At 72.0% G+C, this 56,878-nt stretch carries 56 protein-coding genes and 2 pseudogenes (2 of these 58 only partly in view); 26 read left to right on the top strand and 32 right to left on the bottom strand.

Annotation, left to right across the window (positions count from 1 at the left end; all coding sequences use genetic code 11):
• The 9 genes from FIV44_RS21020 to FIV44_RS20980 all read right to left on the bottom strand — a co-directional run.
• Positions 1–347, bottom strand: the 5' portion of a protein-coding gene (locus FIV44_RS21020; RefSeq protein ID WP_141006150.1) for a hypothetical protein. 790 nt of this gene lie to the left of the window's left edge; 347 of the gene's 1,137 nt are visible here — the first part of the coding sequence; the start codon lies at positions 345–347; its stop codon lies off the left edge, out of view.
• Between the two features lie 68 nt (positions 348–415).
• Positions 416–1,243: a glycosyltransferase family 2 protein gene (locus FIV44_RS21015; RefSeq protein WP_246086526.1), complete on the bottom strand. Its 828-nt coding sequence runs from the start codon at positions 1,241–1,243 to the stop codon at positions 416–418.
• The gene (locus tag FIV44_RS21010; RefSeq protein WP_141006148.1) at positions 1,236–2,630 is read right to left on the bottom strand and encodes a tyrosine-protein kinase domain-containing protein; all 1,395 of its coding nucleotides are present in this window, start codon (positions 2,628–2,630) and stop codon (positions 1,236–1,238) included. Before FIV44_RS21010 ends, FIV44_RS21015 begins: the two co-directional genes overlap by 8 nt.
• Before the next feature lie 30 nt (positions 2,631–2,660).
• Entirely contained in the window at positions 2,661–4,412 is a 1,752-nt protein-coding gene (locus FIV44_RS21005; RefSeq protein ID WP_141006147.1) for a DUF4012 domain-containing protein, read from the bottom strand.
• Between the two features lie 112 nt (positions 4,413–4,524).
• Positions 4,525–4,908: a hypothetical protein gene (locus FIV44_RS21000; protein WP_141006146.1), complete on the bottom strand. Its 384-nt coding sequence runs from the start codon at positions 4,906–4,908 to the stop codon at positions 4,525–4,527.
• Positions 4,909–5,033: 125 nt separating this feature from the next.
• A complete protein-coding gene (gene ygfZ / locus FIV44_RS20995; RefSeq protein ID WP_342778840.1) occupies positions 5,034–6,077 on the bottom strand; it encodes a CAF17-like 4Fe-4S cluster assembly/insertion protein YgfZ in 1,044 nt (347 codons plus the stop codon).
• The gene (locus FIV44_RS20990; RefSeq protein WP_141006145.1) at positions 6,074–6,541 is read right to left on the bottom strand and encodes an adenylyltransferase/cytidyltransferase family protein; all 468 of its coding nucleotides are present in this window, start codon (positions 6,539–6,541) and stop codon (positions 6,074–6,076) included. The genes ygfZ and FIV44_RS20990 overlap by 4 nt, the downstream gene beginning before the upstream one ends.
• A complete protein-coding gene (locus FIV44_RS20985; RefSeq protein WP_246086524.1) occupies positions 6,541–6,981 on the bottom strand; it encodes a Fur family transcriptional regulator in 441 nt (146 codons plus the stop codon). The genes FIV44_RS20990 and FIV44_RS20985 overlap by 1 nt, the downstream gene beginning before the upstream one ends.
• Complete coding sequence (locus FIV44_RS20980) at positions 6,974–7,468, bottom strand: heme-binding beta-barrel domain-containing protein (protein ID WP_141006143.1); 495 nt, start codon at positions 7,466–7,468, stop codon at positions 6,974–6,976. The genes FIV44_RS20985 and FIV44_RS20980 overlap by 8 nt, the downstream gene beginning before the upstream one ends.
• Positions 7,469–7,594: 126 nt before the next feature.
• Here FIV44_RS20980 and FIV44_RS20975 point away from each other — a divergent pair, with 126 nt between their 5' ends.
• The 6 genes from FIV44_RS20975 (at position 7,595) to FIV44_RS20950 (ending at position 11,173) form a co-directional block, all read left to right on the top strand.
• A complete protein-coding gene (locus FIV44_RS20975) occupies positions 7,595–7,957 on the top strand; it encodes a DsrE family protein (protein WP_141006142.1) in 363 nt (120 codons plus the stop codon).
• A 12-nt stretch (positions 7,958–7,969) separates the two neighbouring features.
• On the top strand, positions 7,970–8,824 hold the full coding sequence (locus tag FIV44_RS20970) for an SGNH/GDSL hydrolase family protein (RefSeq protein WP_141006141.1): 855 nt from the start codon (positions 7,970–7,972) through the stop codon (positions 8,822–8,824).
• A 9-nt stretch (positions 8,825–8,833) separates the two neighbouring features.
• Positions 8,834–9,262, top strand: a complete 429-nt coding sequence (dtd, locus tag FIV44_RS20965; protein ID WP_141006140.1) for a D-aminoacyl-tRNA deacylase — start codon at positions 8,834–8,836, stop codon at positions 9,260–9,262.
• A 62-nt stretch (positions 9,263–9,324) separates the two neighbouring features.
• A complete protein-coding gene (locus FIV44_RS20960; protein ID WP_219996111.1) occupies positions 9,325–9,609 on the top strand; it encodes an AbrB/MazE/SpoVT family DNA-binding domain-containing protein in 285 nt (94 codons plus the stop codon).
• Positions 9,606–10,010, top strand: coding sequence for a type II toxin-antitoxin system VapC family toxin (locus tag FIV44_RS20955; RefSeq protein WP_141006139.1), 405 nt, complete (start codon positions 9,606–9,608; stop codon positions 10,008–10,010). The genes FIV44_RS20960 and FIV44_RS20955 overlap by 4 nt, the downstream gene beginning before the upstream one ends.
• A gap of 119 nt (positions 10,011–10,129) precedes the next feature.
• Entirely contained in the window at positions 10,130–11,173 is a 1,044-nt protein-coding gene (locus tag FIV44_RS20950; protein WP_141006138.1) for a hypothetical protein, read from the top strand.
• A 28-nt stretch (positions 11,174–11,201) separates the two neighbouring features.
• On the opposite strand, the gene FIV44_RS20945 is transcribed toward FIV44_RS20950, so the two are convergent.
• The 8 genes from FIV44_RS20945 to FIV44_RS20915 form a co-directional block, all read right to left on the bottom strand.
• Positions 11,202–11,648, bottom strand: coding sequence for a DUF4395 domain-containing protein (locus FIV44_RS20945; protein ID WP_141006137.1), 447 nt, complete (start codon positions 11,646–11,648; stop codon positions 11,202–11,204).
• Positions 11,648–12,076, bottom strand: coding sequence for a TlpA family protein disulfide reductase (locus FIV44_RS20940; protein WP_141006136.1), 429 nt, complete (start codon positions 12,074–12,076; stop codon positions 11,648–11,650). The genes FIV44_RS20945 and FIV44_RS20940 overlap by 1 nt, the downstream gene beginning before the upstream one ends.
• 67 nt (positions 12,077–12,143) lie before the next feature.
• A complete protein-coding gene (locus tag FIV44_RS20935) occupies positions 12,144–12,452 on the bottom strand; it encodes a DUF1416 domain-containing protein (RefSeq protein ID WP_141006135.1) in 309 nt (102 codons plus the stop codon).
• A complete protein-coding gene (locus FIV44_RS20930) occupies positions 12,452–13,300 on the bottom strand; it encodes a sulfurtransferase (protein ID WP_141006134.1) in 849 nt (282 codons plus the stop codon). The genes FIV44_RS20935 and FIV44_RS20930 overlap by 1 nt, the downstream gene beginning before the upstream one ends.
• A 144-nt stretch (positions 13,301–13,444) precedes the next feature.
• On the bottom strand, positions 13,445–13,525 hold the full coding sequence (locus FIV44_RS34160) for a putative leader peptide (protein WP_372449664.1): 81 nt from the start codon (positions 13,523–13,525) through the stop codon (positions 13,445–13,447).
• Between the two features lie 136 nt (positions 13,526–13,661).
• Positions 13,662–18,149 (bottom strand): LamG-like jellyroll fold domain-containing protein, encoded by a 4,488-nt coding sequence (locus FIV44_RS20925; RefSeq protein WP_141006133.1) that lies wholly within the window; start codon positions 18,147–18,149, stop codon positions 13,662–13,664.
• Positions 18,150–18,158: 9 nt separating this feature from the next.
• Positions 18,159–18,791, bottom strand: coding sequence for a hypothetical protein (locus tag FIV44_RS20920; RefSeq protein ID WP_141006132.1), 633 nt, complete (start codon positions 18,789–18,791; stop codon positions 18,159–18,161).
• A 140-nt stretch (positions 18,792–18,931) separates the two neighbouring features.
• Positions 18,932–20,770 carry a DUF4012 domain-containing protein gene (locus tag FIV44_RS20915; RefSeq protein WP_141006131.1) on the bottom strand — a complete coding sequence of 613 codons (1,839 nt, stop codon included), beginning with the start codon at positions 20,768–20,770 and terminating at the stop codon, positions 18,932–18,934.
• A 41-nt stretch (positions 20,771–20,811) separates the two neighbouring features.
• On the opposite strand from FIV44_RS20915, the gene FIV44_RS20910 reads away from it, so the two are divergent.
• Positions 20,812–22,311 carry a tyrosine-protein kinase domain-containing protein gene (locus FIV44_RS20910; protein ID WP_281285751.1) on the top strand — a complete coding sequence of 500 codons (1,500 nt, stop codon included), beginning with the start codon at positions 20,812–20,814 and terminating at the stop codon, positions 22,309–22,311.
• Between the two features lie 10 nt (positions 22,312–22,321).
• On the opposite strand, the gene FIV44_RS20905 is transcribed toward FIV44_RS20910, so the two are convergent.
• Together FIV44_RS20905 and FIV44_RS20900 are read right to left on the bottom strand one after the other, a co-directional pair.
• Entirely contained in the window at positions 22,322–23,098 is a 777-nt protein-coding gene (locus FIV44_RS20905) for a class I SAM-dependent methyltransferase (protein ID WP_181410735.1), read from the bottom strand.
• Positions 23,099–23,115: 17 nt separating this feature from the next.
• The gene (locus FIV44_RS20900) at positions 23,116–24,351 is read right to left on the bottom strand and encodes a glycosyltransferase family 61 protein (RefSeq protein ID WP_141006128.1); all 1,236 of its coding nucleotides are present in this window, start codon (positions 24,349–24,351) and stop codon (positions 23,116–23,118) included.
• 353 nt (positions 24,352–24,704) lie between these two features.
• Between FIV44_RS20900 and FIV44_RS20895 the strand changes: the two genes are divergently transcribed.
• Positions 24,705–25,940, top strand: a complete 1,236-nt coding sequence (locus tag FIV44_RS20895) for an IS110 family RNA-guided transposase (protein ID WP_219996110.1) — start codon at positions 24,705–24,707, stop codon at positions 25,938–25,940.
• Positions 25,941–25,951: 11 nt separating this feature from the next.
• Here FIV44_RS20895 and FIV44_RS20890 read toward each other — a convergent pair whose 3' ends face one another.
• A complete protein-coding gene (locus FIV44_RS20890) occupies positions 25,952–26,992 on the bottom strand; it encodes a glycosyltransferase (RefSeq protein WP_141006127.1) in 1,041 nt (346 codons plus the stop codon).
• Positions 26,985–28,001 (bottom strand): glycosyltransferase family 2 protein, encoded by a 1,017-nt coding sequence (locus tag FIV44_RS20885; protein ID WP_141006126.1) that lies wholly within the window; start codon positions 27,999–28,001, stop codon positions 26,985–26,987. Before FIV44_RS20885 ends, FIV44_RS20890 begins: the two co-directional genes overlap by 8 nt.
• Before the next feature lie 99 nt (positions 28,002–28,100).
• On the opposite strand from FIV44_RS20885, the gene FIV44_RS20880 reads away from it, so the two are divergent.
• Positions 28,101–29,171: a class I SAM-dependent methyltransferase gene (locus FIV44_RS20880; protein ID WP_141006125.1), complete on the top strand. Its 1,071-nt coding sequence runs from the start codon at positions 28,101–28,103 to the stop codon at positions 29,169–29,171.
• A gap of 17 nt (positions 29,172–29,188) precedes the next feature.
• Here FIV44_RS20880 and FIV44_RS20875 read toward each other — a convergent pair whose 3' ends face one another.
• Positions 29,189–30,241 (bottom strand): sulfotransferase family protein, encoded by a 1,053-nt coding sequence (locus FIV44_RS20875; RefSeq protein ID WP_141006124.1) that lies wholly within the window; start codon positions 30,239–30,241, stop codon positions 29,189–29,191.
• Between the two features lie 35 nt (positions 30,242–30,276).
• Between FIV44_RS20875 and FIV44_RS20870 the strand changes: the two genes are divergently transcribed.
• The 3 genes from FIV44_RS20870 to FIV44_RS20860 are packed head-to-tail and all read left to right on the top strand — an operon-like array spanning position 30,277 to position 31,978.
• Positions 30,277–30,978: an acyltransferase gene (locus tag FIV44_RS20870; RefSeq protein ID WP_181410734.1), complete on the top strand. Its 702-nt coding sequence runs from the start codon at positions 30,277–30,279 to the stop codon at positions 30,976–30,978.
• Between the two features lie 8 nt (positions 30,979–30,986).
• The gene (locus FIV44_RS20865) at positions 30,987–31,244 is read left to right on the top strand and encodes a phosphopantetheine-binding protein (protein ID WP_141006123.1); all 258 of its coding nucleotides are present in this window, start codon (positions 30,987–30,989) and stop codon (positions 31,242–31,244) included.
• Complete coding sequence (locus FIV44_RS20860) at positions 31,241–31,978, top strand: SDR family NAD(P)-dependent oxidoreductase (protein ID WP_141006122.1); 738 nt, start codon at positions 31,241–31,243, stop codon at positions 31,976–31,978. The genes FIV44_RS20865 and FIV44_RS20860 overlap by 4 nt, the downstream gene beginning before the upstream one ends.
• On the opposite strand, the gene FIV44_RS20855 is transcribed toward FIV44_RS20860, so the two are convergent.
• Positions 31,968–33,242, bottom strand: a complete 1,275-nt coding sequence (locus FIV44_RS20855; protein ID WP_141006121.1) for a hypothetical protein — start codon at positions 33,240–33,242, stop codon at positions 31,968–31,970. The genes FIV44_RS20860 and FIV44_RS20855 overlap by 11 nt on opposite strands.
• Before the next feature lie 120 nt (positions 33,243–33,362).
• On the opposite strand from FIV44_RS20855, the gene FIV44_RS20850 reads away from it, so the two are divergent.
• Positions 33,363–34,727, top strand: a complete 1,365-nt coding sequence (locus FIV44_RS20850) for a class I adenylate-forming enzyme family protein (RefSeq protein ID WP_141006120.1) — start codon at positions 33,363–33,365, stop codon at positions 34,725–34,727.
• 10 nt (positions 34,728–34,737) lie between these two features.
• Here the strand turns inward: FIV44_RS20850 and FIV44_RS20845 are convergent, their stop codons facing one another.
• On the bottom strand, positions 34,738–36,057 hold the full coding sequence (locus FIV44_RS20845; protein WP_141006119.1) for an MATE family efflux transporter: 1,320 nt from the start codon (positions 36,055–36,057) through the stop codon (positions 34,738–34,740).
• Between the two features lie 103 nt (positions 36,058–36,160).
• Between FIV44_RS20845 and FIV44_RS20840 the strand changes: the two genes are divergently transcribed.
• From FIV44_RS20840 to FIV44_RS20825, 4 genes are all read left to right on the top strand, one after another.
• On the top strand, positions 36,161–37,141 hold the full coding sequence (locus FIV44_RS20840) for a hypothetical protein (RefSeq protein ID WP_141006118.1): 981 nt from the start codon (positions 36,161–36,163) through the stop codon (positions 37,139–37,141).
• Positions 37,142–37,528: 387 nt separating this feature from the next.
• Positions 37,529–37,711: a hypothetical protein gene (locus FIV44_RS20835; protein WP_141006117.1), complete on the top strand. Its 183-nt coding sequence runs from the start codon at positions 37,529–37,531 to the stop codon at positions 37,709–37,711.
• Positions 37,696–37,878 carry a hypothetical protein gene (locus FIV44_RS20830; RefSeq protein ID WP_141006116.1) on the top strand — a complete coding sequence of 61 codons (183 nt, stop codon included), beginning with the start codon at positions 37,696–37,698 and terminating at the stop codon, positions 37,876–37,878. Before FIV44_RS20835 ends, FIV44_RS20830 begins: the two co-directional genes overlap by 16 nt.
• A 129-nt stretch (positions 37,879–38,007) precedes the next feature.
• The gene (locus FIV44_RS20825; protein ID WP_141006115.1) at positions 38,008–39,318 is read left to right on the top strand and encodes an HNH endonuclease signature motif containing protein; all 1,311 of its coding nucleotides are present in this window, start codon (positions 38,008–38,010) and stop codon (positions 39,316–39,318) included.
• A gap of 241 nt (positions 39,319–39,559) precedes the next feature.
• Here FIV44_RS20825 and FIV44_RS20820 read toward each other — a convergent pair whose 3' ends face one another.
• Entirely contained in the window at positions 39,560–40,459 is a 900-nt protein-coding gene (locus FIV44_RS20820) for an FkbM family methyltransferase (RefSeq protein ID WP_181410733.1), read from the bottom strand.
• 32 nt (positions 40,460–40,491) lie between these two features.
• Here FIV44_RS20820 and FIV44_RS33660 point away from each other — a divergent pair.
• Positions 40,492–41,310: pseudogene (locus tag FIV44_RS33660) on the top strand (methyltransferase domain-containing protein); the annotation flags it as partial.
• Between the two features lie 278 nt (positions 41,311–41,588).
• Here FIV44_RS33660 and gmd read toward each other — a convergent pair.
• Positions 41,589–42,584: a GDP-mannose 4,6-dehydratase gene (gene gmd, locus FIV44_RS20810; RefSeq protein WP_141006112.1), complete on the bottom strand. Its 996-nt coding sequence runs from the start codon at positions 42,582–42,584 to the stop codon at positions 41,589–41,591.
• A 24-nt stretch (positions 42,585–42,608) separates the two neighbouring features.
• On the opposite strand from gmd, the gene FIV44_RS20805 reads away from it, so the two are divergent.
• Together FIV44_RS20805 and FIV44_RS20800 are read left to right on the top strand one after the other, a co-directional pair.
• The gene (locus FIV44_RS20805; RefSeq protein ID WP_141006111.1) at positions 42,609–43,664 is read left to right on the top strand and encodes a glycosyltransferase; all 1,056 of its coding nucleotides are present in this window, start codon (positions 42,609–42,611) and stop codon (positions 43,662–43,664) included.
• A gap of 70 nt (positions 43,665–43,734) precedes the next feature.
• A complete protein-coding gene (locus tag FIV44_RS20800) occupies positions 43,735–44,625 on the top strand; it encodes a class I SAM-dependent methyltransferase (RefSeq protein ID WP_141006110.1) in 891 nt (296 codons plus the stop codon).
• A 12-nt stretch (positions 44,626–44,637) separates the two neighbouring features.
• Here FIV44_RS20800 and FIV44_RS20795 read toward each other — a convergent pair whose 3' ends face one another.
• On the bottom strand, positions 44,638–45,621 hold the full coding sequence (locus tag FIV44_RS20795; RefSeq protein WP_181410732.1) for a GDP-mannose 4,6-dehydratase: 984 nt from the start codon (positions 45,619–45,621) through the stop codon (positions 44,638–44,640).
• Positions 45,622–45,761: 140 nt separating this feature from the next.
• Here FIV44_RS20795 and FIV44_RS20790 point away from each other — a divergent pair, with 140 nt between their 5' ends.
• The 3 genes from FIV44_RS20790 to FIV44_RS20780 all read left to right on the top strand — a co-directional run bounded on the left by FIV44_RS20790 (position 45,762) and on the right by FIV44_RS20780 (position 48,795).
• Positions 45,762–46,745, top strand: a complete 984-nt coding sequence (locus tag FIV44_RS20790; RefSeq protein ID WP_141006108.1) for an NAD-dependent epimerase/dehydratase family protein — start codon at positions 45,762–45,764, stop codon at positions 46,743–46,745.
• A gap of 16 nt (positions 46,746–46,761) precedes the next feature.
• Positions 46,762–47,997: a glycosyltransferase family 4 protein gene (locus FIV44_RS20785; RefSeq protein WP_141006107.1), complete on the top strand. Its 1,236-nt coding sequence runs from the start codon at positions 46,762–46,764 to the stop codon at positions 47,995–47,997.
• Between the two features lie 90 nt (positions 47,998–48,087).
• Positions 48,088–48,795, top strand: a complete 708-nt coding sequence (locus FIV44_RS20780; protein ID WP_141006106.1) for a sugar transferase — start codon at positions 48,088–48,090, stop codon at positions 48,793–48,795.
• Positions 48,796–48,890: 95 nt separating this feature from the next.
• Here the strand turns inward: FIV44_RS20780 and FIV44_RS20775 are convergent, their stop codons facing one another.
• From FIV44_RS20775 to FIV44_RS20760, 4 genes are all read right to left on the bottom strand, one after another.
• A complete protein-coding gene (locus FIV44_RS20775; RefSeq protein WP_141006105.1) occupies positions 48,891–49,604 on the bottom strand; it encodes a TylF/MycF/NovP-related O-methyltransferase in 714 nt (237 codons plus the stop codon).
• A 38-nt stretch (positions 49,605–49,642) separates the two neighbouring features.
• Positions 49,643–50,392, bottom strand: a complete 750-nt coding sequence (locus tag FIV44_RS20770; protein WP_141006104.1) for an FkbM family methyltransferase — start codon at positions 50,390–50,392, stop codon at positions 49,643–49,645.
• Positions 50,389–51,762 (bottom strand): O-antigen ligase family protein, encoded by a 1,374-nt coding sequence (locus FIV44_RS20765; protein ID WP_141006103.1) that lies wholly within the window; start codon positions 51,760–51,762, stop codon positions 50,389–50,391. The genes FIV44_RS20770 and FIV44_RS20765 overlap by 4 nt, the downstream gene beginning before the upstream one ends.
• Positions 51,763–51,845: 83 nt before the next feature.
• A complete protein-coding gene (locus FIV44_RS20760) occupies positions 51,846–52,121 on the bottom strand; it encodes a MoaD/ThiS family protein (protein ID WP_246086523.1) in 276 nt (91 codons plus the stop codon).
• A gap of 130 nt (positions 52,122–52,251) precedes the next feature.
• Between FIV44_RS20760 and FIV44_RS20755 the strand changes: the two are divergent.
• A pseudogene (locus tag FIV44_RS20755) lies at positions 52,252–52,985 on the top strand (winged helix-turn-helix transcriptional regulator).
• A gap of 13 nt (positions 52,986–52,998) precedes the next feature.
• Here the strand turns inward: FIV44_RS20755 and FIV44_RS20750 are convergent.
• Positions 52,999–54,555 carry an FMN-binding glutamate synthase family protein gene (locus tag FIV44_RS20750; RefSeq protein ID WP_141006101.1) on the bottom strand — a complete coding sequence of 519 codons (1,557 nt, stop codon included), beginning with the start codon at positions 54,553–54,555 and terminating at the stop codon, positions 52,999–53,001.
• Between the two features lie 70 nt (positions 54,556–54,625).
• On the opposite strand from FIV44_RS20750, the gene mshD reads away from it, so the two are divergent.
• Positions 54,626–55,507, top strand: a complete 882-nt coding sequence (gene mshD, locus FIV44_RS20745; protein WP_141006100.1) for a mycothiol synthase — start codon at positions 54,626–54,628, stop codon at positions 55,505–55,507.
• Between the two features lie 11 nt (positions 55,508–55,518).
• On the top strand, positions 55,519–56,878 hold the 5' portion of the coding sequence (locus FIV44_RS30745) for a hypothetical protein (RefSeq protein WP_181410731.1). The gene runs 2,294 nt beyond the window's last position; the window shows 1,360 of its 3,654 coding nt (coding positions 1–1,360); its start codon is at positions 55,519–55,521; its stop codon lies off the right edge, out of view.

Genomic DNA, 56,878 nt, shown 5'->3' with positions numbered 1-56,878 from the left:
AGCAAGGCTAGCACCAAGCCGAGCGACACGAGCGACGCGAGCCACGCAAGTTTCGTCGCCTTGCGTTCCGGCAGAGACCAGAGCACTGGCGTCAACAGCAGAACAAATACGACGCTGAGTTGGTCGATGTTGCCCCTAAGCAGCATCAGCGAGGTTGACCACACCGCAAGGATTACGATCCACGCGGGGACCCACGTCCTGCCTACAAAGAGGGCGAAGATCGCGAGGAGGACGACGGCCGTCCGTACAACCTGTTTGATCGACGAGTCTGGGTCAGTCATCACTGTTTGGATGAGGACCGCATTGATAGCCAGGCCAAACAAGGCTACGCCCGCGGCGACGCTCATCAGCGGGCTCGTCCTGCCCGCATCCTCGCTCGCGCTCTTTCCGGACGCTGCCAGGACGTCACGTTGGCTCATTCGCGATCGACAGCTCGGAGCTGTCTCCCCTTCTTGAAGATCGGCATCAGACAATAAGGGTGTCGCGAATAGAACCGAATGCCCGAGAAGAACTCGAACTTCCAAGCGCTGCGACTGCGACCATTCCTTGTTTCTCGCGCCCACCCATGAATCCACCGGGTCGCGCCATCGACATAGGTAGGAACGCCCTGCTGGAGAGCACGGATCCCGAGGTCGTGGTCCTCGTAGTAGACGAAATATCCGTCGTCCCACCAGCCCAAGTCATCCATGACGTCGCGTCGCACCGCGAGCGCCGCACCCATCGCCCAGACAACTCGTGTGAGTTCGCGACCTGTCGCTGTCCGCGAATATAGATTCGGCGCGGATTCGCGTCCCAGCATGTGGCGCAACTTCCGATGCGGATAAGGCGCGCCACGACCGTTCTCCTGAAGGCTCCCGTCGTGGTTGACCAACTGAGGAGCGATCAGCGCTCGATTCGCCATGGCCAATTCAGTCAACCTGGCAATCCCATCCGGGGTGACTTCCAAGTCGGGATTGCAGAAAATGAGAACCGGTCCGGTATCGAGAGTTCGTGCGACGTTATTTGCATCTGAGAACCCACGGTTATCCGGCCGAGCGAGGACCGTAGCCCCGAGGCGCATCGCTATATCACGCGACGCGTCTTGCGAGGCGTTGTCAATCACGAGCCAGTCCGCCCAAGCAGGGTCGAATCTTGCCCAGTGTCGCTCAAGCACCTCCGCGCTGTTGTGCGTAACCGTTACAAGCGTGGCCCGAGACCGTCCGAGTACATCCGTCTCGACGATTTCTCCTTGGTCTTCAGTCATGCACGCCGCCCGGCAGGTGAATGGCCTTGGCCTGATCGCCAGGCGCGTAGCCGTACCCATATCCGTAGCCGTAGGATTTGCCCTTGGCAGGCACCTTGTTGAGCACAAGGCCCGCGAAGTGAGCGTCAACCTGACCCAGGCGCTCAATGGAGTGGCGCACCTGCTCCTTGGTCACCTTGCCGTGACTCAGTACGACGAGCGCGCCGTCAGACTTCGCGGCCAGCAGCGCAGCATCGGTGACCGGGAGCAGCGGCGGGGCGTCGACGATCACCACGTCGTACTCCTCCCGCACGTAGGCGAGGAAGTCCTCCATCGCGTGCGACTGGATCAGCTCCGCCGGATTGGGCGGGATCGGCCCGGACGCCACGACCGACAGGCGGGAGTCGTTGTGGATCTGGAACACGTCCGGTGCCTTGACCTTGCCGACGAGGACGTTGGTGAGGCCGACGGCCTCGTCCATGCCGAGCCGCTTGGCGGCCATGGGCCGGCGAAGGTCGCCCTCGACGAGGAGGGTGCGGGCGCCGCCCTGGGCGAGGCTGATCGCGAGGTTGACCGCCGTCGACGTCTTGCCTTCGCCGGGGACTGCGGAGGTGACGACGAAGACCTTCTGCTCGCTGTCGACGTCGACGAACTGGAGGTTCGTGCGCAGCACCCGGAACGACTCAGCTCGCGGTGCGTGCGGCGGGATCTGAGTCAGCAGCGGCGTCTTTGTCGCGGCGGCGTCGTACGCGATCGTGCCCAAGGTCGGCGCGTCGGTGATCTCGGCCACGTCGTCGAGCGACTTCACCCGGGTGTCCAGTACTTCGCGCAGAACGGCGAGGCCGAAGCCGAGCATGAGACCGACGACCACGCCGAGGGCAAGGTTGCGCTGGGGCTGGGGCGAGACCGGGTTGTCGGAGTACGACGCGGCGTCGACGATCGTCGCCTTGATCGGGGCGTCGGCCTGGCCGGCGGGCGTCTCCAGCTCGCGGACCAGGTCGGTGAGCTGCTCCGCGTAGGACTGGGCGATCACCTGCGCCTGCTGGGCATCGGGGTCGGTGACCGTGACGTCCAGGTTGACGGTGTCGAGGACCGCCTGCGCCTCGACCTGGTCGGCGAGATCAGCCGGCGTCGTCTTCAGGCCGGTGTCGTCGATGACCCGTTGCGCGAGCTCGCGGCTCGTGATCAAGTCGGCGTACGACTTCACCCGTTGCGCCGAGAACTGGCCGCCCTGGAGCAGTTGGGCGTCATTGGTCTGCGAGGTCGTGACGAACAGGCGAGCCGTCGAGGCGTACTGCGGCGTCTGAACCGCCGTGAAAACACCCGCTGCCGCCGTCACCGCGACGGCGATCACGAGGATCGACAGCCAGCGCCGCCTCAGGACGCGCAGATAGTCACGCAGTTCCACGGTCGGCTCTCATTCCCCGAGTCATCGCAATCATCCCCTCGCACACGCGCTCGCGAGCGTGCGTGTGCTGGCCTTGGCCTCGATCGTCGGCGTGACCGTGACGTCGGTGTCACCGGTCTGGCCGTCGCCGCTCTTCATCTTCCATGCCAGATCGACCTTCTGTCCCGGAATCAGCTGGACGAAGGTCATCGCGACCGGGCGGCCCTCCAGGTCGACCTCGATCACCTGCGACGGCACGCCGTTGAACTCGACGTCGCTGATCTCGCCGCCGGCCGGGGCGAAGATCCGCACCGCCATCAACTGGGTGCCCGGCGCCGATCCGTACTTGCCGCCGCCGGTGATGTACTCCGGCAGCGCCGCGGCCTCGGGTGGCGCGACCGAGGCGATCCGCGCCTTCGCGCTGTAGGTCTGGACCGTACCCCGGCACGAGGTGGCGTTCACGTCGACGTCGTAGCGCAGGTAGTAGGACATCTTCGCGCCGGTCATGTCGTTGAGGGTCACCCCGACCTGCGGCTCGCTCACCGTCGGGTCCGTGACGAACTCGCCGGCGATCGGCGTGCCCGCCAGCTCCTCCCGCACCGCGTCGTCGAACGCGTGCACCAGCACGCGGCGCTCGTCCGTGGCCCGAGCCAACGCCTTCAGCACGCCGGTCGGGTTGCCCAGCCCTGAGGTGAACCGGTCGAAGGTGGCCGCGGCGACGTCGGCGAAGAAGGCGTCCTGCCGTGCCGGGTCCGGCAGCCGCAGGTAGGTGTTGTGCAGCAGCTCGTCGACCGCGTCGTCGCCGGTGATCTCCACCCCGTCGACCGTCACCGGCCCGGTCGCGTCGAGCAGATAGCCGATCGCCACGGCGTCCAGGAACAGCACGCCGTCGACCCGCTGGGTGGGGAACTCCTGCTCCCACCGGGCCCGGAGGAGGTCGGCGGCGCGGGGGACGTCGGGGGTCATCGTCGCGTTGACCGCGTAGGTCCCCAGCACATTGCCGTACAGCTCCTGCTCCGCCGCGCTCAACGACAGCACGGGCTGGGCCGCCTCACCGAGGGTGGCTGCGGCGACATGACCCCGCAGCTCGAGCCGGCCGTCCTCGACATCGACGTACGACACCGCGCCCGCCAGGCCTCCGGTCCCCCGGATCTCGGCGTTGTTCTGGAAGACCAGCAGGTAGTCGCGAGGGCCATCGGCGCCGAGCATCGTCGGCAGGATCCTGGTCGCGACCTCCGCCGAGGCCAACGCGTCCGCCGCCCGGCTCACCTGATCGCGGAAGTCGGTGAACTGCCGGTCCAGACGCCCGACGAATCCCGAGGTGTCGACCTCGGCCAGCTCTTCCTCGGCGGCGGCGAAGGCCCGCCGCGCCTGGGCCACCGGTGCGGCAAGGTCCTCGGCGACGCCGATGTCGAGCGCACCGTCCCTGGGCAGCAGCTCCTCGAAGCGGTCCGAGGCGACGACCAGCGGCTGCACCCCGTCGCGAGCCAGGTCGTCGAGAACCCGGCTGGTCGTCCGGACACCCGCCGCGTCGTCGCCCAGGAACGGCACCCGGCTCAGCACCGACCAGGTCGGGCCCGCCGTACGGTCCGCCGCCGACGCACTGGCCGCACGCAGCGCCGCGAGCTCACGCTCCACAGCAGCCGTGTCTCGCACCTCGACCGCGTCCTGGATGCGCTGCGCGCGATCCACCGCGTCATTCAGGTCGCGGCTGACCTGCCAAGCGGTCCATCCGGCCCACAGGACGAGAACGCCGACGACCGCGCCGCCGATGCAGATCCACAGCCTCCTGGACGTCAGCACCGACGTGTGCCTCCTTGCGCGGCGCATGGAAGAAGGTCCCGGGGCATGCCCACGGGACCCTCTTCGCCGTTGAACGGGTCGACGTGACGACGGTGGGGTCAGCGCCCCCGGATCACTTGACCTTGACCTTGACCTTGAACTTGCCGCTCTGGAAGACGCTGTTGGGCGTGGCGGTGTACGTGACCGTGCACGTCCACTTGCCCTTCTTCTTCAGCTTGCCGGTCTTGGCGAGACCCTTGGCGTTGAGCGGCTTGTTGGCCTTGACCTTGGTCTTGCCGTTCTTGCAGACCACCTTGGCCGTGCCGGTCGGCACCACGTTGCCCGCCGTGGCGAGCGGGATCTTGGCCTTCTTGTTGGGCTTGACCTTGCTCTTCGCGACCGCCGGGGTCACCGGCACCGTGCCCGTGTACGGGTCGGCGTGCGCCAGGGACGTCGTCCCCACCAGACCGAGGGTCACCAGCGCAGCAGCAAGCAGACCGAGAATGAGCTTCTTCATGGGTGTATGCCCCCTCAGACATATCGGGTACCCCGCCCCAGGCCACATCGCCCGAGAGCAGTTGTCTACCACCATGCCACGAGCAGCACCGGTCTACCCAGGGTTCACAACAAATCCGATTACATTTAACCGTGAGAGCCGATCACACCGGCCGGCGGAGGCGGGACCTTCGTCCCGCACCATACTCGTCTGGCGACCTTCTCAACGCTGTGGCCGGAAATGCAGCCCGACCTCGGGGTCGACGACGACCTCCTGGGAGGCCGGGAGCCCGTCGACCACGAGGGGGCGGAGACGTCGGTGTTGCGCTTGAGCAGCGCGAGGGCGATCGGGCCGAGCTCGTGGTGGCGGGCGGAGGAGCCGACGAAGCCGGCGGCGCGACCGCCGCCCTCGGGCAGCACCTCGGTGCCGGGCGCGGGGAGCCGGTTCTCGGAGCCGTCGAGGTGGAGCAGGGTCAGCCGGCGCGGCGGCTTGCCGAGGTTGTGGACCCGGGCGACGGTCTCCTGGCCGCGGTAGCAGCCCTTGTCCATGTGGACCGCGGCCCACGGCTGCCCGCCCGGCTGGTCCCCGGCGAGCCAGCCGACCTCGTTGGGGATGGTCCGCTCGTCGGTGTCGAGGCCGAAGCGGGGCTCGCCGCGCTCGATCCGCAGCGCCTCGAAGGCCCACAGGCCCGCGGCCGGACCCGCCGCCTCGGCGTACGACGCCAGCTGGTCGCGCGGGACCAGGTCGTACTTGCCGGGCCGCCACGCCACGGCCAGGTCCGCGGTCACGTCGGCGATCTCGACGCGCATCATGAACCTCATCCGCTCCAGGAAGTCGATCAGCGCAGCCGCGCGACCCGGCTCGGTGTGGGCGGTGAACGCCTCGCCGTCGTCGACGCCGGTGAACGCGTGCTCGACGTGCCCCTGCGGGGAGAGCACGAGTGCGGAGACCCACTGCCCGGCGGGCATGCCCTCGAAGTACTGGGTGGTCAAGGAGTGCAGCCAGGTGAGGCGGTCCGGTCCGGCGACGCGCAGCACGTCGCGGTGGGAGAGGTCGACGAAGCCCTCGCCGGCCGCGAGGGCCCGCTGCTCGCCGTACAGGCTGCCGTAGTGGGCGGCGACACCGGCGTCGATGCCCTCGCCGGCGACGGCGCCGGGGAGGTCGAGGAGGGGGCTAGCGTAGGTGCTCATGTGAGGTCCCGGTAGTGCTCGAGGAGTCGGGTGAGGGTGCCGAGGGCTGCCTGCATCTCCTCGATGTGCGCCGGGTCGAGCGTGCGGAGCATCTCCTTGATCTCGGTGCTCGACACACCGGAGGTGCGCGGCAGGTACCTCACCTCGCAAACGTCGGAGAGGTCGTCGAACTTCCCGGTCCAGTCGTCGCCCATCACGAAGAGGTCGACGCCGTGCTCCACGATGTCGGAGCGCTTCTGCTCCCACGACTCCTCGGGGACGACCAGGTCGACGCCCTTGATGGCGCCCACGATGGCCGCGCGGTCGTCGTACGACACGACGGAGCGCTTGCCCTTGCCGGCGTTGAACTCGTCGGTCGAGACACCCACCACGAGCCGGTCGCCCAGCCCGGCCAGGCGCTCGATCAGCCGCAGGTGCCCGATGTGGAACAGGTCGAAGGTGCCGTAGGTCAGGACGGTCGTCATCAGCTCTCCTCCTGGCACCGGGCGCAGCGCCCGAAGACGGCGAGGTGGCCGAGGTCCGGGACGAAGCCCCGCTCGGCGAGGACCGCCACGAACGGCGCGGCCTCCTCGGTGTCGACGGAGATCACGTCGCCGCAGCCGCGGCAGACGAGGTGGAAGTGCTCGTGCCCGCGGGTCGAGTGGTACGTCGGGGCGCGGTCGGTGAGGTGCGCATGGCGGACCAGCCCCAGCTCCTCGAGCACCTCGAGGGTGCGGTAGACCGTGGAGGCGTTGATGGTGCTCACCGTCTGCTGGACGTGGGCCAGCACCTCGTCGGGCGTCGCGTGGCCGAGGGCGTCGACGGCGCCGAGGATCAGCTCGCGCTGGGGCGTCAGCCGGTAGCCCTTCTCCCGGAGGGCGGCCCGCCAGTCGTGGTCGTGGCTGTGGTCGTGGTCGTCAGGCACGCTTGAGCCTCGCCCACAGGTGCGGCTGGAGCGGCTGGCCCATGGCCGCCATGTCGAAGGCGTAGAGGAGGTCGCCCTCCACATTGCCGTAGAGGCGCTTCCCGGCGACGTACTCCTTCGCGGTCTCGGTGCGCGCCACGGCGTCGGTGGTCCACTCGAACTTCCCGTTGTCGGCCTCGCCCTCCCAGATCTCGGCGACGCCGAAATTGTGGGTCAGCAGGATCTCGAACCGACCACCGCCGACACCGCGGACGAAGCCGGTCTCGATCGCGCCGTCGCGGATCTTCTCGCCCTGCTCGTCGATCAGCCAGGCGCGGGCCATGTAGTGGAAGAACGGGCGGCCGTCGTGGGTGAAGATCAGCTCCTGGCCGAACTGGAAGGGCTCGATCGTCGGGTAGTCGCCGTGGCCGTTGCCGCGCCAGGTGCCGAGCATCCAGGCGATGGGCCCGCAGTCGGGGTGCAGGTTGTCGGGGAGTTCGAAGGCCACGACCGGACATTCTAGGCCGCGGGGCCCGAAGGGGGCGGCCGGTCACGTGCTCACGCGGAGGAGCGCGGTCGAGCTGGACCGGTGGCGCAAGCGGGAGGAGATCCTGCGGATCGTAGGCTGCGGGTCATGTCGCGCACACTCGTCGTGAAGGTCACCTGCGGAACCGACGAGCCGGAGCGCTGCAACCAGGGCTTCACGGTCGCCGCGGCGGCCGCCGTGTCCGGCGTGCCCGTGTCGCTGTGGCTGACCGGCGAGGCGGCCTGGCTGGCGGTGCCCGGGCGGGCCGCCGAGCTCGAGCTGCCGCTCGCGACGCCGCTCGCCGACCTCCTCGACACGGTCCTGGCCAGCGGCACGGTGACGGTGTGCGCGCAGTGTGCCGCCCGGCGCTCGCTCACGGAGGGCGACCTGCTGGCCGGCGTACGGATCGCGGGGGCGCCGGTGTTCGTCGAGGAGGCGCTGGGCGAGGGCGTCCAGGCGCTCGTGTACTGAGAGGGTTCTCCCATGCGCCGCGCCACCGCCCTGCTCCTGGCCGCCGTGCTGGCGGTCATGCTCAGCGCCTGCAAGACCTCCAGCAGCAAGAGGGAGTACGTCGCCCTCGGCGACTCCTACACCGCCGGCCCGCTGATCGGGCGGGCCGACGGGCGCGACGGCTGCGTGCGCTCGAAGAACAACTACCCCCACCTGCTCGCGAAGAAGGCGGACCTCGACCTCACCGACGTGAGCTGCTCGGCCGCGCCCACCGACGCGGTCGAGGGCGAGCAGACGATCCGGGGGCGCTCGATCCGGCCCCAGATCGAGGCGGTCGACGAGACGACGGACCTGGTCACGATCGGCCTGGGCCTCAACGACCTCGGCCTGTCCGTGCGGGTCTTCATCACCTGCGTGCAGCTGGGGGCGAGCGACCCCGGCGGGGCTCCGTGCACCGAGGCCGACCAGGCCGCTGGGGCCAACGGCATCCAGGCCGCGCTGGACCAGATGCCCGACCGCCTCGGCGGGGTCGTCGACGCCGTCGCCGAGCGGGCGCCCGACGCGGACGTCGTACTGGTCGGCTACCCGACGATCTTCCCCGACGAGGGCACCTGCGCCGACCTCGGCATCGCCGCCGGCGACATCCCGCTGGTCCGCAACGTCGTGGAGAGCATCAACGCCACGGCGGCCGCCGTCGCGGAGCAGCGCGGGGCGACGTACCTCGACACCGCGACGCCGAGCCACGGCCACGACATCTGCGCCGACGACCCGTGGATCGCCGGGATCGCGCCCGCGCAGGGGCGGCGCGGCCTCGCCTGGCACCCGTACGCCGAGGAGCAGGCGATGGTGGCCGACCTGCTCGCCGACGTGGTCGCCGGGCTCGACTGAAGGCCCCTGGTGCGCGCGGTCCTGCAGCGGGTCACCTCGGCCTCCGTCGTCGTCGACGGCACGGTCGTCGGCGCCCTCGACTCCCCCGGCCTGCTCGTCTACCTCGGCGTCACCCACGCCGACGGCGACGCCGAGGTCGCCTGGATGGCCCGCAAGATCCGCGACCTGCGGATCCTGGACGGCGAGCGCTCGGTCGGCGAGACAGGGGCGGGCGCCCTCGTCGTCTCGCAGTTCACCCTGTACGGCGACGCGCGCAAGGGCCGCCGTCCCACCTGGGTCTCCGCCGCGCCCGGTCCGGTCAGCGAGCCGCTCTACGAGGCGGTCTGTGCCGCTCTCGAGGCCACCGGCACGCACGTGGAGCGCGGCGTGTTCGGCGCGCACATGGAGGTCTCGTCGGTCAACGACGGGCCGTTCACGGTGCTGCTGGAAACGCCTTGACGCACTTCTCCTTGCGGCGCACACTGAAGTAAGGATGTGTTGCCGAAGGTAAGGAGCAGGCGGTGAGCGTGGCAACGATGACCAGCAAGGGGCAGATCACCATCCCCAAGGACGTCCGCGACGACATGCGGCTGACCCCCGGCTCGAAGGTGTGGTTCGTCAAGATCGCGCCTGGGCACTACCGGGTCGTGCCCCGCACCGGGAAGATCCAGGATCTCTTCGGGATCCTGTACCGGCCGGGGCAGCGGACCCTGACGATCGAGGAGATCAACGAGGGCATCGCCGAGGGCGGCGCGGCCAGTGGCATGCGAGGCATGCGGGATGACGACGAGGACGCGGATCAGTGATCGGCATCGACACCAACGTCCTGGTGCGAGCCTTCGCCGAGCAGGAGGACGCCGCCAGCGCCGACGCGGCCCGTCGTCTTCTGCTGGATCTGACACCCGAGGAGCCGGGCTTCATCACCCAGGTCACGATGGCCGAGCTCTATTGGGTCCTCTCCCGCAGCTACGGGTTCGACCGGGAGAGCTGTCTCTCCGTGGTGAGCAGCCTGGTACGGACCGAGTCCCTCGAGTTCGACGACGGCGAGGGCGTGGTCCGCGCGCTGCACCTCGCCGAGGAGGGCGCCGACTTCGCCGACGGGCTGATCCAGGGCGCGATGGAGCTCTTCGGGATCAACGAGACCGTCACCTTCGACCGGGCCGCCTCCCGGCGCCTCGGCTGGCGGCTGCTCGAAGCCGCTGACTGATCCGTCGTACCGGACAGAACTGTCGTAGATCGGCCGGATTTACGACAGTTCTGTCCGGTACGACGAAGCACTGTGGATAAGCGGAGCGGCCCACGGCAGATAGGCTCATCCTCTCCTCCATGGATCTGCAGATCAGCCGGCCCGGGCTCGTTGCGCCGGTGGCGATAGACCCCACTGGCCGAACCGGGCCGACGGCCGGACAGGCGCGCGGACCACGCTGGTGCCGGGTCGGCCCCAACTCCTACGTCCCGCGTGACTGCCCGGACACCGTCATGCAGCGGATCGTCGAGGCGGTCGGCAGCATGCCGCCGGGAAGTGCCGCAACCGGGTGGGCAGCGCTGCACTGGCTCGGCGCTCGCTGGTTCGACGGAGTCCGGCCTGACGGCACCCCGCTGCCAGTCCCGATCGCCGTCGGCGACCGTCATGCCGCCCGCCGGCGCGACGGGGTCACCGTCTCCGAGGACTGGCTGTTCGCCGACGACATCATCGTGGTCGACGGTCTGCCGATCACGACGCCAGCACGTTCGGTCACCTATGAGGCACGCGTGGCGACCGACGAGATCGCGACCGTGCGCGTCATCGACATGGCGGCGTACGACGACCTGGCCAGCCTCGCGGAGATCCGCGCCTACACGGCACGGCTGATCAGTCGTCCGGGCAAGCGCCGGCTCGAGCGCGCCACGGACCTGGCTGACGAGAATGCCTGGTCGCCGATGGAGGTGACGATGCGCATCTTCTGGCAGCGACACCGCAACCGGCCGTTGCTGTGCAACCAGCCCGTGTTCGACCTCACCGGGAGCCACCTCTTCACCCCCGACCTCATCGACGTCGCGGGCGGCGTGGCGGGCGAGTACAACGGCAGCGTCCACGACACCGGCCCGCGGCGCAGCCGCGATCTCACCCGCGAGGAGCTCACCCGGCGACTCGGCATCGAGGTCGTCACGATGATGGGTGGGCGGGGCGAAGAGCGACGGTTCCGGCACCGCCTCGACGGTGCGTACGAGCGCGCGGGGGCCGACCGCATTCGTCGGTGGACCACCCAGCAACCGCCATGGTGGGTCGACACCTCGACGGTGGCCCGGCGGCGCGCCCTCAGTCCAGCCGACCGCGAACGCTGGCTCGGCCACCGTCGTACCGGACAAGACCGTCGTGAAACCGCCTGATCCACGACATTTCTGTCCGGTACGACGCTCAGGCCGCCGAGCGCCGGGTCAGCCGCAGCCCGAGCAGGTACATCTCGCAGCCCAGGCAGAACGCGAAGACGGCGTTGAGGAAGGCCGCCACGAAGGCGAACGCGGCGGCGATCTGGCCGAGCAGGACGGCGCCGGTGGCGAAGCCCAGGGTGGCGACGACGGCGAAGACGAGGCCGACGGCCTGGGCGAAGCGGGGCGGAGCGGGGTCCTCGAGCTCGGCCGGAGGAGACAGCCGGGGCCGGATCAGGGAGCGGAAGAGCAGACCGGTGGGCGTCCTCTGGACGCCGAGGCCGGCGCCGACGGCGAAGAGGACCGCCTGGACGCCGGTGATCACGGCGGCGGCGCCGGGCGCGGCGTCCGAGAGGAGCAGCGCGACGGCGAACACGACGAGAGTGACGGCGGCGGTGAAGCGCGGTCCGCGGGGATCGATGCCGGCGCTGGTCATCAGGACTCCTGGAGCGTGGGGAGGGCGGCGAGCACCTGCTCGCGGCGAGGGGCGCCGGCAGCGCGGGTGAGCTCGTGGCCGTCGCGGTCGAGGACCAGCGTGGTGGGGGTACGACGGACGTCGAGCGCGCGCACGAGGTCGAGGTGCTGCTCGGCGTCGATCTCGACGTGGGCGACGCCGTCGACCCTGCCGGCCACGTCGGCGAGCACGACGCGGGTGGTGCGGCAGGGGGCGCAGAAGGCGCTGGAGAACTGGAGCAGCGTGGCTCGCTCCCCCAGCGCCACGTCGGGCACGGCGGCGGCCACGCTCGACCAGGCCGAGGGAGCGGCCGGAGCCGATGCGAACGCGCCGTCGGTCCGGCGCCGGTACAGCCCGAAGCCGACCGCCACGACGACGGCCAGCAGCAGGATCACGATCCCGGGGTTCATCACGGTCCTCCAACGCGGACGGCGGCCCCCGGATTCCGGGAGCCGCCGTCGACGTACATCACAGACCTCAGATGGAGATGAGGACCTCGGCGACCGAGCCGGTCTGCGCCTGGACGACGCGGTCGACCGGGTCGGCCTTGGGGGCCAGGGTGCGCAGCGTCCACTGGCCGTCGCCGGCGAAGAACCGGAAGTGGCCGGTCGCGGAGGTGGGGACCTCCGCGGTGAACTCGCCGGTCTTGTCGAGCAGCCGGACGTAGGCGCTCGACACCGGGGCGGCGTCGTCACCGTCGCCGCGCACGACCTGGCCCTGGATGACGGCCTCCTTGGCGACGTTGACCCCGTCCAGGGACAGGCCGCCGACCTTCGCGCCGCACATCAGAGCGACCCCGGCTCGTCGCCGAGCACGACCGGAACGCCGACGAGGGAGCCGTACTCGGTCCACGAGCCGTCGTAGTTCTTGACGTTCTTCTTGCCGAGGATCTCCTGCAGCACGAACCAGGTCAGCGAGGAGCGCTCGCCGATCCGGCACAGGGCGATGGTGTCCTTGGTCTCATCGAAGCCGACCTCGTCGTAGAGAGCCTTCAGCTCGTCGTCGGACTTGAAGGTGCCGTCGTCGTTGGCGTTCTTGCTCCACGGGACGTTGACCGAGGTCGGGATGTGGCCGGCACGCTGGGCCTGCTCCTGCGGGAGGTGGGCCGGGGCGAGCAGGCGGCCCGCGAACTCGTCGGGGCTGCGGACGTCGACCAGGTTCTGGGTGCCGATCGCGGCCACGACCTCGTCGCGGAAGGCGCGGATCGAGGTGTCCTGCTCCTGCGCGGTGTAGGTCGTCGCGGCGCGGGTGGGGACCTCTTCGGTCAACTCGCGGCTGTCGAGCTCCCACTTCTTGCGTCCACCGTCCATGAGCTTGACGTCGGCGTGGCCGTAGAGCTTGAAGTACCAGTAGGCGTAGGCGGCGAACCAGTTGTTGTTGCCGCCGTAGAGGACGACGGTGTCGTCGCCTGCGACACCGCGCTCGGACAGCAGCGCCTCGAACTGGGCCTTGTTGACGAAGTCGCGGCGGACCTGGTCCTGCAGGTCGGTGGTCCAGTCGAGCTTGATGGCGCCCCTGATGTGGCCCTTGTCGTAGGCCGAGGTGTCCTCGTCGACCTCGATGAGGACGACCTTGTCGTTGTCGAGGTTGTCCTCGACCCACTGGACGGAGACGAGCGAGTTCTCGCGGCTCATGATGATTCCTTCGTGGTGGTTGCGATGGTGCGGTACGACATTGCTGTTGCGGCAGCGCAACGCACGCACAGGACGACGCCTGGGCGCGGAAGCGCCACGGAAGGCGACGGGCGAGGGGGCCGAGTGGCCGGACTCAGAGACCCGTCAGCAGGGTCGACACAGCGCCGAGCTGACGCGGCAGTTGTCCACCGCGCGCCGCTTGGTCAGCAGCAGAGTCGTCGACATGAGGAAGAGACTAGGCGGCTTTCCGGGATCCACGAACTCGGTGTTCCGAATGGCGAGACGCGTATCCAAATAATGAGACCGCTGCCCGGCGGGACCTCTCAGGAGGCCCGCCGGGCGGCGGTCGTCGGACGGCGGATCAGCGCCTGCGGAAGGTGAACACCACCTTGTCCGCCGTGTACGACGCGTCGCCGGCGTACTTCGCCTTGACCTTCCAGATGCCCGGTCGCAGGCTCTTCGGGGCCTTGCACTTCGCGACCCCGTCACGGACCTTCGCGACGCACAGCGTGCGACCGCCGCTCTTGAACACGACCCTCCCGGTGGCCCCGGGAGCGAGCTTGGCCTTGAGCACCGGCGCCTTGCCCCGGGCGAGCGTGGCCTTCTTGGCCTTCGCCCGCAGCTGCGGGTCGGCCTTGCCGGCGACCGGCGCGTCCTTGACGGCGAGGACGAAGGAGCGCTGCGACTCCTGGTGGTCCTCGTCGCCGGCGTAGGACGCCACGATCACGTAGTCGCCCGGCGGCGGGAGGGTCCGCACGGTGCAGGTCGCGACGCCGCCCGCGGCGCTCGCCTCGCAGAGCACCTCCTCGCCGTTGAGGAAGCGGACCAGGCCGGTGGCCGCGGACGGCCCGACCTGCGCGGTCAGCGTGAGCTCCTGGCCGAAGGCCACCGACACATTGCCCACCGACACCGTGGTGACCGTGCGGTCGTCGACCGCCTCGACCACGCGGACGACGCGGGGGGCGACCACCTGGTTGCCGTTGGCGTCGGCCACGACGTAGGTGAGGGCGTAGCTGCCCGCCGTGCCGGTGTCCACCTCCCCGACGACCTGGACCCGGTCGGTGATGTCGCCGTCGGTGTCGTCGGTCGCGCTCACCCCGGCGAGCGGGTCGAAGCTCTCCCCGACCCGGACGGTGGTGCCGTCCGGGACCTCGAGGGTCGGCGCGGTCACGTCGGTGCCGGCGGCACTCGCCCGGAACACCGTGCCGAACTGGCGGATCGCGCCGATCTGCTCACCCGACGACGCGACCCGGCTCTCGGCCGTCCACGCGTACACCTCGCCCTCGGCCAGGCCCCGCCACTCCACGGTGGCCGGCCAGCCCGACCTCGCGGTCTGGGTGCCGATCACCGTGTCGGTGGGCGTGACCACGGTCAGGCCGTCGGTCGAGAACGTCGTGCTCCGGCTGGACAGGTCCACCGGCAGCACCAGGTTGTCCTCGGCGCCGTTGTAGCGGTTGCGGTCGTCGTACTCGGTGGCGCCGAAGTCGTCGAACATCGGCGAGTAGGTGTCGATGCTGACCTCGGACCGGTCGACGTCGAACTGCAGCAGCCGCAGCCAGCTGGCGCCGAACTGGAGCAGGTCGCTCGCCTTGTGGTCGGTGGCGCCGTCGCCGTCGAGGTCGATATTGCCGGCGCTGTCGACCAGGTCGGGCCACAGCTCGCCCGCGGACACCTTGTAGAACTGGTAGTCCGCGAGCAGCTCGACGACGTTGTGCTGCACCGTCGCCCCGATGCCGGTCTTCAGGTTGGTCCCGACGCCGTGCTCGTGGCCGGCCAGGATCAAGAAGACGTTCGGGTTGGCGGTGACCACCTCGTCGTACAGCTTCGAGCCGTCGCCGGAGAAGCTGGCGCCGCGTCCGTCCGGCGCGGTCGAGGGCGCGATGTAGGCATGCGTCAGCAGGATCCCGTTGCGGTCGGGGTAGCGGGCGAACACCGAGCTCGCCCAGTCGGCCTCGGCCTGGGTGACGCCGTACGACAGCCCGACGGCGACGAAGTCGAGGCCGCCGGCGGAGAACAGGACGTAGTTGTTCTGGTTGTCCCGGCCCGGGGTGCTGACCTCACCCTCGGTGTCGGTCGTCTCGTCCCAGGCGTGGTACGACGCACCGGCCGGCCACGACTGGGAGGCGCTGTAGTACCGGTCCGGCCCGTAGTACTGGTTGAACCGCGAGGTCGGGCCGGTCTCGTTGCCGAGCTGGTTGTCGTGGTTGCCCGCGATCACCTGGTTGGGGATGCCCGAGGCGTCGAGCGTCGCCTGGGCACCGGAGGTGAACTCGAACTCCCGGGTGACCTGCTCGTCGAGCCCGGGGTACAGCAGGTTCCCGGAGCCGTCGGTGGAGAGCGGGTCGTAGTAGTCGTTCTCGATCACGTCGCCGGTGTGGCCCGCCCACGCGATCTTGCGGGGACCGGCCTGCTCGGCGATCCACTCGGTGGTCGCCTCGTACGCGCGGGCCCAGATCGCCTGCTCCTCGGCCTTCATCAGGTCGGCGTCCTCCACCACGCCGTCCCAGTCGTCGTAGGTGCCGCCCGCGGCGCCCTCGGCGAGGTACTGGGTGTCGGTGAAGTGGGCGAGCGAGAAGTCGTAGTCGTCGGGGTCCTCGAAGCTGTCCTTGCTCTCGGCCGCCCGCTCGTCGCGCGGCGCGAGGTCGTCGGCGAACGGGTCGGTGCCCAGCACCAGCAGGTGCACGGTGCCGTCGTCGACCATCGCCGGGCGCAGCACGGCGTTGAGGACGGTGTCGCCGTCGCGTACGCCGCGCGCGGTGGCGAGCTCGACCCAGCGGGAGGTCTCGGTGTTCCAGGCCCGCAGCGTGACTGACCGCTCGGGGTCGACGACGCCCTTCCAGACGACCTGCTGTCCGGTGACGGCCTCGCCGACCTCGACGTCGAACCGCTGGACGGGGAGGTCGCCGCTGGTGGCGCTGGACTCCAGGTTGTCGTCGTCGGGGACCAGCCGGCCGGGGATGGGCTGCTCGTCCTCGATCTCGAACCCGAGGGTGGCCGGCACCTGCTTGACCACGCCCTGGACGCCGCCGTCGGCGACCGTGGCGGTGGCCTCACGGAAGGTCGTGGAGACGTCGCCGCCGTCGGGGCTGGTGGCGATGGCGGAGAGCTGGACGACGCCCTTGCCCTCGCCGGAGCCGGTGCCGCCGCCGGTGGGGATGGCGTCGGAGGTGAACGGGATCTCGAGCGCGATCTCCTTGCCGAACACGTCGACCGCGGTGACGGTGATCGTGTGCGGGCCGGCCTTCAGGCCGGGGCCGACCAGGTCGCCCTCGGCGATCGGGTCGCCGTCGAGCAGGTGGGTCCAGCCGGTGGCGTTGTCCTCGTTCGCGATGTCGAGGTCGAGCTCGACCGGCGCGGAGAGGTGGTCGCCGGCGGCCGGCACCGAGCCGTTCAGCGCGACCCCGGCGTCCGGGTGGTCGCCGAAGGCGGCGATGTCGAGCGCCCGGATCTCGGTGTCGGTCAGCGCCCGGCCGTAGATGCGCGCGTTCGCCAGCTTGGCCGGGGCGTAGAACTGGGCGCCGGCGTTGGGCGAGGAGTCCGCGCCGAGCGTCCACGCGCGGGCGGTGGCGGCCGGCAGCGTGAGGGCTCCGGTGGCGGCCGTCGTCGCGGCGAGCACGCCGTCGACGTACAGCTTGATGTCGGTGCCGTTCCACACGCCGACGACGTGGTACCAGCGGTTGGGCACGATGGTGGCGCGCGCGGTCTTGTAGCCACCGCCGATGTGCGCCATCAGGCCGACCTTGTCGTCGTTGATGTAGATCGAGTAGCCGCCGGCCTCCTTGCCGGAGCACAGGTCGACCTCCGCGGACGGCGGCAGCGCGCCGGTGTAGCGGAAGGTGCACTCGATGCTCACCGCGCTGCTGATCTCGCCCCAGTGCGGGGTGAGGGCGTAGCCGTAGGCGTCGTCGCCGTCGAAGGTGACGACGTCACGGCCGAGGGCGCTGTCGTGGGCGATGGTCGGGCTCCCGAAGGTCCTCACCTCGAGGCCGCGGACCCGCTCGGTGGGGGTCCCGTCGGCGAAGTCGACGTCGAGCACGTCGGCCTGCGGGACCGGGACGCTGGTGTCCCACTCCGCGGCCAGCGCCCGCACCTCGTCGGCCGACACCGCGCGCGAGAAGACGCCCGAAGCCGCGAAGGTGCTCGGCGGAGCCGGCTGGCCGATCCCGGTGGGGCTGGCGTCGGCACCGACGATGAAGCGCCGCGCGGTCGCCACCGGGAAGGTGAGCGCGCCGCTGGCCGCCGTGGTCTGCGCGAGCTGGCCGTTGACGTAGAGCCGGATCTGGCTGCCGTCCCAGGTCGCGACGGCGTGGTACCAGCGGTTGCCGTCGATGGGCGTCAGAGCGCTGCGGTAGGCGCCGCCGACGTAGGCCATGAAGCCGAGGTTGCCGCCGGTGACGTACATCGAGATGCCGCCGGCCTCCTTGTCGGAGCACAGGTCCTTCTCGTTGGACACCGGCATCGTGGTGTCGACGCGGAACACGCACTCGACGCTGACGCCGGTGGTGAGCTTGGGCCACTCGTCCTCGAACGGGAAGCCGACCGCGTCGTCGACGCCGTCCACGGTCATGACCGGGCCCTGCGTGGGGTCGGTGCCGAAGGTCGGGGTGCCGTAGGTGATCGGCGCGAGCGACTGGGCGGCGTCGGTCGGCACGCCGTCCGGGAAGCTGACGTCGAGGATGTCCGGGTTCGGCGCCGGTTCGGCGGCCGCGGCTGCCGGGGCGTCCGGCAGCAGGGTCGGGGCTGCGGGAGGTGCAGCCTGGCTCGGTGTGGCCAGCAGGCCACCCGCGGCGACGGTCACGGCGACCACGGAGGTCAGCAACCGGAGCCTGCGCATCGGTCGTGCGGGCACGACGTCTCCTTAGGGGGTGGGGTGGGCGGGAATCCGGCGGCGGCGCCGGGCCACGAGGGTCCCGGCGACGGCGACGAGCAGGGCGGCGCCGAGGACGCCGCCGATCTGGAGGGCGGCACTGGTCCCGGCGCCGCCGGCGCCGGTGCCGCCGGCGGCGCCGGGAAGGTCGAGCGACCAGTCGTGGCTGGGCGCGTCGGTCCCGTAGACCTGGTGCTGGCCGTCGGGCCCGGTGGCGAGGGTGCGGTACGCCGGGTGCAGGTCGGTGAGCGTGCTGACCGCGACCGTCGCGACCTCGGGCGGCTCGGGGCAGGTGAACACGAGGTCGGCGCCGGCGGCGATGAGGTCGCCGGTCGCGGCCACCGCGCCGGGGCACTGCTCGCCCGCGGTGCTCACCACGACGTGCTCGAGGAGGTAGGCCTCGACCTGCGGGGCCTGCTGCACGAGGGCGGCGTCGCCGTCGTCGTAGGTGATGGCGCCGTCGAGCATCACCCGGTCTGCCGGCAGCACGCCGAGGTGGATGCCCAGCAGGGTGAGGTCGTCCGCGGCGCCGACCTTCCAGGTGACGTGGACGACGGCCGGGTCGCCGGCATCGGCGGCGACCTCGACGGTCTGCGGGTCGCCGAACGGGTGCGCCGCGATCATGCGGCTTCCCGTCGCGCCACCGGGAGGGTGAGGGGCACGGGCAGCGATGCTCCTGGGCCCGGGTGACGTCAACGCCGTTGATCCGTGGCGCGCCGGTGACGCGAAGGTAAAGAGAAAGGTAAAGAGGAGGGGGCGCCGCGTCAGCGCGCGCGGCAGGCCGAGCGGGCGGTCGCGTTGGAGCTGCCGGGCGTCGCGCCGGGCGACATCTCCAGGTGGGGGTCGTCCTCCTGGCCCTTCCCCGACCGGAGCAGGACGTCGACGGTCTGGGACTGGCCGGGGTCGAGCAGCACGCCGATCGTCGCGACCTCGCGGCCGGCGTAGGTCGTCACCGTCGGGCTGCCCGCCGCCTGCCCGTCGACGGACACCGACACCACCTCGCCGCCGACGGGGGCGCTGACGTAGACGACGAGGAGCTGCTGGCCGGGGTCGGTGCGGTTGCCGGGGTAGAACTCGCCCGTGATCGTGTCGGGCAGGGTGTCGGCGCGTGGCGGGGTGGCGTTGCTGAAGGTGATGGACGTGCCGAGCTCCTGGCGCCCGTCGGTGCACCGGCGGGAGTAGAGCTGGGCCCGCTGGCGCAGGTAGTACTGCATCTTCGTCGGGCCGGCGTCGTTGACGTAGACCCCGACCACGGGCGGACCGCTGGTGCGGTCGACGAACTCCCCCGCGATCCGGGTGCCGGCGATCTCGCCCTGGGCGTCGTCGGAGAAGAAGTGCATCCGCACCCTCCCCTCCTGGACGCCGGCGACGAGCGCGCGGATGACCTCGGCGGAGCTGCCGTACCCGTCGGAGAAGACGTCGAAGACCGCCTTCGCCACCGCCTCCTGGTAGTCGCTCTGCTCCGTGGTGCCGGGCGTCAGCGCGTAGATCTCGTTCTCCACGCGGGCCACCACGTTGGCCGCGGTCACCGGCGCGTACCCGGGGACAGGCACCTCCCCGATCGCGCGCAGGAGGTACGACACGACGACCGGGTCGACGAACAGGACGCCGTCGACCCGCTGCCCCCTCACCTCCTGCCAGCGCGCGCGGATCAGGTCGGCGGCGCGGGGGAAGTCCGGCGTCAGCGTGGCGTCGACCCCGACGGTGCCGAGGATCCGCCCGAACAGCGCCTCCTCCTCGTCGGTGAGCGGCAGCACCGGCTCCGGCGTCGCGCCCAACTCGGCCATGTCGACCTGGTCGGTGATCCGCACCTCGCCGCCCTGGGCCCGGATCAGCGACAGGGAGCCCGGCAGGCCGCCGCTGCTGCGCGACTCGGCGTTGTTCTGGAGCACGAGCAGGTAGTTGCGGGGCTCCCCCTGGCCGAGCACGACCGGCATCAGCCGTGCGGCGCGGTACGTCGACTGCAGGGTGCTGCGGGCGTCGTCGACCAGCTCCTCCAGGCTGTCGAAGGCCGAGGCGATCGGTCCGGCGAAGCCCGACGAGTCGACCTTCGCGAGCCGCTCGCTGGCGGCGTCGAACGCCCGCTCGCTGCGGGCCGCCGGCTCCTCGAGCGCCGCGATCTTCTCCAGCGGGAAGGTGTGGTCGACCGGCTGGAAGCTCTCGGCCGTCACCTCGTCCGCGGCGTCCGCCACGGGGGTGAGGCCCTCGCGACCCAGGTCGGCCAGCACGGCGGCGACGGTCGCCACGCCGTCGGCGTCGTCGCCGAGCAGCGGGAACGCGCCGAAGACCGACCAGGTGACCCCGTGGGTCGTGGCGTCGGCCCGGTCGGCGGCTTCCTGGTAGGCCTCGAGCGCGGCCCGCGCACCGGCCGCGTCGCCGCGGATCAGCGCGGCCCGCATCACCCGCGCCTGCCGGTCGACCTCCTTCAGGTCCCGGCTCGCGCCGAGGACGACCCACAGCGACCAGCCGAGACACGCGAGCACGACCGCGCCGACCCCGATCGTGACGGTCCAGCGGGGGTGGTCCTGCCGGAACCGGCGTCCCTGCCGCAGCAGCCGCCGGAAGCCGCGAGACCGGCGCCGACGCCGGATCTCGGGCGACATGCCCGCGAGACTAGCAGCGGCCGATCGGGCCCCATGGCACAGTGACCAACGACCGTGCGGAGCGTTGGGAACAGGGGCGTGTCCTAGGATCGGCAGTCGGTCGGGTCGGGACGCAGGTCACGAGCAAGGGATGGGACTTGGACTTCAAGCAGTTTCTGACGGTGCTGCGGCGCCGTTGGATGAGCATCGTGACCATCATCCTGCTCGCGCTCGGCGTCAGCGCCGCGATCACGTTCACGCGCACCCCGATGTACGAGTCGAAGACCCAGATCTTCCTGACCGTCGACGTCCGGGACACGACCGACGCGTACGCCGCCCTGCTGTTCGCGTCCAACCGCGCGGCGTCCTACGCCACGGTCGTGAAGAGCACCGAGCTCGCCGAGCGGGTCATCGACCAGCTCGACCTCGACATGACTCCCGAGGCCCTCGCGTCGCGGATCGACGCCAAGGTCGTGGAGAGCACCTCGCTCATCCAGATCACCGTCAGGGACGAGAACCCGCGCGACGCCCAGACGATCGCCGACGTCACGACCGAGGAGTTCACGACGTACGTCGCCGGGCTGGAGACGCCCGGGGGCAGCACCGACGAGTCGCAGATCCGGGCGCAGATCACCGACAAGGCGTCGTACAACGCCAACCAGGTGAGCCCCGACGTCGTGCTCAACCTCGTGGTCGCCGGGCTGATCGGCGTGCTGCTCGGCATCGGCCTGGCGGTGGCCCGGGAGATCCTGGACCGCACGATCCGCACCGCCGACCACGTCGCCGAGCTCACCGAGTCGCCGGTGCTGGCCAGCATCGGCTTCGACGGCGACATCCGTGCCGCGCCGCTGCTCACCGACCTCGGCGGCTTCGCGGCCCGGACCGAGGCGTTCCGCCTGCTGCGCACCAACCTGCAGTTCATCGACCTGGACCACCAGCCGCGCTGCCTGGTGATCAGCAGCGCCGTGCCCGGCGAGGGCAAGACGATGACCTCGACCAACCTCGCCGTCGCGCTCGCCCAGACCGGCCGCAACACGCTGATCATCGACGCCGACCTCCGCCGGCCGCGCGTCGCGAGCACCCTCGGCCTCGACCCCGCGATCGGCCTCACGACCGCGCTCGTCGGCAAGACCGAGATCCACGACGCGATCCAGGTCCACGAGGCCAGCGGCCTCCACGTCCTCGCCAGCGGCGCCAAGCCGCCGAACCCGACCGAGATCCTGCAGTCGAAGATCACCCACGACCTGATCCGGCGGCTGCGGTCGTCGTACGACATGGTGATCATCGACGCCCCGCCGCTGCTCCCCGTCGCCGACGCGTCGGTGCTGGCCAAGCTCGCGGACGGCGTGATCATCGTCGTGCGGCACGCCAAGACCACCAAGGACCAGGTCAACGAGGCGATCAACCGGCTCAACCAGGTCGGCGCCCGCCTCTACGGCGTCGTGGTCAACATGGTCGCCAAGCGCGCGATCGGCTCGTATTACTACTATTACTACGAGGAGACCAGCCCCGCTGGTCGCTCGGACAAGGCGAAGGCCGGGTCCGGCCGGCGCCGGGCCTGAGGTTCCGGGCTCAGCCCTTCCGCACGAACACCATCAGCGTCGGCGCCAGCGCCGGCGGGGTGAGCCGGTCGACGAGCTGGGCGACCCGCCAGGCGGGCGCGTGGGAGCCGAAGTACGTCGGCTCGGAGGCGTGGCCGTAGACCACGAGCTCGTTCGGCGGCGGGAAGAGCGCGGACAGGGCGCGGCGGGTGTTCATGCTGTAGCGGACCGGGAAGACGTCCTCGGCCTTGCGGTCGGGCTGGAGCCGCTTGAGGACCCGGGTGTGCAGGTCGTTGGGCACGGCGCGCGCGCCGATGCCGATCATCCCCCACTTGTTGGGGGTCCGGGCGGCCAGCCAGCCGCCGGGCCGGAGCACACGGAGCAGCTCGGCGGAGACCCGGACCGCGTCCTCCTCGGCGATGTGCTCGAGCACGTGGTCGGCGACCACGAGGTCGAAGCCGGCGTCCTCGAAGGGCAGCGAGCCGCCGGGCTCGATCACCTGCGCGGACTTCAGGGTCGGGTTGTCGAGGACGACCGGATCGACGTCGACGCCGTGCACCTCGGCCACCCGCTCGTGGAAGCCGCGGAGCCGGCGGTGCAGCTCGGGGAACGGCTCGATCGCCCACAGCCCGCGACCGGCCCCGAAGTCGAGGACCCGGCTGTCGGCGTCGAGCAGCGCGTTGACCCGCGTGTAGAACTCGATGAACCCGTCGTGCCGGGTGTATCCCCCGGCGCGGACCTCCGGGTAGAGCCGGGAGAGGGTCTCGCCCGGGCGGAACGTCGGATCTGCGTCGTTCGCGTCGTTCACGGCCACACCTTAGATCTCTAGAGGTCCGCGAGCAGGGCGTCCACGGACGCCAGCACCCGCGCGGGAGGGATGGTGACGTCGTCGAGGACGCCCTGGTTCGGGCCGTCGGGCCCGCTCGCCGGCTCGGCGACGAGGTAGCGGTAGTCGGCGCCGACGGCCTGGCAGATCGCCCACAGCCCGAGGTGCACGTACGTCGACGCGAACAGCTCCAGCACCCGCACGCCGGGCCGGGCGAAGGTGAGATTGGTCAGGGCGGCGCCGTGCGGCGAGACGACGGCCTCCGCGCCGTGGAACAGGTCGATCTGCTCCTGGACGCTGTGCTGTCCAGGGTCGATCCGGGTGAACCCGCGGCGCTCCAGCTCGGGCCACAGGGCCGCCTCCTCGACGTACCGGCGGGTGCGGGGGGTGCTGCCGCGGGTGACGTAGAGCCGCCGCGGGGCGCCGGTCGCGCCGGAGGGCGGCAGCCGGTCGCGCAGCCACGCGACGGTCGACGGCGGAGCCTGCAGCGCCCAGTTGGGGTTGCTCGGCACGAGCAGCCGGTCGGCGGAGACGGTCCGCCCGCGCTCGGGCTGGATCAGCCGGGTGGTGACGCCGGCCAGCTCGAGCAGCTGCCGCTGGTACCGCGTCCGGTGCGGTACGACGACCGCGTCGGCCTCCTTCAGCGCCTGCTCCCCCATCGTCTCCTCGAGCACGGCCAGCCGGCCGAGGGCGTCGTAGAGGAAGTGGTAGTAGTTCTCGGACGTGCCGCGGGCGGTCAGGCTGAGCACGGTGCCGTCGACGTGCTCGGTCGGGCCGAGCGTGGGTCGCAGGAAGATCGGGTGCTCGCGCCAGTCGAAGACGCCGAAGTAGGTGCTGGTCTCGTGGTCCAGCACCTTGGTCGGGGTGGTCGCCGCGGCGTAGTCGCCGGTGAGCCGGCCGCCGGCGATCTCGAGCGTGAACGTCGCCGGGATGGTGGTGCACGGGACCTTCGCGGTCGGCTCGGTGGCCTCGTGGATCGCCGTGAAGACCCAGTGTCCGGCGGGCTCCCCGGTGGTCGCGGGCCGGACCCAGGGCTCCTCGGGCCGGCCCGGATGGAGGACGACGCCGGGCTCGGCAGCGGTCTCGGTCGCGTGGGCGGTGGCCCGGCGGGGGACGCCGCGCGGGCCGAGCAGCGGCGACGCGGCGCGGAACAGGTGCCCGAGCAGCCGGGTCACCAGCAGGTGCAGGCGCTTGAACAGCGGCCACCACGGCCGCAGCCAGACGGGGAGGCTCACTGGACTACCTTCCTGACGTCATCGCTTCCAGATGAGGCGGTGATGCACCCCGGGTGCCGCCAGGTCACTGCCCTGCTCGCTTGACGCCAAGGACGTCCACGATGAGATCTGCAGGATCTGGTGGTTGCCCGGGACGTGTGGACCGTCGATAGGGCTGTGCGCCAAGACCGCTGCTGAGCATCAGCGTGGTCGCGAGCGCCGATCAGTGAGCGAACCGGCAGACACGTCCCGGCACCGTGAGATATCGCGACACCCGAAGAAATGGGTGCCTCCCCACTGATTGGAGCAGCGAGGAGGCTGACGTGAAGTCTGCCAGCAAAACCCCGACCGAATCCATGAGTAGCCAACGTTCTGTGACCCTGCCCGAGACCGCGCCCAACGACGTGACCGCGGGCATCGACTGGGCCCGTGACGACCACGCCGCCTGCATCGTCAACGGACGCGGCCGCAAGGTCGCCACCACGACGGTCGAGCACACCGCAAGCGGCCTGCGTGAACTGGTCGGCTTCCTGCGCCGTCACGGCGTCGACGAGGTCGCGATCGAACGACCCGACGGACCCGTCATCGACACACTGCTGGCCGCCGGGCTGAGCGTGGTGGTGATCTCCCCGAACCAGGTCAAGAACCTGCGCGGCCGCTACGGATCGGCCGGCAACAAGGACGACCGTTTCGACGCCTACGTCCTGGCCGACACCCTGCGCACCGACCGGACCCGACTGCGCCCACTGATCCCCGACCGCGACGACACGGTCGCGCTGCGACGCGCCTGCCGTGCCCGCAAAGACCTCGTCAAACACCGCGTCGCGGTCGCCAACCAGCTCCGTGCCCACCTGCGCAACGTCTTCCCAGGCGCCATCGGCCTCTTCCGCGACATCGACTCCGAGATCTCCTTGACGTTCCTGACCCGGTTCGACACCCAAGACCGCGCCGACTGGCTCACCCCCCAACGCCTCGGCGGCTGGCTGACCAAACAGGGCTACTCCGGACGCACCGACCCTGCCGTGCTGCACGCCCGGCTCCTGGACGCGCCCAGGGGCGCCACCGGCATCCACGCCACCACCCAGGCTGCGATCACCGCGAGCTACGTGACGCTGCTGCTGACTCTGGTCGAGCAGATCAAGATCCTCTCGACCCAGATCGACCGGCAGCTCGACGCACACACCGACGCGCACATCTTCACCAGCCTCCCCAAAGCCGGACGCGTCCGCGCCGCACGCCTCCTGGCCGAGATCGGCGACTGCCGAGCCAGATTCCCCACCCCCGAATCGCTGACCTGCCTGGCCGGCGCCGCACCCTCGACCCGCCAGTCCGGCAAACACCGAGCCGTCGGGTTCCGCTGGTCCTGCGACAAACAACTCCGCGACGCCGTGGTCGACTTCGCCGCCGACAGCAGACACGCCAACCCCTGGGCCGCCGACTACTACAACCGCGCCAGGGCACGAGGCCACGACCACGCCCACGCCGTACGCATCCTCGCCCGAGCCTGGCTCCACATCATCTGGCACTGCTGGCAAGACAACCTCGCCTACAACCCCGAAACCCACCGCGCACTCCAACGCGTCATCACCCAACAGAACAAAGCGGCTTGACATAGGGCTTCTCATCGCGCGACCAGCCGGCGGACGACGGCCCAGACCGGGCGGAACCGGACGACCCGCCCGATCAGCACCCGCAGCCACAGCGGCCTGATGATCCGCTTGACCGCGCGCGAGAGCCGCCCGTCGATCTGGAGCAGGACCAGCTCGAGCTCCGCCTCGGCCCGCTCGTTGAGCGCGACCTCGGCGGGGTGGACCAGTGGGAACGCCATCGCCTGCGCCGGCATCGGCTCGCGGGCGGTGCGGGTGTGGGTGGCGTCGGGCCCGAACCCGTCGTTCTCCACGAGGTTGAGCGCGGGCGTGATCGACAGGCCCCGCCGGGACATGATCGTCACCCACCAGTGGTGGTCCCAGCCGCGGGAGTCGCCGTCCCGGTCCCCCGCCACCTGGGTGAAGTGCCGCAGCGCGGCCTCGGTGACCAGGGCGTCGGGGTGCGGCCGCACCTCGACCGGCCGGACGGCGTCGGCGGTCCGCGGCACCTGCCCGACCCGGTCCTCGGCGCCGGCGTGGTCGCGCGGGAAGACCTCGCGGTGCGCGTGCCACCGGTCGGCCCAGGTCGCCCAGCCCCACACGCTCGCCCAGGTCGTGAAGGCGTAGCTCTCGGCGCCGAACATCGCCCGCGGGATGCCCTTGTTGTCGCCGGCGACCTGCCACACGCGCGGCTCGTCGGCGTACCGGTCGAGGAGCTCGACGCAGAAGTCGAAGAAGGTCGGGTGCGGGATGCAGTCGTCCTCGAGCACGATCGCGCGGTCGACCTGGGAGAGCGCCCAGTCCAGGCCGAGCTCGACGTTGGCCTCGAGGCCGAGGTTGCGCTCGGCGAAGCGGGTGTGGACCCGGCCCGGCCAGGCCGCCGAGGTCAGCAGCTCGCGGACCTCGGCGCAGCGGGCGGCGTCCTCCGGGTGCGTGGCGCGCGGGCCGTCCACGACGAGGAAGACGTCCTCGGGCCCGGCCGCGAGCACCGCCTCGACGGTGCGGCGTACGACGGCGGGCCGGTTGAACGCGACGATGACGACGGGCGTCCGGAGCTGGGCGGACGGCTCAGGCACGACGGCTCTTCTCTCCCAGTTGGCTCACGAGGCGGTGGGCGGCCGTGGCGGCGCGGCTGTTGACGGCGGTGCGCGCGGCGTGCCGCAGGCGCGGGGAGCGCACCAGCCGGCGCGCGAGGGTGGCGGCGCGGCCCCCGACCCGGTTGAGCACCAGCTCCAGCTCGCGCTCCACCTCCGGGTCCAGCGCCACCTCGGCCGGGTGCCGGAGCGGGAACGCCATCGCCTCGGCGGCGTTGTCGCGCTTGCCGGGTGCGACGCCGTGGGTCGCGTCGGCCCCCCAGCCGACGTTCTCCACGAGGTTGACCGCCGGGGAGATCGCCAGGCCCCTGAAGGTCATCATGGTCAGCCACCAGTGCTTGTCCCAGCCGTGGGTGACGGTGTCGTCGGAGACGGCCGCCTCGGCGAAGTGCTGCTGCGCGGAGCGGGTGACGAGCAGGCCGGGCTGCTGCACCGCGGGCACGGTGCGGACCGGCGCGTCGCCGGCGGCGTGGTCGCGGGGGAAGACCTCGCGGTGCCGGTGCCAGCGGTCGGCCCAGGTCGCCCAGCCCCACACGCTCGCCCACGCGGTGAACGCATAGCTGGCGTCGCCGAACAGCCGCTGCGGTACGCCGAGCCCGCTGCCCGAGACCTGCCACACCCGCGGGTCGTCGCGGTAGCGCTCGAGCAGCTCCTCGGCGTACCGGAAGAAGGTGGGACCGGCCTGGCAGTCGTCCTCGAGCACGATCGAGGAGCCGGCCCGGGCGAACACCCAGTCGAGGCCGAGCTCGACGTTGGCCTCGAGGCCGAGGTTCGTCTCGGCGTAGCGCCGGTGCACCTCGCACGGCCAGTCGACGTCCTCCAGGACGGCGCGGACCGCGGCGCAGCGCTCGACGTCGTCGGCGTTGCCGGCGCGCGGGCCGTCGGCGACCAGGAAGAGCCGGGTCGGCCGCACGGCCCGGATCGCGGCCAGCGTCCCCGAGGTCAGGTCGGGCCGGTTGAACGCGATCAGCGTCACGGGGGTGGTCAGCAAGCGGATCCTCGGGGTGCGGATTCTGCGGTCGGCCGGCGGCGGGAACTCATTCCACCAGATCAGAACGACCCGCGACCGATGCGGTTACAGTTGCCCACCGTGCCCCCGATTTCTGCCGACGAGCTCGTCGCCAAGGCCCGCCGCGCCAACCCCGAGCTGGTCGCCGGCTGGCTCCGCCGCCGGGTCAAGTCCGGCGCCGCCCGCGCCGGCTTCATGGTCAGCCGGATCGACGAGGAGGGGCGCCGCTACGTCTCGGTGACCCACAACGAGGAGGTCGCGCTGCCCCCGGGCGCCGAGGCCGAGCTGCGCCAGGACAACCCGCGGCTGGCCGACCTCCAGGCGACGTACGACGCCCTGGACCTGCCGTCCGCGGTGCACACCCAGTGGCGACAGGGCTTCCTCAAGAAGAACCTCTCGCTCGCCTGGTTCCGCGGCGACAACGCCTACGTCTGGCAGTTCCGCCAGCTCGGCCACGCGGCGCGGATCCGGATGTACCTCGCGATGCTCGACGTGATGGAGCGCGACGCGCTCGGCCTGTTCGACCAGCTGACCGAGGACGGCCTGTTCGGCGCGTTCACCTTCGAGTTCGGCGAGCGGCCGCCGGTGAGCCGCGACCTGCTCGACAGCATCAACGAGATCAACTACCTCGACGACCGGATGGGGCTCGCGTCGATCCAGGGCCTGCGGGTCCTCGACATCGGCGCCGGCTACGGCCGCCTGGCCCACCGGATGTCGGCCGCCCTGCCCGGCCTCGCGGCGTACGACTGCATCGACGCGGTCGCGACCTCGACCTTCCTGTGCGAGTACTACACGCGGTTCCGCGGGCTCCCCGACACGGTCCGGGTCGTCCCCCTCCACGAGCACGAGAAGCTCGCCGAGCGCTACGACGTCGCGGTCAACATCCACAGCTTCTCGGAGGCCTCGCACGACGCGGTGTGCTGGTGGCTGGACCGGATCGCGGAGCGGGACGTCCCGTGGCTGCTGATCGTCCCCAACACCCCCGACGAGCTGCGCAGCACCGAGCTCGACGGCTCCATGAGGCCGTTCCGCCAGGACGTCCTCGACCGCGGCTACGAGCTGGTCGACGACCGCCCGATCCACCAGTCCGACGAGCTGCGCGAGCTCATCGACCTGCACGACCGGTTCTACCTCTTCCGCAAGCGGGCCTGACGCCCGAGATCGTCGGGTCAGAGCGACCAGGACGCGAACGACTGCCCGGTGAGCTCGCGCAGCCGGTCGACCTCCGGCTGCAGCTCGGCCCGCAGCGCCGCCTCGGTGGCGGGACTCAGCTGCGGCCGTTCGATCCGCTCCCCCGTACGACGCCACGCGAGGTGCACCAGTCGCCGCGCGGCCGGGAGCCGGCGGACCGCCCGGACGAGCGGTCCCCGGCGGATCGCCATCAGCCAGGGCGGCAGCGCGCGCTTCTCCTCGGCGGTGTTGTAGCGACCCCAGTCGTCGGCGGACAGCCCGGGACGGTCGAGGCCGAGGAGGTCGAAGACCCGGCCCATGGTCCCGTCGACGTCGGCGCCGAGATCGGCGAGGTCGACGACGAGGACCCGGTCGCGGTCGAACCGCTCGAGATAGGCCTCCAGCTGGGTGGCGTAGCGGCTGGACGCGACGAGCGGGCTGGTCGGCTCCCCCGGATCGGCGAGCTCCTCCTCCAGCGGGCGCTCGGCGGAGTTCCAGGCGACCATCTCCATGTGCTCGGCGAGGATCCGGTCGACGGGATCGCGCACGAGATAGACGATCCGCGCGTCCGGCACCAGGTCGGCCATCCGGTCGACGACGCCCGGATAGCAGGGCGCCTTGCTGTAGAAGGGCGTCGACTCCAGCCGGTAGCGGGTGCCGGGCGCGAACCGCTCCTGGTAGGCGCCGACCCAGCCCCGGCAGTCGGGGTCGGTGAAGAAGCGCATCTCCTTCTCCTCCGACGCCGCGATCTCCGGGTGCGCCGCGAGGTAGTTGTGCATGCTCGTGGTGCCGGCCTTCGTGGCGCCGACGACGACGACGTTCGGCAGCCGCGCGGGGTCGGGCGACTGCGGCGTCGCGTCGCCGCGGCGTACCCGATGGCGGGGCGCGACGCGCACCGTGCAGTTGGGGCAGGCATCGACCGGGCCGCCGTCGGCGGCGAGCGTCCAGCCGGTACGACGCAGCCAGTCGGGGCTGGCGATGGTCAGGACGGGCGGGATGCACAGGTCGCACTGCATCGAGACCCGGCCGTGGGCCAGGGGCGTGAGAAGCACGCGCCAGAGGATAGGGCCTGTGTAGGCTGCGCCGCGTGCGCCAGGCCCTGACGACCCTTGTCTTCCTGCTGCCACCGAGCAGGCTCAAGAACCGGCTGCTGCGCAGGCTCGGCCACGCGATCCCGGACACGGCGGTGGTCGGCATCAACCTGGTACGCCGGGTCGACCGGTTCGAGCTGGGCGAGGGCTCGCTCATCCACCACTTCAACCTGTTCCGCGACCTGCGGCTGGTGAGGATGGGCATCGGCTGCCGGATCATGCTGTTCAACCAGATCGTCGGCGACTCGGGCTACGAGAAGGGCGCCACGCCGACCGACGACCTGCGCACGCTGCGGATGGGCGACGACTCCCACATCATCAGCCAGCACTACCTCGACTGCGGCGGCGGGATCATCCTCGGCGACAACGCCTGGGTCACCGGCATCCGGTCCACCCTGCTCTCGCACGCGTTCGACCCCACCAACGGCGGCGTCATCCTCGACCCGGTCACGATCGGCGACCGTGCGGTCGTGGCGACGTCCTGCACGATGCTGCCCGGCACCGTGGTCGGCGAGGGCGCGCTGATCGCCGCCGGCTCGACGACGTGGACCGGGCAGGAGGCGAAGGGGGCCCACCTGCACGGCGGCGTGCCCGCCCGCAGGCTCGCGCCGATCGACATTCCACGGCATGTGTACGACCGGGCCCGTTACCAAGGACCCCGTGACGTCGTTGCCCCTCCGAACCCCCCATCTGAGTAGAGGTCGGAATGAACGAGATCGAACCCAGGATCGTCACGATCGTCACCGAGCTGCTGGAGCGCTCGGACCGCGAGGAGACCGCGGTCTCCCTCGGCGCGACGCTCCACGGCGACGACGGCCTCGGGCTGGACTCCCTCGAGACCGCCGAGCTGTCGGCCATCCTCGAGGACGAGTTCGGCACCGACCCCTTCGGCGCCGGGCTGCTGCCCGAGACGGTCGCGGACATCGTGGCGTTCTACGCCGACGCGACCGCCTCGTCCGCATGACCGCACCCCGCACGGTCGTCGTCACCGGCGGCAGCCGGGGCCTGGGCGAGGGCATCGTCCAGCACTTCCTCGACGCCGGCGACCGGGTCGCCACCTGCGCCCGCAGCGAGACCGACGCGGTTCGCGCCTGGCAGGCGGATCCGGCGTACGGCGACCGGTTCCTGTTCCGCAAGGCCGACCTGGCCGACCGCGAGCAGTCGACGCGGTTCGTCAAGGACGTGCTGGCGGAGTGGCGGTCGGTGGACGTGCTCGTCAACAACGCCGGCGTCGCCCGCGACGGCATCCTCGCGATGTTCAGCGACGACGACTCCGACACGGTGATCGACCTCAACCTGAAGGCGACCGTCCACGTCACCAAGCAGGTCGTCCGCAACATGCTGGCCCATGGCGGCGGCCGGATCGTCAACATCTCCTCGATCACCGGCCTGACCGGCTACCGCGGCCTCAGCGTCTACGGCGCCACGAAGGCCGCGCTCGACGGGTTCACCCGGGGGCTGGCCCGCGAGATGGGCTCGCGCAGGATCACCGTCAACAGCATCGCCTCGGGCTACCTGAAGACCGAGATGAGCCACGGCCTCGACGACGGGCAGCTCGACCAGATCGTCCGTCGTACGCCGGCCGGGCGGCTCGGCGAGCCCGAGGACATCGCCCGCGCGGTGGAGTTCCTCGTCGACGAGCGCAACGACTGGATCACCGGTCAGGTGCTGGTCGTCGACGGCGGCCTCACCGCGTGAGCTCGCCCAGGATCTGCCGGTAGCCCGCGACGAGGGCGTCGCGCCGGTCCGGCGGGAGGCGGCTGTCGTCGCTGGAGAGCAGCTGCAGGAGCCGGCCGCGATAGCCCGTGATGGTGAGGAACACGACCTGGTTCGGCGCCGCCGCGAGGCCGGCCCGGACGCCGCGCACCCACGCCGGGTCGCTCCCCGGGTCGACGACGCCGAGGTTGCTGACCGCCACGCACGGCGGCCCGGCGGCGAGCGCCCGGGCGACCAGGTCCCGGCCGGTGTCGAGGTCGACGACCTTCTCGACGCGGGAGAGATGGAAGAAGAGCTCGCCCTCGCCGCGGGCACGGGCCGCGTGGATGGTCGAGCGCACCTCGCTCGCCAGGCCCCAGACGTCGGCCGGGTCCACGCGGTAGGGCCGGCTGAGGACGGCGATCGCCATCTCCCGCGCCCGGTCCGGCGCCGTGCTGGGCGCGGCGACGTCGGCGGGCGCCGCGAACTGCAGCGTGGTCGGTGCGCCCTCCGCTCCCCCGTCCCCCAGCACCCCGGCCGCCGAGGCGAGGGCGGCGGCGGCCACCGCCGAGAACGCGTTGGCGCCGTGGCCGCGAGCGGCGGCGACCAGGCGCGCGGCGGCGTCCGGCTCCAGCGCGCCCTGGCGCATCCGGGACCGCCGGGGCACGGCGGGATCGGGCCACGCGGCGGGGGCCGGCGCGCCGTACGCCGTGGTGCGGGCCTTGAGGTCGCGCAGCAGCTCGATCATCGCGGCCCGGTCCCGCTGCCAGGCGTGGGCCGGGACCGGCGCGGCGGGTACGGCGAGCTGTTGCTGCTCGGGGACGTCCTGGCCGTCGAGGAGGCGGACCAGCCACTGGAGCTCGGCGACGCCGATCCGGCCGTCGATGAGGGCGTGGTGGCCGATCAGGACCAGCTGGGACTCCCCCGTCGCCGGACTGGCGAGGTACCAGCACTGCACGGGCGTGCCGAGGTCGTCGTGCGCGTCGGACAGCTCCGCGACGATCGCCGGCCACTCCTCGGGCTCGGCCTCGCGCGCCTGGAAGACCGCGCCCTCGGGGTCCGGTCCGGGGTCGGCGATGGTGAGCTCCTCGGTGGCCACCGCGCGGGTGACGACCCGGCGGGCACGCAGCTCCTGCCAGGCGCGGGCGACCTCGGCGGCGTCGAGGCAGCGGTCGAGGTCGGCGGTGACGACGGCCTTCGTCGGCCAGCGGCGGTCGAGGAAGGTGTAGTACTTCTCCGCGACCGTCATCGGGCGATGGGCACCCACGCGCTCTCCAACCTCTCGGGACACAGGAGGATCCTGCCCCCTGTCAACGCCACCGACGGAGCCGGGGTGACGGATGCGCGATACTCGCCTGCGAACCTTCGGCGAAAGGAGTCGACACCGATGATCGGGTTGCTGGAGAGGGCCGCCGCCGACCGGCCGGAGCAGGTCGCGGTGGTGACGCCGGAGACGACGCTCACCTACGCCGAGCTGTACGACGGCGCGCGCCGCGTCGCGGCCGGGCTCCGGGCGCGCGGCATCGACCGGTTCGCGGTGCTCGAGCCGGACGCGGCCTGGATCCTGCGCCTGCTCGGCGGCGCCGCCGCGGCCGGGAGCGAGCCGTGCCAGTACCAGCCCGATCTCGACCCCGCCCAGTTCGCCGAGCAGGCCGCCGCCCTGGGCCACGACACGGTCGTGACCCGGCGCACCGACCTCCCGCCGGCGCTCACGGTGGTCCGGCCCGACGAGCTCGACGGCGACCCGGCCGAGCACGCGTCGTACGACGGGCCGCAGCCGCTGATGATCCGGACCACCGGCACCACCGGCCTGCCCAAGGCGGCCCGCCACGACTGGGCGGTGCTGACCCGGCGCGGCGCCGCGACCGCGCCGCGGCCCGAGCAGCGGTGGCTGCTCGCCTACGGGCCCCAGCAGTTCGCGGGGATCCAGGTGCTGCTGCACGTGCTCGCCGCGCAGGCGACCCTGGTCGCGCCGTTCCCGCGCCAGCCGCGCGACGGGCTGGCCGCGCTGCTGCGCGACGAGCTCACCTGCGTGAGCGCGACGCCGACGTACTGGCGCTTCCTGCTGGCCGAGGCCCGCAGCAGCCGGGCGGAGCTCCCGCCGCTCGCCCAGGTCACGCTCGGCGGCGAGGCCAGCTCCCCCGACCTGCTCGAGGAGCTGCGGGAGGCGTTCCCGACCGCGCGGATCTCGCAGGTCTACGCGTCGACCGAGTTCGGCTCGATCGCCTCGGTCCGCGACGGCCGGCCCGGCCTGTCGGCGGACAGCCTGTGGAGCCCCGCGAACCCCGACGCCGTGCTGCGCGTCCGGGACGGCGAGCTGCAGGTCCGCGCCGGCACCGGGATGCTCGGCTACGCCGGCGACACCACCGACGCCCCGGAGGAGGTGGACGGCTGGGTCTCGACCGGCGACCTGGTCGAGGTCGTCGACGACCGGGTGCTCTTCCGGGGGAGATCCTCGGAGGTGATCAACGTCGGCGGGGTGAAGGTGCACCCGCTCCCGATCGAGGAGCGCGTGGGCGCCGTGCCCGGGGTCCGGCTGGCGCGCGTCCACGGCCGCAGCAACCCGATGGTCGGCGCCGTGGTGGCCGTCGAGGTGGTGCTCGCGGGCGACGCGGACGAGAGGGCCGTCAAGGACGGGATCCGTACGGCGTGCGCCGATCTGCCGCGCGCCTGGCAGCCGCGCAGCATCAGGGTGGTCGACGAGGTCGACCTCGCCGCCGCCACCCGGGGCGGGAAGATGGTCCGCGGCTGACGCTCCGCGGCTAGGCGCGGTGCCGGCCGGGGGCGACCTTCACCGGCACGGGCGGCTCGTCCTGCTCGTCGTGCTCGCCCCGCTCGTCCGTGGCGGGCGCGGCCGGCAGCTCCGGCAGCGGCCCGCGACCCTTCCAGATCACCGCGATCCACCAGCAGACGGTGGAGACGCCGGTGCCGACCGCCATCGCCCACAGCGCGCCCTCGGCGTCGCCCCAGGCGGCGCCGACGACCATGCAGGCGCCGACCAGCACGATCGCGACGACGTCGGTGACCATCGCCGCCTGGATCCGGTGGGTGCCGATCAGCGACGCGCGCAGCCCGCTCTGGGCCGCCATCAGCAGCACCTTGAGGCTGAGCGCGAGCATGAGCGGCTCGACGATGTCCCAGGCCTCGCCGAGCAGGGCGTGGCCGATGACGTCGGGCAGGAAGACGAGCACGACCAGGTTGACCACCGCGACGACCGTGGCGATCAGGATCGCGCGCCGCACGTGGCGCCACACGGCGCGCGGGTCGTCGCGCTCGCGGGCGATGTCGGCCGCCGCGGCGGTGCCGACGGCCAGCTGGACGGCGGTGCTGGGCGCGCCGAGCAGGGTCGCGGCGCGGAACGCCGCGACCGCGATGGGGCTGCTGAAGAGCGCCATCAGCGACGCGGTCACCAGCGCCGTACCGCTGGCGGCGAGGCCGCCGACCATGGACCGCCAGGAGAAGTCCCAGCGCTCGCGCAGCCACGCGAGACCGCCGGCTGTCGGGGCGCCGCACTGGGCGAAGACCCACAGCGACGCGATGACGCCGGAGCCGGTCCACGCCGCGATCAGCCAGGTCAGCGAGTCGAGACCGAGCTGCTGGGTGCCGACCAGGCCGACGGCGAGGAGCACGAACCACAGCGCGTCGAGCGTCACCGCGCCTCCCGGCCGCTGCCGCGAGATGGCGAGATAGCGGCCGACGTCGTGGAGGACGAGGAATGGCACGGCCAGGCCGAAGACGACGATCGGCCCGCCGAGCGCGCTGTCGGCCGCGACCAGCGCGAAGCCGGCGGCGACGCACAGGACGCCGGACGCCACGCCGAGGACCACGGTCGAGGCGAGGATCGCGCCCGGCCGGGTGTCGGCGTCCTCGGGGTGCACCAGTGCAGTGGTCGAGATCAGGCTCCGGAACACGACCTGCGCGACGGTGTAGACCATCACCACCAGGCTGAACCGGCCGAAGTCCACGGGGTCGAAGGCGTGGGCGACCCAGATCAGGGCCGCGATGTTGGAGAGGCTGGACAGGATCTGGTCGACCGTGACCAGGCTCAGCCGACGGCCGGCCGAGCCCACCTGCGCGGTCACCCGCGCCGCCGCTGCGGAAGCACGGGCAGATCATGTCATGCACCCGGGGCGGCCGGGTGCGGTAACGACAACCGCCCACGTCCGTTGTGCCATCGTGACCACCGTGGCCCTCAGTTCCGCACTCCACCGAGCACAGGGCTCGGTGCGGGTGCAGCGTCAGCTCAGCAAGATCCGGCGGCTCCGGAGCCGGATGATCGACGTACCCCTCCAGCAGGTCGAGCAGGCGCGGCGCCGCCTCGCCACCGAGGACGTCGACGTTCTGCTCCTCGGCGACAGCTCCACGCTGTGCTGGTCGCTGCGCGACACCGACCGCACCCTGCTGCCGGCCATGCTCGGCCAGCGCCTCGGCAATGTCGTCACCCTCGCCGGGCCCGGCTTCGGCTCCAGCATCTACGCCGAGGCGACCCGGCTGCTGACCGCGATGGACCGGCGCCCGAAGGCGGTCGTCTTCACGCTCGCGCTGCGCACCACCACCGCCACCCACATCGTCGCCGACCCGATCACCGGCTACCACCGCTCGCTCGCCGCGATGGCCAAGGTCCCCGGCGCCCACCGCCGGATCCGGTACGTCGGCCGCGGCGGCTCCTTCGCCACCGACGAGGAGCGCGACGCCTTCCTCGCCCAGCCGGTCGAGAGCCGCTGGAACGGCGCGCGCACCATCGGCTGGTACCGGCAGCAGCTCGTCGGCACCGGCCTCCCCCCGTGGCCGATCGAGCTGGAGAAGCTGCGCTTCGACTACTTCTACGGCGAGCAGCTGCACGCCGACGACCCGCGGCTGGACTCCCTCACCAGCCTCGGTCGCCGCCTCGAGGAGTACGGCGTCCCGACCGTCGGCGTGTGGACCCGGCCGCCGATGCAGCGCGGCGAGATGCACTTCCCCGGCGAGTTCGAGGCCCACGTCCGCTCCCACAAGGTGCTCCAGGACGAGGCGCTCGCCCGTGGCTGCGCCGACCTCGGGCCGATGCTCGACATCGACCTCGAGGACGAGGACTTCGAGGACAGCTTCAACGCGACCGAGCACTTCGCGCACTCCGGCCGGGTCAAGGTCGCGGACGCGATCGCCGAGGCGGTGCGGGCCCGATGAGCGCCCGGTGAGCCTCGCGAGGCTTCGGGCGTTCGTCCGGCTCCGCCGGGCCCGGCTGCGTGGCTGGCTCGCGCTCGTCCGCCTGCTCCTGGCCGCCGCCCGCGGCCGGGTCGACGAGATCTGGGTCGGCGACTCCCACTCCGTCACCTTCAACACCGAGCACTCCCCCCTGCCGGGCATCCTCCGCACCGGCGAACGCCGCTGGACCTGGCACCTCGGCCCGCGCGTCATGTACTCCATCGCCCGCGACGACTTCCCGCCCACCCTCCGGCGTACCGCCCGCCTCATCGCCCGCGTCCGCGGCGCCCGCGAGGCCGCCTGGTACTTCTCCTTCGGCGAGATCGACATCCGCTGCCACCTCGCCCCCGGCTCGCCGAGGGCGCGGACGTGGGGTTCGCGGCGACGTACGTCGACCGGGTGCGGGGACTGCTGGCCCGGCTCGGCACGGCGGACGGGACGATCGTGGTCCCCGTGCCGCCCTGCCTCGACAGCTACGACCACGACGCCTTCCCCGTCGCCGGCTCCCCGACGAGCGCCTCGCCGCCCACCGCGCGGTGCGCTCCGCGCTGACGGTCGCCGTCGGCGCCACCCCCACGCCGATGCTGCGCCTGCTGGACCTGACCGACGCGCTGTCCGGCCCCGACGGCCTGATGCGCGACGAGCTCACGGACGACGGGTGCCACACCAACGCCGCCGGCCGGGACGTCGTGCGGCGGGAGGTCGCAGCACTCGGGTGAGGTGGACGCCGGCGCGATTCGTCGGGTCCGGAGCCGTTGTTCGTCCACACCCCGGGATCGGGTTTCGCTTGTCCACAGGCGGGGTCTGCTCGTTTCGTCATGTCGGAGGTCGGTGGGAGAATCTCTGGCATGGATCTCGGAACCGCGCCCCGTACGACAGCCCGCCCGGCTGGTCGCTCGGCTGGCGTGCTGTCCGCGATCCGGGCCGAGGTCGAAGGACGCCAGGCCTCCCAGATCAGGGAGTGGGAGGCCATCGTCACCTGGGCCAGCGAGCACGTCGTTACCACACCGGAGGGTGCGGCCACGATCACCGACGGGTACCTCGACACCGGAGTCCCGATCGCGGGGGACGGGGCGCCGCTGGTGTCGGAGTTCGCGCTCATGGAACTCGTCGCCGTGTTGGGACGCTCGCCCGATGGTGGGCGGGCCTATGTGGGGCGGGTCATCGAATGCGCCTGGCGGCTGCCTCAGGTCTATGCCGCCGTGGTCGCGGGTCGGTTGACGCCGTGGCGGGCCGAACGGATCGCGGACCTCACCCACGCCTTGAACGCCGACGCGGCCGGGTTCGTGGACCGGCAGCTCGTCCACGCCTCCGGGGTGGGGTGGGCGCAGTTGGACCGGTTGATCGCCGAGGCGATCCTCCGGTTCGACCCCGAACGCGCCGAAGCCGAGCGCGCGACGGCTGCGGACCAGCGCTATGTGGAGGTCGGGGACCCCGACACCCATGGCAACACGAACGGGATCGTGCACCTCGATGCCGTGCTCGACGCCGCTGACGGACACGACCTGGACGAGGCGATCACCCGCCGCGCCCACCTCCTCGGGGACCTCGGCAACGACGCTCCGCTCGATGTGCGGCGCTCGGTCGCGCTCGGCGAGTTGGCCCGGGCCGACCTCACCCTCGATCTGGAGGGTTCGCCGGGCCGCAAAGCGATCGTGAACGTCCACATCACCGACACCACCCTGACCGGCGTGAACCCCGTCGGCAGATGGGAAGACACCCAGCGCCCGATCTCGAGCGAGCAGATCCGCGAGTGGCTCGGCACCGCCTCGACCGTGATCGTGCGACCCGTGATCGACCTCGCCGACCACATCCCGATCGACTCCTACGAGATCCCCGACCGCCACCGCGTCCACATCGCCCTGCGCGACCACACGTGTCGGTTCCCCCACTGCACCAGACCAGCCACCCGCTGCGACCTCGACCACGCCCGACCCTACGGCGAGGGCGGGCCTACCTGTCCGTGCAACGAGGTGGCCCTGTGCAGACGACATCACCGGGCGAAAACCCACTCCGCGTGGTCCTACGACATCGTGATGCCCAGCTCCTACATCTGGACCAGCCCCAACGGCTTCACCTTCCGTGTCGACCACCGAGGCACCCACCCCATCCACCACGCGACCGACCCCGCCGGCGACCCAGCGCCACCCGACGAGTAGCCACCCCGCCCCGCACCCCGCACACCCGACGGTTGCGGGGACGCAGGCGTGTCCAGACCCACTCTCAGCGCTGCGATCCCGCGACTCCCGCAACCAAAGGCCGACGACCATCGGCGACCCCACGGCCAGCAGCGAAACCCCAGCCAACCACCGCAACCCCAGCGGACCACAACCACGTCATCGGTCATCAAAGACCCCGCACCGAGCAAACCCGCAGGCCGAACAGACCAGCCCGAGGGGATCAGCCCAGGCCCAGCTCCCCCGGCACCAGCTCCGTGATCGCCCTCAGCCCCTCGACATCGTCACGATGCACGACGGCGACGTCCCAGTACCCCCGGGACCGCGCCCGTCCACCGGGGACCTCGTCCAGGACCCGCCCCTGCTCGGCGATCCGGTCGACGGTGGTGCGGCCGACGGCGAGGCCGCCGTTGTCCCAGACCGCGACGTACTCATAGCCCAGTCCGGAGAGGCTCGGCCACACCGCCTCGGGGTCGAGGTCGGCGAGGCGGGTGAGGTACGGGTCGTACTCGAAGAACAGCACCGGCCGGGAGTCCGCCCACGCCTCGGCGACCGCCGGCACCAGCTGCACGTCGTAGCCGTCGGTGTCGGACTTGACGAGGCGCAGCCGGTCGAAGGCGGGGTGGTCGGCCCGGAGCGAGGCGGGCGAGACGGTCGGCATGGCGTCGCCGGACGCGCCCTCGACGAAGCGGGTGGTGCCGCCGGTGCGGACGGCGGTCGTACCGCTGTCGCCGCCGTCGACGGTGAGCAGCGCCTCGACGACGTGGATCCGGGCGTCGCGGTCGACATTGCGGTGCAGGAACTCGAGGTAGGCGCGGTCGGCCTCGATGCAGAGCACCTGTCCGTCGGCGGCGTTGAGGATCTGCACGGCGGAGTCGCCGACGTTGGCGCCGACGTCGAGGACGGTCAGCGGCTCGGAGGCGGCGAGCAGGCGGGCCAGCTCGACGAGGTTCTGGCCGTAGAGCGGCCCCCACGCGGCGTAGTCCGGCAGCCGGTGCGACCACGGCAGCACGAGCTCGACGCCCTGCACCTGCCGGACGACCGGCCGGAAGGGGAAGCGGTCGCGGACGAGCCAGCCGACGCGTCGCTTGGCGGTGGAGGCGAGGGTTCCGAGTCCGGTCACTCGCCGGATGCTAGGGCATCTCCGACCCTAGGATGTGCGTCATGTCGGGCTCCACCGCAAATGCGACGACGAGCGCCGCCCTCGACGCGGCCCGTGACTACTACTCCCGCGAGATCGCCCAGGGGGTGGACCGGTTCCTCCTCGAGGCCCGTACGACGTGCCCGTGGTGCGGCGGCGAACGGCTGAGGCACCGCACCACCACGCGCGACCTGCGGCAGTTCAAGCCGGGCCGGTTCCGCCTCGACGAGTGCCGCTCGTGCGGCCACGTCTTCCAGAACCCGGCGCTGAGCGACGAGGGCCTGTCGTTCTACTACCGCGACACGTACGACGGCCTCAACGCCGAGCGCGCCGAGGCCAACCTGGGCTCGATGGGCGAGGTCTACCGCGGCCGCGCGTCGACGGTCCGCGACCACCGCCCGGACCAGCCGCGGCGCTGGCTCGACGTCGGCACGGCGTCCGCGCACTTCCCGGCCGCGGCGGCGCAGCTGTTCCCGTCGACGGTGTTCGACGGCCTCGACATGTCCGAGGGCGTGCTGGCGGGTCACCGGGCGGGCCGGATCGCGACGGCGTACCAGGGGCAGCTCCCGGAGCTCGCTCCGCAGCTGGCCGGGCAGTACGACCAGGTCAGCATGTTCCACTACCTGGAGCACACCCGCGACCCGCTGGCGGACCTCGACGCGGTCGCGACGGTGCTGGCCGACGACGGCTGGGTGCTCATCGAGCAGCCCGACCCGCAGGCCCGCTCGGCCCGCCTGTTCGGCTCCTGGTGGGCCGGCTGGAACCAGCCCGAGCACCTGCACATGGTGACCCTGCCGAACCTGACGAAGGCTCTGGAGGAGCGCGGCTTCGAGGTCGTCGAGGTCGTGCACCGCGAGGCGCACATCCCGCTCGAGGCGTTCATCGTGCTCGCCACCGTCCTCAACCGGATCGCCCCGGCGAGGAGGTCCCGTGGCGCGACGGCCGTCCGCCCCGGTTCGCCCGGGCGCGCCGCCTGCTCGGCAAGCTGGCCGCCGCGCCGTTCGTCCCGCTCGCGCGGTTCGTCGACAAGGTCGTGCTGCCGCGGATGCTGCGCAGCTACCACGCCTACCGGGTGCTCGCCCGCAAGCGGCCCGTCCCGTAGCGAGCAGCGTCAGTCGCCGAGCTCCCGCTTGTGCCGGACCAGCCGGCCGAGGTGCTCGACGTCGGCGTCGACCATCAGCTCGGCCAGGCCCCTGGCCTGCGTCTGGGCGCGCCAGCCGAGCACGTCCTGTGCCTTGGACGCGTCGCCGATGAGGGCGTCGACCTCGGTCGGGCGCTCGTAGGCCTTGTCGTAGCGGACGTGGTCCTCCCAGTCCAGGCCGGCGTGGGCGAAGGCGTACTGGCAGAACTCGCGGACGGTGGTGCCGATGCCGGTGGCCAGGACGTAGTCCTGCGGCTCGTCGTGCTGCAGCATCCGCCACATGCCCTCGACGTACTCGGGCGCGAAGCCCCAGTCGCGCACGGCCTCGAGGTTGCCGAGGTCGAGGTGGTCGGTGAGCCCGAGCTTGATCGAGGCGACGCCCAGGGTGATCTTCCGGGTCACGAAGCTCTCGCCGCGGCGTGGCGACTCGTGGTTGAAGAGGATCCCGGAGACGGCGAACAGGTCGTAGGCCTCGCGGTAGTTGACGGTCACCCAGTGGGAGTAGAGCTTCGCCGCGCCGTACGGCGAGCGCGGGTAGAACACGGTCGACTCGTTCTGCGGCGGCGGGGTCGCGCCGAACATCTCGGACGTGGAGGCCTGGTAGAACCGGCAGTCGAGCTTCGCGGCACGGATCGCCTCGAGCAGCCGCAGGGTGCCGACGGCGTCGGTCGACGCGGTGTACTCCGGGAGCTCGAAGGAGACCTTGACGTGGCTCTGCGCGCCGAGGTTGTAGACCTCGTGCGGCTCGATGTCGCGGAGCTGGTTGCTCAGGCTCACGCCGTCGGTGAGGTCACCGTAGTGCAGGTGGAGCCCCGCGGTGCCGTGCAGATGGTCGATCCGGCTGCGGTTGAGCGTCGACGACCGGCGGACCAGGCCGTGGACCTCGTAGCCCTTCGCGAGGAGGAGCTCGGCGAGGTAGGAGCCGTCCTGGCCGGTGATCCCGGTGATGAGTGCGCGCTTGGTCACGGGGGCACAGTATCGTCGCGCCTCGTGCATCTGGTCGTAGATTCCGTCGTCGTCCGCACCGGAAGCGTGACGATCGTGATGGAGCACCTCGTCCGCGCCTGGGCGCAGTCCTTCCCGGACGACCGGATCTCGGTGCTCTTCGGCCCCGAGGGCCGAACCTTCCCGCTCCCCGAGGGCGTCCGGGCCGAGGTCCTCGACCAGCCGGGCGGCCCCCTGGGCGGCCTGTGGCTGCGCTCGGTGGCGGTACGACGCGCGGCCAGCCGCCTGGGTGGGGACGCCGTGCTCGCGGCGGTGCCGGCCAGCGGCCTGCTGGGGTCGCGCAGCCCCCGCGGCGTGATCCTCTACGACCTGCGCTTCGAGCTGCGCCCCGAGCAGTTCAGCCGCAGGACCAGGATCGCCCGCAAGGTGTCGTGGCTGTGGAGCCTGCGCCTGGCCGACCGGATCTTCACCATCTCCGACCGGACCCTGCACGACCTGGCCGACCTGCACCCGTCGCTGTCCGGACGCGCCGAGACGGCGGCCCTCGGCTCCGACCACGCGCTCGCCTGGCCGCAGCCGGACGCCCCGGACCCCGAGCACCCCTACGCCATCGCGTTCGGCCACTACGGCAACAAGAACGCCAACGCCGTGATCGACGGCTGGGCGCGGTTCTGCGCCGACCACTCCGCCCAGGCCGACGGCTGGCGACTGCGCCTGGTCGGCATGGGCGCCAGCGACCGGGCCGCCGCCGAGGAGCAGGTACGACGGCTGGGGATCGGCGACCGGGTGGAGCTGATGCCGTGGCTGGACGACGAGGCGTTCGCCCGCGCCTTCGCCGGGGCGGGGCTGGTCGTCTTCCCCTCCGACTTCGAGGGCTTCGGCCTCCCCGCCGCCGAGGCGATCCGGCTCGGCATACCGGCGGTCGTGTCCACCGACCCCGCGCTCGCCGAGGTGACCGGCGGGCACGCCGTCACGGCCGCCTCGACCACGCCGGCCGACCTCGCCGAGGCGTTCGGCGCGGCGCTGGCGCTGTCCCCGAGCAGCTCGCGGCGGGCCGGGCGTTCGCGGAGGCGTTCACCTGGCGTCGTACCGCCGAGGTGATCCGGACCGGTCTCTCCTGACCGCCGCACGCCCTACCCTTGCCCCGACCACCCCAGCCCCGGAGGACCCGATGCCCGCTTGCCCGGCCTGCGCCGGTACCCGTGTCCGCACCGGCCCCGCCTCCGGCGCCACCGGACGGCAGATCACCGCGTGCCGCGACTGCGGGGTCCACTACTGGGCCGACCACGAGGCGGCCGAGCGGCAGGAGGCGATCGAGCTCCAGACCGAGCTGACCGCCGAGGGCTACAGCGACTGGGTCGACATCAAGCGCGAGCAGGCCGGCCCCGAGGCCTGGCGCGAGGCGATCTCCTGGATCCGCGGCGCCCTGCCCCGCACGGCCGACGCCCCTGTGATCTACGACGTCGGCGCGGGCGACGGCCACTTCCTGAGCCTGGCCCGCGACGAGGGCGGCTTCGCCGTCACCGGCAACGAGATCGCCAAGGGCGCCGTCGAGCTCGCCAAGGAGCGGTACGACGTCGACCTGGACCTCGGCGTCCTGGAGGACCTCGGCCACGTCGAGGACGTCGACGCCGCCACGCTGTGGTGCGTCCTGGCCCACGTGCCCGACGGCGACCAGCTGCTGACGGAGGTGCGCACGATGCTGCGGCCGGGCGGCGTGCTCTTCCTGCAGACGCCCCACTGGACCGCGGCCGACGAGGCGGCGCTGCGCGTCAAGAACCTCACCGGTGGCCGGGTCGCCAAGGTCCCGGACCGCCGGATCGCCCAGCACCACTGGATCCTGCACACCCGGCGCAGCATCACCGCGCAGCTGCACCGGCTCGGCTTCGTCGACGTCGTCGCCGAGCCCAGGCTGCGCTACACGCTGACCTCGCGCGCCTACTTCGCGTCGATGAACCCGCCGCAGTGGACCATCGGCCCCGCCTCGTGGCTGCTCGACAAGGCGGTCGCGAGCCGGCTGGCGCCGCGGATCGTGTTGGACGTCCGGGCCCGCAAGGGCTGAGCTCGTTCTGAGTCAGGCGACGATCCCGGCGGGCGTCAGGTAGCCGACCGACTCCGGTACGCCGCTGCGCAGCCGCTCGAGGTCGACCGCCACCATGTGCTCGACCAGTGCGTCGAAGCCGACCAGCGCCCGCCAGCCCAGCGCGGCCGCCGCCGGCTCGGGGTCCGCGACGAACGCCGTCGTGTCCGAGGGTCGGAGCAGTGCGGGATCCTGCACGACCCGGTCGCCGGGAGCCCCCAGCCCGGCCGCGGCGAACGCCCGCTCCAGCAGGTCCTGCAGGGTGTGCGCCCGGCCGGTGCCGATCGGCAGGTCGAGCGGGACGTCGTGGGCGAGCTGGAGCCGCATCGCCTCGACGTACTCGCCGGCGAAGCCCCAGTCGCGTCGGACGTCGAGGTTGCCGAGGCTGAGCGTCTCCCGGCGCCCGAGCGCGATCTCGGCCGCGCCCCGGGTGATCTTCCGGGTGACGAACCGCGTCGACCGCAGCGGGCTCTCGTGGTTGTGCAGCACCCCGCACACCGCGAACAGGTCGTGGTCGGCCCGGGCCCGCCGGACCACCTCGTCGGCGGCGGCCTTGGCCCGGGCGTAGGGGCTGTCGGCGGCGCCGCCGTGCGCCTCGGCGGAGGAGGCCTGGAACAGCCGGGCGTCCCGGCCGCGCTCGGCCCGCAGCCGCAGCAGCGCGGCGACGAGGTGCTCGACGGGCGCCGCATTGGTCGCCGCCGTCCGCTCCGGCTCCTCCCAGCTGCGCCCGACCGAGCTGAGCGCGGCGAGGTTGTAGACCTCGTCCGGCGCGACCGCGGCGACCAGCGCCTCGAGCGCCGCCCCGTCCCGTACGTCGAGCGGGTGCAGGTCGACGCCGTCGAGGTAGCCGAGGCGGGGGTCGTCGGCGGCGAAGCCGGGGGCGACGGTCCCCACGACGGCGGTCCCGGCGCCGCGGAGCGAGCGCGCGAGGTAGATCCCGTCCTGCCCCGCGACACCGGTGACGAGGGCGGTACGCACGCCGCCACTGTACTGACCGGGCCGGCGATCACCCGTTTCCAGCTTCGTCCTGGGAATGGGGGACGAACACCCGTGACGCACCCGGCGACGTCTCGTTGGTCAGGCAACGCTGGGGGGCGGAACGACGATGAGGAGTGCGCATGAACTCGGGCCCAGTTGATGTTCTCGTTGCCGGTGGTGGCGGTTTCATCGGAGGTCACCTCGTCGCCGATCTCCTTGCCCAGGGCAAGACGGTCCGGTCGGTGGACGTCAAGCCGCTCGACGAGTGGTACCAGGTGCACCCGGACGCCCAGAACGGCGTCGCGGACCTGTCCCTGCTCGAGCACGCGGAGGACGCCACGAAGGGCGCCCGCGAGGTCTACATGCTGGCCGCCGACATGGGCGGCATGGGCTTCATCGAGAACAACAAGGCGCTGTGCATGCTGACGGTGCTGACCAGCACCCACATGCTCCAGGCGGCGGACAAGTACGACGTCGAGCGCTACTTCTACTCCTCCTCGGCCTGCGTCTACGCGGCCGACAAGCAGACCGACACCTCGGTCACGGCGCTCAAGGAGTCCGACGCCTACCCGGCGATGCCGGAGGACGGCTACGGCTGGGAGAAGCTCTTCACCGAGCGGATGGCCCGCCACTTCCGGGAGGACTTCGGCCTGACCACGCGGGTGGCGCGCTACCACAACGTCTACGGCCCGGAGGGCACCTGGACGGGCGGCCGTGAGAAGGCGCCGGCGGCGGTGTGCCGCAAGATCGCGGAGGCGGTCATCTCCGGCAGGCACGAGCTCGAGATCTGGGGCGACGGCGAGCAGACCCGGTCGTTCATGTACATCGACGACTGCGTCAAGGGCTCGCAGATGATCCTGGCCAGCGACCTGGAGGACCCGATCAACCTGGGCTCCGCCGAGCTGGTGTCGATCAACCAGCTCTACTCGATCGTCGAGGAGATCGCCGGCATCAAGTGCGAGCGGAAGTACGACCTCTCCGCGCCGCAGGGCGTGCGGGGCCGCAACTCCGACAACACGATGATCAACGAGGTCTTCGGCTGGGAGCCGTCGATCAGCCTCGCCGACGGGCTCGCCAAGACCTACGCCTGGGTCTACGACCAGGTCAAGCGCGCGCAGGGCTGAGACGGGACCCGGCACGGTGCGCATCCTCGTCCACGACCACAGCGGCCACCCGTTCCAGGCCGAGCTCAGCCGCGACCTGGCACGGCGGGGGCACGACGTGACGCACTCCTACGTCGAGGGCTACGTCTGCGGCAAGGGACGCCTCGCCGCGAACCCGGGCGAGCGGATCACCTTCGAGGCCATCGGGGGCGCGAAGCCGGTCGACAACCAGCGGCTGGCGCAGCGGCTGCTGCGCGAGGTCCGCCGCGGCGTCGAGCTGGTGCGCCACGTCCGCCGCGTGGACGCCGACATCGTGATGCTCTCGAACGTGCAGATCCCGACGCTGGTGATCTTCGCGTTCGTGATGGCCGTGCTCCGCCGGCCGTGGGTGCTGTGGCACCAGGACGTGTACGCCGTCGCGGTGCGCTCGTTCACCGGCAGCAAGCTGCCGAGGCGGTTCGCCTTCGTGGCGTGGGCGTTCGAGGTCGCCGAGCGCTGGTGCTCGCGGCGGGCGTCCGCGATCGTGGTGATCGCGCCGTCCTTCGTGCCGGTCCACGAGGAGTGGGGTACGGCGGACAAGGTCACGGTCATCCCGAACTGGGCGCCGCTCGACGAGATCGTGCCGACCCCCCGCAAGAACGACTGGGCCGTCGAGCACGAGCTCGACGACGTCGCGACGCTGGTCTACTCCGGCACCCTCGGCCTCAAGCACAACCCGGCCCTGCTCGTCCGCCTGGCGCGGGCAGTGCACGACGCCGGGAAGCCGGTGCGGCTGGTGGTCGTCAACGAGGGGCCCGCGGTCGAGGTGCTCCGGGACGAGGCCGACAGACTCGACGTACCCGTCACGCTGCTGCCGTTCCAGCCCTACGACCGGCTGCCGGAGGTCCTCGGCAGCGGCGACGTGCTCGTCGTGCTGCTGGAGCAGGAGGCGGGCGCCTTCTCGGTGCCGTCGAAGACGCTGTCCTATCTGTGCGCCGGACGGCCGGTGCTGGGCCTGATGCCGGGCGAGAACCTCGCCTCGGCGCTGGTGACGAAGGCCGGCGGACTGGTGCTGCCGCCGGCCGACGGCTCGCTCGCCGACGCCGCGGCCTGGATCAGCCGCGTCCTGGACGACGCCGAGCTGCGCGCCGAGCTCGGCGAGGCGTCTCGCGACCTGGCCGAGCAGGAGTTCGCCCTCGAGGGCTGCGCGACCCGCTTCGAGCGGCTGCTGGCCGACCAGGCCGGGGTGGTGCTGAGGGTGGGTGATCGGCGATCCCTCACAAAGTTCGCGTGAGACACGTATCTCCTCGGCCACTCGGTCGTTGAGAGGTTCGCGGGATCGCCTCACCCGCATTCGGGGACACATTTCTGGTGGAGGTTACGGGTGAAGAAGCGCGCGTTCGACGTCGTCGTCATCTGCGCGGCCGCCGTGGTGTGGGTGCCTGTCGTGGCCCTCTCCGCGCTCGCCGTGCTGGTGCTCTCCGGTCGACCGATCTTCTACAGGTCGCGGCGCTGGGTGGGGCCCGGCACCGCCATCGAGATGGTGAAGCTGCGGGTGATGGTGCCCGACGCCAACAAGGTGGTCGCCCCGGTCGAGGCCGGTCGCTTCCTCAACACGCCGCCGGACTCGCCGCTCTACACGCCGATCGGGCGACTGCTGGACCGGCTGGGGCTCAACGAGATCCCGCAGTTCGTCCACGTCCTGCGCGGTGAGATGAGCATCGTGGGCGCCCGGCCGCTCACCCAGGTCGTCCGCGACGCCCTGAGCGAGCAGCACGGCGACATCGACTCCCGCTGGGTCACGCCGGCCGGCCTGACCGGTCTCCCCCAGCTGATCGGCCGCCACGGCATCGACGACCACCAGCGCCTGGCCCTGGAGTCGGCGTACTCCCTGCGCACGGCGACCGCCCCCAGCCTCCGCCTGGACTTCATGATCCTGTTCCACACGGTGCTGATCACCTTCGGCCTTCGCAAGCCGATGAGCTACGAGAAGGCCATGCGTCTCGCCGAGCCGCGCCCTCGCCGGCTGCACGCGCCCGAGCTCGCCACCCAGCGGTACGCCGCCCCGGCGGCCGAGGCCGACGTCGCCTGAGCCTGCGGCACCCGACCTGCGCAGAGAGCCCCGGACCGAGCGGTCCGGGGCTCTCTGTGTCTCCGTCTCCGTGTCGCGGTCCGCGTCCCGTGCGCTCAGCGCATCCGGATGGCGAGGTGACCGAAGTAGTGCCAGGCCGAGGCGAGCACGTCGTACTCGCGCATGTAGGCCGAGCAGTAGTTGTCGAGCGCCTGGAACTCGTTGAGCACCGAGGAGAACTCGTCGAAGACCACGATCGTGCCCGGCACCAGCAGCGCGTCGAGCCGGGTGAGGACGTAGAGCGCCGAGGAGTAGAGGTCGGAGTCCACGTGGACGACCAGCTGGCCGCGGGGCTCGAACTTCTCCAGGAACGGGTCCACCGTCCTCTGGAACCAGCCCGGCACGAACGAGACCCGGTCGTCGTCGATGTCGGGCAGCGCGCCGTCGACGTCGAAGTGCGCCTTGACCATCTGGCCGTCGAAGCGCTTCCAGTCCTCGGGCAGGCCCTCGAAGGAGTCGAAGCCGTAGAACCGGGACTCGGGGTTCTGGTTCAGCCCGGCCCAGTGCCGGATCGAGTCGCCCTGGAAGACGCCGAACTCCAGGTAGTCGATCGCCGCCTCGCCGATCAGCTGCGCGTGGACGTGGTCGTACATCTCCGTGCGCTCGGCGAAGGCGGGGGTGCCGTCCGGGACGTGCTCGCGGCGCCAGGTCTCGATCTTCGGGAGGTTGACCAGGGTGTCGAGGCGACGGCTGTCGACGCCGACCTTCGCGATCGCGACCTTGGACCTGATCCGGAAGCTGGCCAGAGCGCCCTGGAGGGAACGTGCCACGGGGTGTCTCCTGTCGGTGGGGGGAGCGGGGTGGGAGGTCAGCGGTCGCGGACCACGAGGACGTCGCACTGCAGCAGGCGCCCGGTCGGGTCGGAGAAGCCGGTCTCGAGGCTCTGCAGCCGGTAGCCGTGCTCGCGCAGGACGCCCACGGTCTGCTCGGCGAGCTGCTGGCCCTCGTAGAGCTCCACGAAGGACACCTCCAGCTGGAGGCCGTCGAAGCGGCCGACGAGATCGCCCGCGCCCGCCAGCACCTCGGCCTCGTAGCCCTGGGTGTCGATCTTCAGCAGGGTCCGGGCCGGGTCGACGGCGAACCGCTCGACCAGGTCGACGACCGTGGTGACCTCGACCCGCTCGACCGCGACGTACGCCGAGTCGGGCGCGCCGTCGAGGTGGGCCTGGGTCATGTCGAGGATCGAGGAGGAGTACGAGTTCGCGGCGACGTTGATGTCGGTCTCGCCGGGCGCGCGACCGACCGCGGCGTCGACGGTGTGCCAGTGCGGGTCCTTCGCGGCGCGGCGGGCGAGCTCGGCGTACGCGCCCGAGAGGGGCTCGCAGCTGACGATCCGGCCGGCGTACCCCGAGCGCCGCAGGCCGAGGGCGTACTGGCCGACGTTGGCGCCGACGTCGAGCACGGTGTCGATCCCGCGCGACTCCAGGGTGCGGGCGACCTGGCGGGTGAAGACGCCGCGGCTCACGTCGAGGTCGAGGCGGTGCAGGCCGCCGCGGACGGCGAGCTTGGCGCGCTCCCGCAGGCGGTTCCTCAGGCTCTGGTCGGGGCCGTTGCTCATCGGTGGGTCTCCGTCGCTGGGGTCGCGGGGATGGCGGGGCGGGGCTCGGCGGTGTCGGGTCCGTCGTCGCCGTCGTCGCGCTCGCGGCGCATGTTCATCGCGAGCAGGATGACCGGCGCCATCGGCACCCACAGGGTGCGGTCCTCCAGGCCGGGCACCGTCGGCGTGATCGCGATGAACGCCCAGGCGAGGTAGGCGATCCGGCGGTTCGGGTGGGTGCCGATGATCGGGCGCGCCATCACGAAGAGCACCATGAGGTAGCCGATCAGCCCGACCAGCCCGACGCTGGCCGCCACGGCGAGCACGACGTTGTGGACGTAGATCGCCTCGGCGAAGCCGTTCCCCACCACCGGGTGCTCGAGGAACATCTCGATGCCGAAGTTCTGGGCGTTGAGCCGGGCCTGGTCGGCGACCAGCGCATCGCCGGTGCCGGCGAGCCGGCTCAGCGCGGAGGTGTCGCCCGCGGAGTCGAGGAGCAGCGGCAGCGCCACGATCCCGATCGCCAGGGTCAGCGCCAGCACGAAGCCCTTCACGGCGGAGCGCTCGACGAACGGGACCATGATCACCAGGCCGGCGACCACCACCGCCGCCGCACGGCTGCCACTGGTCACCACCGAGAGCACGGCCGCGGCCGCGCAGCCGGCGACGAGCAGGCGGTACCAGACCGACTCGCCGCGCCGCCACAGGTACATCAGCGCGGCGAACGCCATCACGCCCGCCTCGCCGAACGCGTTCGGGTGGTGGGTCAGGCCGACGCTGCGCCCGGCGATCGAGTCGCCGATCGGCGAATACGCCACGCTGAGCGTGTGGCCGGCGACGTAGCCCCACAGCAGGAGGTCGACCGTGCGCCAGCCGGGCGCCCAGACCGCCAGCAGCCCCACCAGGCCGACCAGGACGACCAGCCACTGCACGAACTGCAGCGCGCTGATGACGGGGGCCGGCGAGAAGACCGTCGACAGGATGCCCGTGGTCAGGATCAGCAGGATGCCGATGACGTAGCCCAGCGGCAGCCGCACCGGCCGCCCGATCACGGTCGGCAGGAGCAGCACCACCGCGATCCCGAACAACAGGTCCGTCGGGGTGATGGGCGTGTCCGGGCTCGGCGCCAGGCCCTTGTACATGGGGGCGGTCGCGAAGGCGCCCAGCATCGCCAGCAGCGCGATCCGCTGCCGGCCCAGGATGGCCAGCGCCGCCACGAACCCGGCGAACCCGATCCCGACCGCCGCCATGACCGGCCCGCGGGCGGACGCCGCCGCGAGGACCATCGCCAGCAGCACCACGAAGACGGTGACCGCACGGCGCTCGACCACGCCCGTGCTGCCGTCGCCCCTCGCCGCCGTGGGCGGTCGCGCGGTGGTCTGGTTCGGCACTGCTCTCCTCGTCGGGTCCGCTGTCGTCGTACCGACAACGGCGGAACGGAGTCTAGGCGACGGCCGACTTCTCCCCGGGCCGCTCAGCCGCCCGCGAAGGGCGGCAGGAACTCCACCGTGTCCCCCGGCCGTACGACGACCGCCGCCGGGTCCTCCGAGGAGACCGGGCGCTCCCCGACCAGCACCGAGCAGACGCCCACGACGTCGGGCAGGCGGGTCCCGGGGTGACGGCCGACCACCTCGGCCCGCAGCTCGGCGAGGGTGACGGGGCCTGCGACGGCCACCTCCTCCTCCGCGATCCCGGCGGCCGCCCGGGCGGCCGCCCAGTACCGGACCCGGATGACCTGCGTCTCACTCACCTCGATGTCCTTCCCCGTTGCCTGCATGTTTCGGTATCGTCCCCCATCAGGAAACTGGCCGGGGCCCAGCGTTGCGTTTCGGTCTCGACACGGCGCCTGCGCAACCTGCGGGGCCGACGAGGAGGCCAGCGTGAGCACTCTCCTTCTTCTGACCAGCGCCCTGCAACCCTCCGCGGAGGTGCTGCCCGGCTTGGCGCTGCTCGGTCACCAGGTGCGCATCCTGCCCGCCGAGGGCAGCGCCCTGCTCGACGCGCCCGACTCGGACCTGCTGCTGGTCGACGGCCGGCAGGACCTGGCCGGCGCCCGCGACCTGTGCCGGCTGATCCGCACGACCGGCACCGACGTGCCCGTCGTCCTCATCGTGACCGAGGGCGGTCTCGCCGTCGTCCACCACGACTGGGGCATGGACGACGTCGTGCTGCACACCTGCGGCCCCGCCGAGCTCGAGGCCCGGATCCGGCTGGCCATCGGCCGGCTCACCGCGGCCCGCGACGCCGCCGACCCCGACGCCCACCTGATCCGCTCCGGCGAGGTCGTGGTCGACGAGGCGACGTACACCGCGAAGGTCGGCGGCCGCTCGCTCGACCTCACCTTCAAGGAGTTCGAGCTCCTCAAGTTCCTCGCCCAGCACCCCGGCCGGGTGTTCAGCCGCCAGCAGCTGCTGCAGGAGGTCTGGGGCTACGACTACTTCGGCGGCACCCGCACCGTCGACGTCCACGTACGCCGCCTGCGCGCCAAGCTCGGCCCGAGAACGAGACCCTGATCGGCACGGTCCGCAACGTCGGCTACCGGTTCGTGCTGCCGAGCAAGGACGCCGAGGCGGACGCCGCCGCGGTCGCCGAGCGGGACTCCCAGGACGCCTGACCTCGGCGGTCCCTCAGCGGTTCTCGGTGTCGGCGCCCTTCTCGTCGAACTTCTCCTGGGTGTGCATGAGGCGCACCACCTGCTCGGCGAGCTCCGGGCCGAGCTCGCCCCAGCCGTCCTTGTAGCCGTAGACCGACGCCAGCGACCGGGCGTCGTAGTCGCCGTTGAAGATGTCGACGTCCGCGCAGGTGATCAGCGACGGGTGCGCGACGCCGACGGCGGCCGAGACCCGGGTGAGCTCCTTGCGCAGGGTGCGCAGGTAGACCGCGCACCGCTCGGCCTTCGACACCGGGTCGAGCCCGCGGACCAGCCAGGGGTTCTGCGTCGCGACGCCCGTCGGGCAGTGGTCGGTGTGGCACTTCTGCGCCTGGATGCAGCCGATGGAGAGCATCGCCTCGCGGGCGACGTTGATGAGGTCGGCCCCGAGCGCGAAGGCGACGATCGCGTTGTCCGGCAGGCCGAGCTTGGCGGAGCCGACGAAGGTGACGTCGTCGGTCAGCCCCAGCTCGGCGAAGGTGCCGTACACCCGGGCGAAGCCCATCCGGTACGGCACGGCGACGGAGTCGGCGAACGTCAGCGGCGCCGCGCCCGTGCCGCCCTCCCCGCCGTCGACGGTGATGAAGTCGACGCCCCGGTCGCGGGGCGACATGAGCCGGGCGAGCTCCTCCCAGAAGCCCATCGCGCCCACGGCGGACTTGATCCCGACCGGCAGCCCGGTCTCGTCGGCCAGCATCTCGACGAAGTCGAGCATCGAGTCGACGTCGTGGAACGCGGTGTGCCGGGACGGCGACGCGCAGTCCTTGCCCTCCGGGATGCCGCGGATCCGGGCGATCTCCGGGGTGACCTTCGCCGCCGGCAGCAGCCCGCCCAGGCCGGGCTTCGCGCCCTGGCTGAGCTTGATCTCGAGCGCCCTGACCGGCGCCGAGGCGACCATCTCCTTCAGCCGCGGCAGCGAGAAGTCGCCGTTCGCGTCCCGGCAGCCGAAGTACGCCGTGCCGATCTGGACGACGAGGTCCGCGCCGTTGCGGTGGTACGGCGAGATCGAGCCCTCCCCCGTGTTGTGCAGGCAGCCCGCCTGCGCGGCGCCCTTGTTGAGCGCGGTGATCGCGTTGGAGGACAGCGACCCGAAGCTCATCGCGGAGACGTTGACGACCGAGCCGGGGCGGAACGCCCTGGCCCGGCCGCGTGGCCCGCCCAGCACCTTGGCGCTCGGCAGCGTCCAGTTGTGGTCCTGGTCGCTAGGCAGCTCGTCGGCGAAGGTGCGCTGCTTGATGAACGTCTGGCCCGGGGTGTGCTCGACATCGGCGTCCGTGCCGAACCCGAAGTAGTTGTTCTCGCCCTTGCTCGAGGCGTAGATCCAGCGCCGCTGGTCCCGGCTGAACGGGCGCTCCTCGTCGTTGCCGGTCACGATGTACTGCCGCAGCTCCGGACCGACCGTCTCGAGCCAGTAGCGGGCGTGCCCGATCACCGGGAAGTTCCGCTGCAGGGCGTGCCTCTTCTGGACCATGTCACGGGCGGCGACGGCCCCGAGCGCCGCGGCTGCAGCCCCGATGGCGTGGCTGAGCTTCATGAGGCAGTACTACCCCCGCCCCGCCGTCCCACGCAAAGGAGCCGCGCGGGCGGGCGATAGCGTGCGGCAGATGACCTCGGAGCTCGCCCTGCTCACCGGTACGCCGGCCCTCGACGCCATCGACCGGGTCCGGGACGCCGCCCGGGCCGAAGACGGGACCGATCCCGTCGACGAGGCGGTCGGCCTGCGGCTCAAGCACCACGGGCTCGACGGCATCGGCGCCTGGGTCGCCCGCGAGGGCTTCGCGCTGCGCCGGGGCACCGAGCTGGACCTCGCCGTCGCGCCCGCGGACCGGGGGCGGGGCCTGGGCGCCGCCCTGGGCGCGCTCGCCGTCGCCGAGCCGGGGCCGCTCACCGCGTGGTCGCACGGCGACCACCCCGCCGCCGCGGCGCTCGCCGGTCGCTGGGGCTTCGAGCGCACCCGGGAGCTGTGGGTGATGCGCCGGCCTGCCGTCGTACCGCTGCCGGGGGTGGAGCCGCCCGCCGGCGTCCGGATCCGCGACTACGGCACCGCCGACGCCGACGCCCTGCTGGCGGTCAACGCCGCGGCCTTCGCCCACCACCCCGAGCAGGGCGCGCTCGACGCGGCCGGCCTGGCCGAGCGGATGGCCGAGCCGTGGTTCGACCCCGCCGGGCTGCTGCTCGCCGTGGCCGAGGACGGCGAGCTCCTCGGCTTCCACTGGACCAAGCAGCACGACGCGTCCCTCGGCGAGGTGTACGTCGTCGGCGTCTCCCCCACCGCGCAGGGCCGCGGCCTCGGCCGGGTCCTCACGGTCGCGGGCCTGCAGCACCTCGCCGCCCGCGGCGTCGACGAGGTGCTGCTGTACGTCGAGTCCGACAACACGCCGGCCCTGCGGCTGTACGAGGATCTCGGCTTCCGGCACGCGGCCGCCGACACCCACGTGCAGTACCAGCGCCCGGAACTTGCGCGTAACTCCACGGTGGATGAGTAGATTTACCTCTCATGAGCTCTGTCACCGACGGCGAGCCGGGTCCCGAGGACTCCCGGTTCGCTGAGTCGCGTCCCGGACGCGGCCGGGGACGGAGGGGACGGCTGTGGCGGCGCCACGACGAGGACGTCCCGGCCGTCGGCGAGCTCGAGCCGGACGACGTCCAGGAGCTGCTGCGCCGCAGCAACACCTCGGTGCCGCGCGAGGACGACGCGGAGCCCGACTGGGGCGCGATGGTGGAGCCGGCCGATGACCGGGCCGCCGAGGAGGAGTCCGCCGAGGCCGCCGAGGCTCCCGGTGCCGACCGGTTCGGCCCCGGGCCGGCGACCGACTGGGCCAGCGTCATCGACCGCTCCCTGGGCCGGCCGCTCACCGAGATCGACCCGCAGGAGTTCGAGGCCACCCCGGCCGCCGCCGACGACGACCCCACGCTGCGGGGCAGCCTGACCGACCGGTTGGAGCGGATGCGCTCGGAGCCGGAGGCGGAGGCTGCCGACGAGCCGGTCGAGGAGGCTGTCGAGGAGCCGGTCGAGGAGCCGGTCGAGGAGCCTGCGGAGACCGGGGACTGGTCGGCGGTCATCGCCCGAGCGACCCGACGGCCGTTCGGGGAGACGCTCGGCGTGATCACGCCGGAGCACGTCCCCGACCCGCTGACCGATCCGCTCACGGCGGAGGCCTGGGAGGACGAGGACGCCGACGAGCCGGAGGGTGAGGCCGAGGCCGCGGTGGTGGCCGAGGAGACCGGACCGGAGACTGCGCCGGAGACCGAGCCGGAGACTGCGGTCGAGCCGAGCCTGCCGACCCAGCGCGTGAGCGACGAGGAGGCCGGCCAGCGGGTGATCGCGGCGGCCGTCGACGCCGGGTTCACCGAGCCGACGCCGGTCCCCCAGCCCAAGGGCCTGGCCCGGCTGCGGCGCCGTCCGGGCGCGAGCGCCGCGCCGAAGCCGCAGGCCCGGCCGCTGCCGGAGGTGGTCGAGCCCCCGCTGCTCGAGGAGCCGATCCCGGACATCGACCGGCCCACCGACGTACCCCGTCGCCCGGAGGAGGTCCTGGCCCACGCCCGGGCCGAGATCGAGGCCGAGCTGGTCGAGACGGTCGAGGCCGCCGACGGTGCGGAGGCCGACGAGGCGGCGGCGCCCGACAACGCCGAGGTGGTCGCCGCGCTCGCGGCCCGGCTGCGGCGCGACGCCGAGCTGGCCGCCGCCGAGCAGGCCGCCGAGCGGATCGCGGCGGAGGAGGCCGCGCGCCTCGCCACCGAGGCGCGCGCCGAGGCGGACCGGTTGGCCGGCGCCGCGGCGGCGGGCCGCGAGGAGGCGGAGCGCCACGCGATCGAGCAGGCCCAGCTCGCCGCCGAGGCGCACGCCGCCCGGGAGG

The sequence above is a fragment of the Nocardioides humi genome (genome assembly GCF_006494775.1).
Classification (GTDB): Bacteria; Actinomycetota; Actinomycetes; order Propionibacteriales; family Nocardioidaceae; genus Nocardioides; species Nocardioides humi.
This window is presented reverse-complemented; position numbering and strand designations above follow the sequence as displayed.

Excerpts from the sequence above, each read along its gene's own strand:
- FIV44_RS21015 (WP_246086526.1), bottom strand. The coding sequence starts at position 1,243 with ATGACTGAAGACCAAGGAGAAATCGTCGAGACGGATGTACTCGGACGG.
- FIV44_RS21000 (WP_141006146.1), bottom strand. The coding sequence starts at position 4,908 with ATGAAGAAGCTCATTCTCGGTCTGCTTGCTGCTGCGCTGGTGACCCTC.
- ygfZ (WP_342778840.1), bottom strand. The coding sequence starts at position 6,077 with ATGAGCACCTACGCTAGCCCCCTCCTCGACCTCCCCGGCGCCGTCGCC.
- FIV44_RS20990 (WP_141006145.1), bottom strand. The coding sequence starts at position 6,541 with ATGACGACCGTCCTGACCTACGGCACCTTCGACCTGTTCCACATCGGG.
- FIV44_RS20975 (WP_141006142.1), top strand. The coding sequence starts at position 7,595 with ATGTCGCGCACACTCGTCGTGAAGGTCACCTGCGGAACCGACGAGCCG.
- FIV44_RS20970 (WP_141006141.1), top strand. The coding sequence starts at position 7,970 with ATGCGCCGCGCCACCGCCCTGCTCCTGGCCGCCGTGCTGGCGGTCATG.
- FIV44_RS20950 (WP_141006138.1), top strand. The coding sequence starts at position 10,130 with ATGGATCTGCAGATCAGCCGGCCCGGGCTCGTTGCGCCGGTGGCGATA.
- FIV44_RS20945 (WP_141006137.1), bottom strand. The coding sequence starts at position 11,648 with ATGACCAGCGCCGGCATCGATCCCCGCGGACCGCGCTTCACCGCCGCC.
- FIV44_RS20940 (WP_141006136.1), bottom strand. The coding sequence starts at position 12,076 with ATGAACCCCGGGATCGTGATCCTGCTGCTGGCCGTCGTCGTGGCGGTC.
- FIV44_RS20935 (WP_141006135.1), bottom strand. The coding sequence starts at position 12,452 with ATGTGCGGCGCGAAGGTCGGCGGCCTGTCCCTGGACGGGGTCAACGTC.
- FIV44_RS20930 (WP_141006134.1), bottom strand. The coding sequence starts at position 13,300 with ATGAGCCGCGAGAACTCGCTCGTCTCCGTCCAGTGGGTCGAGGACAAC.
- FIV44_RS34160 (WP_372449664.1), bottom strand. The coding sequence starts at position 13,525 with ATGTCGACGACTCTGCTGCTGACCAAGCGGCGCGCGGTGGACAACTGC.
- FIV44_RS20920 (WP_141006132.1), bottom strand. The coding sequence starts at position 18,791 with ATGATCGCGGCGCACCCGTTCGGCGACCCGCAGACCGTCGAGGTCGCC.
- FIV44_RS20915 (WP_141006131.1), bottom strand. The coding sequence starts at position 20,770 with ATGTCGCCCGAGATCCGGCGTCGGCGCCGGTCTCGCGGCTTCCGGCGG.
- FIV44_RS20865 (WP_141006123.1), top strand. The coding sequence starts at position 30,987 with ATGAACGAGATCGAACCCAGGATCGTCACGATCGTCACCGAGCTGCTG.
- FIV44_RS20860 (WP_141006122.1), top strand. The coding sequence starts at position 31,241 with ATGACCGCACCCCGCACGGTCGTCGTCACCGGCGGCAGCCGGGGCCTG.
- FIV44_RS20850 (WP_141006120.1), top strand. The coding sequence starts at position 33,363 with ATGATCGGGTTGCTGGAGAGGGCCGCCGCCGACCGGCCGGAGCAGGTC.
- FIV44_RS20825 (WP_141006115.1), top strand. The coding sequence starts at position 38,008 with ATGGATCTCGGAACCGCGCCCCGTACGACAGCCCGCCCGGCTGGTCGC.
- FIV44_RS20800 (WP_141006110.1), top strand. The coding sequence starts at position 43,735 with ATGCCCGCTTGCCCGGCCTGCGCCGGTACCCGTGTCCGCACCGGCCCC.
- FIV44_RS20790 (WP_141006108.1), top strand. The coding sequence starts at position 45,762 with ATGAACTCGGGCCCAGTTGATGTTCTCGTTGCCGGTGGTGGCGGTTTC.
- FIV44_RS20770 (WP_141006104.1), bottom strand. The coding sequence starts at position 50,392 with ATGAGCAACGGCCCCGACCAGAGCCTGAGGAACCGCCTGCGGGAGCGC.
- FIV44_RS20750 (WP_141006101.1), bottom strand. The coding sequence starts at position 54,555 with ATGAAGCTCAGCCACGCCATCGGGGCTGCAGCCGCGGCGCTCGGGGCC.
- mshD (WP_141006100.1), top strand. The coding sequence starts at position 54,626 with ATGACCTCGGAGCTCGCCCTGCTCACCGGTACGCCGGCCCTCGACGCC.